This is a genomic window from Streptomyces albipurpureus (genome assembly GCF_023701525.1).
In the GTDB taxonomy this organism is placed as follows: Bacteria; Actinomycetota; Actinomycetes; order Streptomycetales; family Streptomycetaceae; genus Streptomyces; species Streptomyces albipurpureus.
In genome coordinates, this window is sequence record NZ_JAMQAW010000051.1 from 1 (window position 1) to 56,612 (window position 56,612).

Annotated in this window: 52 protein-coding genes and 2 tRNA genes (1 of these 54 running past the window's edge); 11 read left to right on the forward strand and 43 right to left on the reverse strand. The window is 69.0% G+C overall.

Annotated features, from left to right (window positions below; all coding sequences use genetic code 11):
- Window positions 1-155: 155 nt before the first annotated feature.
- The 15 genes from nusB to NBG84_RS31790 all read right to left on the reverse strand — a co-directional run bounded on the left by nusB (window position 156) and on the right by NBG84_RS31790 (window position 13,960).
- On the reverse strand, window positions 156-584 hold the full coding sequence (nusB, locus tag NBG84_RS31720) for a transcription antitermination factor NusB (RefSeq protein ID WP_250923131.1): 429 nt from the start codon (window positions 582-584) through the stop codon (window positions 156-158).
- A 2-nt stretch (window positions 585-586) separates the two neighbouring features.
- Window positions 587-1,153: an elongation factor P gene (efp, locus tag NBG84_RS31725; RefSeq protein ID WP_250923132.1), complete on the reverse strand. Its 567-nt coding sequence runs from the start codon at window positions 1,151-1,153 to the stop codon at window positions 587-589.
- A 50-nt stretch (window positions 1,154-1,203) separates the two neighbouring features.
- Window positions 1,204-2,319 (reverse strand): aminopeptidase P family protein, encoded by a 1,116-nt coding sequence (locus NBG84_RS31730; RefSeq protein WP_250923133.1) that lies wholly within the window; start codon window positions 2,317-2,319, stop codon window positions 1,204-1,206.
- A 123-nt stretch (window positions 2,320-2,442) separates the two neighbouring features.
- Complete coding sequence (locus NBG84_RS31735) at window positions 2,443-3,393, reverse strand: AAA family ATPase (protein WP_250923187.1); 951 nt, start codon at window positions 3,391-3,393, stop codon at window positions 2,443-2,445.
- 122 nt (window positions 3,394-3,515) lie between these two features.
- The gene (gene aroQ, locus NBG84_RS31740) at window positions 3,516-3,956 is read right to left on the reverse strand and encodes a type II 3-dehydroquinate dehydratase (RefSeq protein WP_250923134.1); all 441 of its coding nucleotides are present in this window, start codon (window positions 3,954-3,956) and stop codon (window positions 3,516-3,518) included.
- Window positions 3,953-5,047 (reverse strand): 3-dehydroquinate synthase, encoded by a 1,095-nt coding sequence (gene aroB, locus NBG84_RS31745; RefSeq protein ID WP_250923135.1) that lies wholly within the window; start codon window positions 5,045-5,047, stop codon window positions 3,953-3,955. The genes aroQ and aroB overlap by 4 nt, the downstream gene beginning before the upstream one ends.
- Window positions 5,044-5,526, reverse strand: coding sequence for a shikimate kinase (locus NBG84_RS31750; protein WP_250923188.1), 483 nt, complete (start codon window positions 5,524-5,526; stop codon window positions 5,044-5,046). Before NBG84_RS31750 ends, aroB begins: the two co-directional genes overlap by 4 nt.
- Window positions 5,527-5,573: 47 nt before the next feature.
- Window positions 5,574-6,758: a chorismate synthase gene (aroC, locus tag NBG84_RS31755; RefSeq protein WP_250923136.1), complete on the reverse strand. Its 1,185-nt coding sequence runs from the start codon at window positions 6,756-6,758 to the stop codon at window positions 5,574-5,576.
- Window positions 6,759-7,077: 319 nt separating this feature from the next.
- Window positions 7,078-7,368 carry a hypothetical protein gene (locus tag NBG84_RS31760; protein WP_250923137.1) on the reverse strand — a complete coding sequence of 97 codons (291 nt, stop codon included), beginning with the start codon at window positions 7,366-7,368 and terminating at the stop codon, window positions 7,078-7,080.
- Window positions 7,369-7,469: 101 nt separating this feature from the next.
- Window positions 7,470-8,297: a shikimate dehydrogenase gene (locus NBG84_RS31765; RefSeq protein ID WP_250923138.1), complete on the reverse strand. Its 828-nt coding sequence runs from the start codon at window positions 8,295-8,297 to the stop codon at window positions 7,470-7,472.
- A complete protein-coding gene (gene mltG / locus NBG84_RS31770; protein WP_250923139.1) occupies window positions 8,297-9,940 on the reverse strand; it encodes an endolytic transglycosylase MltG in 1,644 nt (547 codons plus the stop codon). The genes NBG84_RS31765 and mltG overlap by 1 nt, the downstream gene beginning before the upstream one ends.
- Window positions 9,941-10,044: 104 nt before the next feature.
- Window positions 10,045-10,509 carry a Holliday junction resolvase RuvX gene (gene ruvX, locus NBG84_RS31775; protein ID WP_250923140.1) on the reverse strand — a complete coding sequence of 155 codons (465 nt, stop codon included), beginning with the start codon at window positions 10,507-10,509 and terminating at the stop codon, window positions 10,045-10,047.
- A complete protein-coding gene (alaS, locus tag NBG84_RS31780) occupies window positions 10,509-13,178 on the reverse strand; it encodes an alanine--tRNA ligase (protein ID WP_250923141.1) in 2,670 nt (889 codons plus the stop codon). Before alaS ends, ruvX begins: the two co-directional genes overlap by 1 nt.
- The gene (locus NBG84_RS31785) at window positions 13,178-13,510 is read right to left on the reverse strand and encodes a DUF6167 family protein (RefSeq protein ID WP_250923142.1); all 333 of its coding nucleotides are present in this window, start codon (window positions 13,508-13,510) and stop codon (window positions 13,178-13,180) included. The genes alaS and NBG84_RS31785 overlap by 1 nt, the downstream gene beginning before the upstream one ends.
- Window positions 13,511-13,516: 6 nt before the next feature.
- Window positions 13,517-13,960, reverse strand: coding sequence for a DUF948 domain-containing protein (locus tag NBG84_RS31790; protein ID WP_250923143.1), 444 nt, complete (start codon window positions 13,958-13,960; stop codon window positions 13,517-13,519).
- 155 nt (window positions 13,961-14,115) lie between these two features.
- On the opposite strand from NBG84_RS31790, the gene NBG84_RS31795 reads away from it, so the two are divergent.
- Window positions 14,116-16,338, forward strand: coding sequence for an ATP-binding protein (locus NBG84_RS31795; protein WP_250923144.1), 2,223 nt, complete (start codon window positions 14,116-14,118; stop codon window positions 16,336-16,338).
- A gap of 22 nt (window positions 16,339-16,360) precedes the next feature.
- Here NBG84_RS31795 and rpsD read toward each other — a convergent pair whose 3' ends face one another.
- Window positions 16,361-16,975 (reverse strand): 30S ribosomal protein S4, encoded by a 615-nt coding sequence (rpsD, locus tag NBG84_RS31800; RefSeq protein WP_250923145.1) that lies wholly within the window; start codon window positions 16,973-16,975, stop codon window positions 16,361-16,363.
- Window positions 16,976-17,166: 191 nt separating this feature from the next.
- On the opposite strand from rpsD, the gene NBG84_RS31805 reads away from it, so the two are divergent.
- On the forward strand, window positions 17,167-17,868 hold the full coding sequence (locus NBG84_RS31805) for a DUF2470 domain-containing protein (RefSeq protein WP_250923146.1): 702 nt from the start codon (window positions 17,167-17,169) through the stop codon (window positions 17,866-17,868).
- A 31-nt stretch (window positions 17,869-17,899) separates the two neighbouring features.
- On the opposite strand, the gene NBG84_RS31810 is transcribed toward NBG84_RS31805, so the two are convergent.
- The 4 genes from NBG84_RS31810 to NBG84_RS31825 all read right to left on the reverse strand — a co-directional run bounded on the left by NBG84_RS31810 (window position 17,900) and on the right by NBG84_RS31825 (window position 22,433).
- The gene (locus tag NBG84_RS31810) at window positions 17,900-19,258 is read right to left on the reverse strand and encodes a replication-associated recombination protein A (protein ID WP_250923147.1); all 1,359 of its coding nucleotides are present in this window, start codon (window positions 19,256-19,258) and stop codon (window positions 17,900-17,902) included.
- A 72-nt stretch (window positions 19,259-19,330) separates the two neighbouring features.
- Window positions 19,331-19,966 (reverse strand): vitamin K epoxide reductase family protein, encoded by a 636-nt coding sequence (locus tag NBG84_RS31815; RefSeq protein WP_250923148.1) that lies wholly within the window; start codon window positions 19,964-19,966, stop codon window positions 19,331-19,333.
- A gap of 484 nt (window positions 19,967-20,450) precedes the next feature.
- Entirely contained in the window at window positions 20,451-21,713 is a 1,263-nt protein-coding gene (hisS, locus tag NBG84_RS31820) for a histidine--tRNA ligase (protein WP_250923149.1), read from the reverse strand.
- Between the two features lie 12 nt (window positions 21,714-21,725).
- On the reverse strand, window positions 21,726-22,433 hold the full coding sequence (locus NBG84_RS31825) for an MBL fold metallo-hydrolase (RefSeq protein ID WP_250923150.1): 708 nt from the start codon (window positions 22,431-22,433) through the stop codon (window positions 21,726-21,728).
- 229 nt (window positions 22,434-22,662) lie between these two features.
- Between NBG84_RS31825 and NBG84_RS31830 the strand changes: the two genes are divergently transcribed.
- Together NBG84_RS31830 and NBG84_RS31835 are read left to right on the forward strand one after the other, a co-directional pair.
- A complete protein-coding gene (locus NBG84_RS31830) occupies window positions 22,663-23,457 on the forward strand; it encodes a peptidylprolyl isomerase (RefSeq protein WP_250923151.1) in 795 nt (264 codons plus the stop codon).
- A gap of 179 nt (window positions 23,458-23,636) precedes the next feature.
- Window positions 23,637-24,866 (forward strand): DUF349 domain-containing protein, encoded by a 1,230-nt coding sequence (locus NBG84_RS31835; RefSeq protein ID WP_250923152.1) that lies wholly within the window; start codon window positions 23,637-23,639, stop codon window positions 24,864-24,866.
- A 141-nt stretch (window positions 24,867-25,007) separates the two neighbouring features.
- On the opposite strand, the gene NBG84_RS31840 is transcribed toward NBG84_RS31835, so the two are convergent.
- From NBG84_RS31840 to pgsA, 15 genes are all read right to left on the reverse strand, one after another.
- The gene (locus NBG84_RS31840) at window positions 25,008-27,554 is read right to left on the reverse strand and encodes a RelA/SpoT family protein (protein WP_250923153.1); all 2,547 of its coding nucleotides are present in this window, start codon (window positions 27,552-27,554) and stop codon (window positions 25,008-25,010) included.
- Between the two features lie 159 nt (window positions 27,555-27,713).
- Complete coding sequence (locus NBG84_RS31845) at window positions 27,714-28,256, reverse strand: adenine phosphoribosyltransferase (RefSeq protein WP_250923154.1); 543 nt, start codon at window positions 28,254-28,256, stop codon at window positions 27,714-27,716.
- Complete coding sequence (secF, locus tag NBG84_RS31850; RefSeq protein ID WP_250923155.1) at window positions 28,253-29,398, reverse strand: protein translocase subunit SecF; 1,146 nt, start codon at window positions 29,396-29,398, stop codon at window positions 28,253-28,255. The genes NBG84_RS31845 and secF overlap by 4 nt, the downstream gene beginning before the upstream one ends.
- 1 nt (window position 29,399) lies before the next feature.
- Complete coding sequence (gene secD / locus NBG84_RS31855) at window positions 29,400-31,184, reverse strand: protein translocase subunit SecD (RefSeq protein ID WP_250923156.1); 1,785 nt, start codon at window positions 31,182-31,184, stop codon at window positions 29,400-29,402.
- A gap of 145 nt (window positions 31,185-31,329) precedes the next feature.
- Window positions 31,330-31,809 carry a preprotein translocase subunit YajC gene (yajC, locus tag NBG84_RS31860; RefSeq protein WP_250923157.1) on the reverse strand — a complete coding sequence of 160 codons (480 nt, stop codon included), beginning with the start codon at window positions 31,807-31,809 and terminating at the stop codon, window positions 31,330-31,332.
- Between the two features lie 165 nt (window positions 31,810-31,974).
- Window positions 31,975-33,066, reverse strand: a complete 1,092-nt coding sequence (ruvB, locus tag NBG84_RS31865; protein ID WP_250923158.1) for a Holliday junction branch migration DNA helicase RuvB — start codon at window positions 33,064-33,066, stop codon at window positions 31,975-31,977.
- Between the two features lie 473 nt (window positions 33,067-33,539).
- On the reverse strand, window positions 33,540-34,157 hold the full coding sequence (gene ruvA / locus NBG84_RS31870) for a Holliday junction branch migration protein RuvA (protein ID WP_250923159.1): 618 nt from the start codon (window positions 34,155-34,157) through the stop codon (window positions 33,540-33,542).
- Complete coding sequence (ruvC, locus tag NBG84_RS31875; protein WP_250923160.1) at window positions 34,154-34,684, reverse strand: crossover junction endodeoxyribonuclease RuvC; 531 nt, start codon at window positions 34,682-34,684, stop codon at window positions 34,154-34,156. Before ruvC ends, ruvA begins: the two co-directional genes overlap by 4 nt.
- 110 nt (window positions 34,685-34,794) lie before the next feature.
- Window positions 34,795-35,547: a YebC/PmpR family DNA-binding transcriptional regulator gene (locus tag NBG84_RS31880; protein ID WP_250923161.1), complete on the reverse strand. Its 753-nt coding sequence runs from the start codon at window positions 35,545-35,547 to the stop codon at window positions 34,795-34,797.
- A gap of 49 nt (window positions 35,548-35,596) precedes the next feature.
- Window positions 35,597-36,211 (reverse strand): pyridoxal 5'-phosphate synthase glutaminase subunit PdxT, encoded by a 615-nt coding sequence (gene pdxT / locus NBG84_RS31885; RefSeq protein WP_250923162.1) that lies wholly within the window; start codon window positions 36,209-36,211, stop codon window positions 35,597-35,599.
- Complete coding sequence (gene pdxS / locus NBG84_RS31890; protein ID WP_308312140.1) at window positions 36,211-37,134, reverse strand: pyridoxal 5'-phosphate synthase lyase subunit PdxS; 924 nt, start codon at window positions 37,132-37,134, stop codon at window positions 36,211-36,213. Before pdxS ends, pdxT begins: the two co-directional genes overlap by 1 nt.
- A gap of 279 nt (window positions 37,135-37,413) precedes the next feature.
- Window positions 37,414-37,959: a LemA family protein gene (locus NBG84_RS31895; RefSeq protein WP_250923163.1), complete on the reverse strand. Its 546-nt coding sequence runs from the start codon at window positions 37,957-37,959 to the stop codon at window positions 37,414-37,416.
- A gap of 132 nt (window positions 37,960-38,091) precedes the next feature.
- Window positions 38,092-39,252, reverse strand: a complete 1,161-nt coding sequence (locus tag NBG84_RS31900) for a glycosyltransferase family 4 protein (RefSeq protein WP_250923164.1) — start codon at window positions 39,250-39,252, stop codon at window positions 38,092-38,094.
- Window positions 39,249-40,166 carry a phosphatidylinositol mannoside acyltransferase gene (locus NBG84_RS31905; protein WP_250923165.1) on the reverse strand — a complete coding sequence of 306 codons (918 nt, stop codon included), beginning with the start codon at window positions 40,164-40,166 and terminating at the stop codon, window positions 39,249-39,251. Before NBG84_RS31905 ends, NBG84_RS31900 begins: the two co-directional genes overlap by 4 nt.
- Complete coding sequence (gene pgsA, locus NBG84_RS31910; RefSeq protein ID WP_250923166.1) at window positions 40,163-40,834, reverse strand: phosphatidylinositol phosphate synthase; 672 nt, start codon at window positions 40,832-40,834, stop codon at window positions 40,163-40,165. Before pgsA ends, NBG84_RS31905 begins: the two co-directional genes overlap by 4 nt.
- A gap of 337 nt (window positions 40,835-41,171) precedes the next feature.
- Between pgsA and NBG84_RS31915 the strand changes: the two genes are divergently transcribed.
- Together NBG84_RS31915 and NBG84_RS31920 are read left to right on the forward strand one after the other, a co-directional pair.
- Entirely contained in the window at window positions 41,172-43,379 is a 2,208-nt protein-coding gene (locus NBG84_RS31915) for an elongation factor G-like protein EF-G2 (RefSeq protein ID WP_250923167.1), read from the forward strand.
- 192 nt (window positions 43,380-43,571) lie between these two features.
- Window positions 43,572-45,221 carry a hypothetical protein gene (locus NBG84_RS31920; RefSeq protein WP_250923168.1) on the forward strand — a complete coding sequence of 550 codons (1,650 nt, stop codon included), beginning with the start codon at window positions 43,572-43,574 and terminating at the stop codon, window positions 45,219-45,221.
- 74 nt (window positions 45,222-45,295) lie between these two features.
- Here the strand turns inward: NBG84_RS31920 and NBG84_RS31925 are convergent, their stop codons facing one another.
- Complete coding sequence (locus NBG84_RS31925) at window positions 45,296-45,853, reverse strand: HIT family protein (RefSeq protein ID WP_250923169.1); 558 nt, start codon at window positions 45,851-45,853, stop codon at window positions 45,296-45,298.
- 67 nt (window positions 45,854-45,920) lie between these two features.
- On the opposite strand from NBG84_RS31925, the gene NBG84_RS31930 reads away from it, so the two are divergent.
- Window positions 45,921-46,598, forward strand: a complete 678-nt coding sequence (locus NBG84_RS31930) for a potassium channel family protein (protein WP_250923170.1) — start codon at window positions 45,921-45,923, stop codon at window positions 46,596-46,598.
- A gap of 21 nt (window positions 46,599-46,619) precedes the next feature.
- Here NBG84_RS31930 and thrS read toward each other — a convergent pair whose 3' ends face one another.
- The 3 genes from thrS to NBG84_RS31945 form a co-directional block, all read right to left on the reverse strand.
- On the reverse strand, window positions 46,620-48,596 hold the full coding sequence (gene thrS, locus NBG84_RS31935) for a threonine--tRNA ligase (protein ID WP_250923171.1): 1,977 nt from the start codon (window positions 48,594-48,596) through the stop codon (window positions 46,620-46,622).
- 100 nt (window positions 48,597-48,696) lie between these two features.
- Window positions 48,697-49,926: a hypothetical protein gene (locus tag NBG84_RS31940; RefSeq protein ID WP_250923172.1), complete on the reverse strand. Its 1,230-nt coding sequence runs from the start codon at window positions 49,924-49,926 to the stop codon at window positions 48,697-48,699.
- Window positions 49,926-50,540: a DUF4365 domain-containing protein gene (locus NBG84_RS31945; RefSeq protein ID WP_250923173.1), complete on the reverse strand. Its 615-nt coding sequence runs from the start codon at window positions 50,538-50,540 to the stop codon at window positions 49,926-49,928. Before NBG84_RS31945 ends, NBG84_RS31940 begins: the two co-directional genes overlap by 1 nt.
- A gap of 311 nt (window positions 50,541-50,851) precedes the next feature.
- Here NBG84_RS31945 and NBG84_RS31950 point away from each other — a divergent pair, with 311 nt between their 5' ends.
- The gene (locus NBG84_RS31950) at window positions 50,852-51,577 is read left to right on the forward strand and encodes an exonuclease domain-containing protein (RefSeq protein WP_250923174.1); all 726 of its coding nucleotides are present in this window, start codon (window positions 50,852-50,854) and stop codon (window positions 51,575-51,577) included.
- Between the two features lie 87 nt (window positions 51,578-51,664).
- On the opposite strand, the gene NBG84_RS31955 is transcribed toward NBG84_RS31950, so the two are convergent.
- Window positions 51,665-51,736: transfer RNA gene (locus tag NBG84_RS31955), tRNA-Val, on the reverse strand.
- Window positions 51,737-51,797: 61 nt separating this feature from the next.
- Complete coding sequence (locus tag NBG84_RS31960) at window positions 51,798-52,265, reverse strand: SRPBCC family protein (RefSeq protein ID WP_250923175.1); 468 nt, start codon at window positions 52,263-52,265, stop codon at window positions 51,798-51,800.
- A 99-nt stretch (window positions 52,266-52,364) separates the two neighbouring features.
- On the opposite strand from NBG84_RS31960, the gene NBG84_RS31965 reads away from it, so the two are divergent.
- The gene (locus NBG84_RS31965; protein ID WP_250923176.1) at window positions 52,365-54,902 is read left to right on the forward strand and encodes an SCO7613 C-terminal domain-containing membrane protein; all 2,538 of its coding nucleotides are present in this window, start codon (window positions 52,365-52,367) and stop codon (window positions 54,900-54,902) included.
- Between the two features lie 123 nt (window positions 54,903-55,025).
- Here the strand turns inward: NBG84_RS31965 and NBG84_RS31970 are convergent.
- Window positions 55,026-55,097: transfer RNA gene (locus NBG84_RS31970), tRNA-Val, on the reverse strand.
- 54 nt (window positions 55,098-55,151) lie between these two features.
- On the reverse strand, window positions 55,152-55,637 hold the full coding sequence (locus NBG84_RS31975; RefSeq protein ID WP_250923177.1) for a TIGR02611 family protein: 486 nt from the start codon (window positions 55,635-55,637) through the stop codon (window positions 55,152-55,154).
- 190 nt (window positions 55,638-55,827) lie between these two features.
- On the opposite strand from NBG84_RS31975, the gene NBG84_RS31980 reads away from it, so the two are divergent.
- Window positions 55,828-56,241 (forward strand): SsgA family sporulation/cell division regulator, encoded by a 414-nt coding sequence (locus NBG84_RS31980; RefSeq protein ID WP_003959770.1) that lies wholly within the window; start codon window positions 55,828-55,830, stop codon window positions 56,239-56,241.
- 226 nt (window positions 56,242-56,467) lie between these two features.
- On the forward strand, window positions 56,468-56,612 hold the 5' portion of the coding sequence (locus tag NBG84_RS31985) for a CGNR zinc finger domain-containing protein (protein ID WP_250923178.1). Its footprint extends 413 nt past the window's final position; 145 of the gene's 558 nt are visible here — the first part of the coding sequence; it begins with the start codon at window positions 56,468-56,470; its stop codon lies beyond the right edge, outside the window.

Sequence of the window (56,612 nt, forward strand, 5' to 3'; positions counted from 1 at the left end):
ATACGCCCTGAGACGTTTCTCGGCCTTCTTTCGGACCTGGGGCCCTCCCGTAGTCCCCGGCGGGACGGCCCTGGGGAACACACGCCCCGGGCCCGGGACGAGAGGGCTTGACGCCATCTCGTCCCGGGCCCGGGGCGGCCTGCCTCCGACGCCGCTCAGTCGCGGCGCAGATTCGGCTTGAGTTCCTTGAATCGACCCAGAAGCCCGTTCACGAACGAAGGGGACTCATCGGTGGAGAACTCCTTGGCGAGTTCCACCGCCTCGTCGATCACCACCGCGTCGGGGGTCCCGTCCACCCACACCAGTTCATAGGCGCCGAGGCGAATGATGTTCCGGTCGACGACCGGCATCCGATCCAGCTCCCAGTCCACGGCGTACGTGGCGATGAGCTCGTCGATGCGGTCCGCGTATTCGGCGTACCCCTCGACCAGTTCCATCGTGTACTCGGTGACCGGTGGCTGCCGGGTGTCGGTCCGCGCGTGCCGAATCCAGTCGGCGAGGACCGTCTGCACGGACGCCCCGCGCTGGTCGGCCTCGAACAGGATCTGGAAGGCGCGCTTGCGGGCCTTATTGCGGGCGGCCACGGTTAGCTGTTCACCCGGCTGAGGTAGTCGCCGGAGCGGGTGTCGACCTTGATCTTCTCACCCGTCGTGATGAACAGCGGGACCTGGACGGTGTAGCCGGTCTCCAGGGTCGCGGGCTTGGTGCCACCGGTGGAGCGGTCGCCCTGGACACCGGGCTCGGTCTCCTTGATGACGAGCTCGACGGCGGCGGGAAGCTCGACGTAGAGCACCTCGCCCTCGTGGGTCGCGACGGTGGCCTCGAAGCCCTCGATCAGGAAGTTGGCCGAGTCGCCGACGGCGGCACGGGAGACATGCAGCTGGTCGTAGGTCTGCATGTCCATGAAGACGAAGTAGTCGCCGTCCATGTACGAGAACTGCATATCGCGGCGGTCGACGGTGGCCGTCTCGACCTTCACGCCGGCGTTGAACGTCTTGTCGACGATCTTGCCGGAGAGCACGTTCTTGAGCTTGGTGCGCACAAAGGCCGGGCCCTTGCCGGGCTTGACGTGCTGGAACTCGACGACGGACCAGAGCTGGCCGTTGTCGAGCTTGAGCACCATGCCGTTCTTGAGGTCGTTCGTGGAAGCCACGGTTGCGGAATCTCCTGGACTGACGCTGGTGGACGACCGCGAGGCGCGCGCTAGAGCGCGAGCAGCTCCTTGGTCGTGATGGTGAGTAGCTCGGGTCCGCCGTCCGCCTCCTGGCGCACGACGAGCGTGTCATCGATCCGGACACCGCCCCGGCCCGGAAGGTGGACCCCCGGTTCGACGGTGACCGGCACACAAGCGTCCAGTTTACCCATGGCCACAGGAGTCAACTGCGGGTCCTCGTCGATTTCGAGGCCCACCCCGTGCCCAGTCAGGGGTGCGAGGCCCTCACCATGCCCCGCCGCGGCCAGAATCTGGCGGGCGGCACGGTCCACGTCACGGCACGCGGCACCGGGCACCAGCGCTTCCCTGGCACCGCGCTGAGCGGCGAAGACCAGGTCGTAGAGCTCGATCTGCCAGTCCGCGGGGGAGGTGCCGATCACAAAGGTACGGCCGATCTCGCAGCGGTAGCCGCGGTAGTCCGCTCCCACGCACACCGACAGGAAATCACCCTCCTCCACCCGGCGGTCGGTGGGGCGGTGCCCTCGGCGTCCGGAGTTGGGTCCGGTGGCCACCGAGGTGGGAAAGGCCGGCCCGTCGGCCCCGTGGTCGATGAGGCGGCGCTCCAGCTCCAGGGCGAGATGCCGTTCGGTGCGGCCCACGAGAATGGACTCCAGCAGCTCGCCCAGTGCCTGGTCGGTGATCTCGGCGGCGATGCGCAGGGAGGCGATCTCCTCCTCGTCCTTCACGATCCGCTGCTGTTCCACGGCGAAGCCGAGGTCGGCGAGGTCGAGCCGGGGCGCCACCGAGCCGATCGCACGGTGACGGGCGACGGTGAGGTGGTGCTCCTCGACGGCCAGGCAGTCGATGTGCGCGGCCCGTGCCAGCTCCGCGGCCGCGACGGCGGGATCGCCTCCCGACGTGGGCAGGACGGTGAGTCTGAGCTGTTCGTCGGGCCGGCCGTCGGAAGCGGCCCCGAGCGGGGTGCGGGGGCAGAGCAGGATGTCCTCGGTGGGCCCGATGAGCAGGACGGCACCCGCGGGCGTGCTGCCGGCGAGATAGCGCACGTTCGCGGGCCTGGAGATGAGGGCCCCATTGCTTCCGCTGGCCGCACAACGATCACGCAGCCGGTTACGCCGGACCTCATGCACCCCAGACGCCTCTGCCATATCCCGAGCGTACGACCGACCAGCCGTACCGGCCCGGCCAGCGCGTCCGACCGTGGGGGACGCGCTGAGGGAGTGCGGCTCATTCGCCCCAGGCGCCCCGGGCGGGCAGGTCCCCTGAGCGGACTACCAACTGGGTGGGCTGGCGATCGCCCGGGCCAGGACCTCGTCCAGCGCTCGGGCCGTGGTCTCCACGTCGTACTTGGAGTTGTCGATGATCGGTAGGCCCGAGCCGTACCACCCCGCCATCCGGCCGTGGATGGTCGCTACCTCTTCGTCCGAGAGACGGCGATTGCCACTGCGCTCGGCATTCCGCTCCAGCACGATCTCCAGGCCGGGGAGGAGCACCACGGGGAGCAGTCCGGGCCCGACATGCCGCTTCCAGCCGCCGAGACCCACCACCGGGCGGTCCGGGAAGACGGCGTCGTCAAGGATGCAGGAGATGCCGTTGGCCAGGAAGTTGCGCGCTGCGAAGCCACAGGTGCGGCGGGCCAGCCGATACTGCGCCTCGGAGTGGTCGTTCCAGCCGGACTGGGGGTCGGCGAACCCCGAGCAGACCCATTCGCGCACATCATCGAGGCTGATGTGCGCGGTGGGCACCCGGCGCCTGGTGGCCCAGTGTCGGGCGACGGTCGTCTTACCGGCCCCGGCGGGACCGATCAGCAGGACGGCGAGCGTCGCCGCGCCCGTACCGCTGTCCGCGGGGGGCGGGGAGGGGAGGTGGACGGGACCTCCGGGGGGCAGTTGGACATGTCCGGTCGCATCCGGCCGGGGCTGTGCGCTCGGGGGCGGCGGTGCTCCCCAACCGGGCACGGGATGATGCCCGCCATGCCCCGGCGGTGGCCCGCCCGGGATGGGAGGAGCCGGCGCGGTCAGCGGTGGCGGCGGGCCCTGGGGAGGCGGGGGGCCCATGGGCGGGGGCGGGCCCTGGGGAGGCACCGGCACCCCGGAGTGGGTCCCGGGATACGGCCCCGGACGCTGGGCGTGGTGCGGCTGTCCGTCCGCGGCACCCGATGCTTCCGATCCACGCCCCGCTCCATGGGGCGGCGGCAGCGGAGCTCCCACTGCGTACTGCATCCGGTGCCACTCCGTCTCGTCTGACTGACGCTGGTCGGACAGCGACTTCGCTGCCATGCCATCGAACGGTACCCCCCGGCCGTCGTAGGGAAAACGGCCGGGGACGCCACGAAGTGCCCTGATCAGCCGGCGAGTTCCTCGGCAAGTGCGCGCAGTGCGAGACGGTATGACCCGATTCCAAAGCCCGCGATCGTCCCGCTGGCGACGGCCGCGACCACCGATGTGTGCCGAAACACCTCACGGGTGTACGGATTGGAGATGTGCACCTCGATCAGGGGAGCGGTCCGCTGCGCTGCGGCATCGCGCATTCCGTAGGAGTAGTGGGTGAAGGCGCCGGGGTTCAGCACCACCGGAAGCGACTCGTCCGCGGCCTCGTGGAGCCAGCGGATCAGTTCGCCCTCGTCATTGGTCTCCCGCACATCGACGTCAAGGCCCAGCTCCTTGCCGAGCGCCTGGCAGGTCTCCACCAGACCGGCGTAGGAAGTGGCGCCGTAGACATCGGGCTCACGGGAGCCAAGGCGCCCCAGGTTGGGGCCGTTGAGGACCAGGACTCGACGGGTCACGCGGACACCTCCCCGTAGGCGGCCATCAGCACGGCGGGGTCCGGGCCCTCCAGGACGGTCGGCTTGGCCAGGCCGTCCAGCACGATGAACCGCAGCAGACTGCCCCGGGACTTCTTGTCCACCTTCATGGTCTCCAGCAGCTGGGGCCACTGGTCGCCGCGGTAGGTCAGCGGCAGCCCGACGGACTCCAGCACCGCCCGGTGCCGATCCGCGGTGGCATCGTCGAGCCGACCCGCGAGCCGACCCAACTCGGCGGCGAAGACCATGCCGACCGAGACCGCCGCGCCATGGCGCCACTTGTAGCGTTCGTTCTTCTCGATGGCGTGGGCGAGGGTGTGCCCGTAGTTCAGGATCTCGCGCCGACCGGACTCCTTGAGATCGCCGGAGACCACCTCGGCCTTGACCCGGATCGAACGCTCGATCAACTCGGCCGTGTGCTGACCCTCCGGGGTGCGGGCCGCAGCCGGGTCGGCCTCGATCAGATCGAGGATCACCGGGTCGGCGATGAAGCCCGCCTTGATGATCTCGGCCAGACCGCTGACGTAGTCGTGCACCGGCAGTGAGTCGAGGGCGGCAAGGTCGCACAGCACCCCGGCCGGCGGGTGGAAGGCGCCCACCAGGTTCTTGCCCTCGGCGGTGTTGATACCGGTCTTCCCGCCGACCGCCGCGTCCACCATGCCGAGAACGGTCGTGGGCACGGCGATCCAGCGCACTCCCCGCAGCCAACTCGCCGCCACGAACCCGGCGAGGTCGGTGGTCGCGCCGCCGCCCACGCCGATGATGACATCGCTGCGGGTGAACCCGGACTGCCCCAGGGCCTTCCAGCAGTACGCGGCGACCTCCGCGGTCTTCGCCTCCTCGGCGTTGGGCACCTGGATCGCGATGGCCTCATAGCCCTGCGCGGCCAGATCCTCGCGGATGGCCTCACCGGTGCCGGCGAGCGCCTCCGGATGCAGTACGGCCACCCGCCTGCCGCTGGCTCCGATCAGACCGGGCAGCTCATCGAGCAGCTGGCGGCCCACCAGCACCTCGTAGGGATCGGTGCCCGCCGAACCACCGACCTGGATACGGGTCACTGACTGATCGGTCATGCGTCCTTCAGCTCCAAAGCGTCGAGGACCGCCTGGGCGACCTCTTCGGGGGTGCGTTCGTCGGTGGCCACGACCACCCGGGCCACCTCGGTGTAGAGGGGACGGCGGGCGTCCATCAGTTCCCGCCACTGACGGCGTGGATTGACGGCGAGCAGCGGTCGGGCCTGGTTGAGGCCGACCCGCCGGACCGCTTCCTCCGCCTCCAACGAGAGATAGACCACCGGAAGGCCGGCCAGTAGCTCCCGGGTGGCGTCATCGAGGATGGCACCGCCACCGAGGGCGAGCACTCCGCGGTGCCCGACGACGGCTTCCCGCACCGCCGCGCGCTCCAGCTCACGGAAGTACGGCTCACCGGCGTCGATGAAGATGTCGGCGATCTCCCGGCCCTCAACGGCGACGATATCGGCGTCGGTGTCCCGATAGGGCACGTCGAGCCGCTGCGCGAGCAGCTCACCGACCGTGGACTTCCCCGAGCCCATGGGCCCGACGAGGACGATCAGCGGGCCGCCCGCCGTGGGTGCGCTGTTCACCGGATGCGCAGATTGTCGAGGTAGCCGCGGACATTGCGACGGGTCTCCGTCACGCTGTCGCCGCCGAACTTCTCCGCGACCGTGTCCGCGAGCACCAGGGCGACCATCGCCTCGGCGACGATGCCGGCGGCGGGCACGGCGGCCACGTCGGAGCGCTGGTGGTGAGCGGCGGCGGCCTCGCCGGTGGCGATGTCCACGGTGGCCAGCGCCCGGGGCACGGTGGCGATCGGCTTCATCGCCGCGCGTACCCGCAGCAGCTCACCGGTGGACATGCCGCCCTCGGTACCGCCCGAGTGGCCGGAGGTGCGGCGCAGCCCCTGGTCGGTCTTGACGATCTCGTCATGAGCCTGGGAGCCGGGCACCCGGGCCAGTTCGAAGCCATCGCCGAGTTCCACGCCCTTGATCGCCTGGATGCCCATCAGGGCGCTCGCCAAGCGGGCGTCGAGCCGTCGGTCCCAGTGGACGTGCGAACCCAGGCCGACCGGGACTCCGTAGGCGAGCACCTCGACGATGCCACCGAGGGTGTCGCCGTCCTTGTGGGCCTGGTCGACCTCGGCCACCATCGCCTTGCTGGCGTCGGCGTCCAGGCAGCGAACGGGGTCCGCGTCGAGTCGCTCCACATCCGCCGGTACCGGGTAGACGCCCAGGGGCGCCTTGGCCTTACCGAACTCCACGACGTGGGAGACGATCTCGATCCCGGCGGTCTCCTTGAGGTAGGAGCGGGCCACCGCGCCGAGCGCGACCCTGGCCGCGGTCTCCCGGGCGCTGGCGCGCTCCAGGATGGGCCGAGCGTCCTCGAGTCCGTACTTCTGCATCCCGGCGAGGTCGGCATGCCCGGGCCGGGGCCGGGTCAGGGGAGCGTTGCGGGCGAGTGAGGCCAGCTCGTCGAGGTCGACGGGGTCGGCCGCCATGACCTTCTCCCACTTCGGCCACTCGCTGTTGCCCACCAGGATCGCCACCGGGGACCCCATGGTCAGCCCGTGGCGTACGCCGCCGAGGAAGGTGACCTCGTCCCGCTCGAACTTCATGCGCGCGCCGCGGCCGTAGCCGAGCCGCCGCCTGGCGAGGTGGTCGGCCACCAACTCCGTCGTGACCGGTACGCCGGCGGGAAGACCCTCCAGCGTTGCCACCAGTGCGGGTCCATGGGACTCGCCGGCCGTCAGCCAACGCAACCTGCTCAACGGTGCTCCTCTTGCTCGCGCCTGGAACTGCGACGGCGCGGCCGGGTGCGCGGCCCTGGCCCGCCGCGTCCGATCCTCCCACGTCCGCGGCGGTGGCCCTGCGACGGTCCAGCAATCGGACGGGTGAGCGAGCGGTGGTCGGCCCCGTGGACCGCCGGGGCAGGGCCGGGAGAGCGGTAGGCCGGCGAGGTGGCGAGGGGCCCGCACGGCGCCGCATGGGCGGGGCGTGGCAACCAACCGTCAGCGCGAGAATCCCCCGGTGGCCTCGGCGGGCACGGCCGCTGGAGCAGCCCGCGCCCCTCAGCAGACACAGCCGTTTTCAGCGCTGCCCGGACTCCGCATCGCGCTGCGGGGCGTAGGACCCGGGGAAGTCAGCCCCGGACGGCCCCTGCTCCGGGCGGGATGGGGCCTGGGCGCCCGGATGGTCCGCGCCGCTGCCCCGGGTACCGGGCGCGGCGGCGAGGGGGTGTCCGCTTGCGGACCCTCCGCCGCTGGCCATGCGCCGCTGCTCGATCCTGTCCTTGATCCAGATGGCCCAGCGCACCGCGAAGATCAGCAGGACCAGGCAGAGCAGCGGGATCTCCATCCAGTCCGGGAGGAAGGCGACCACCCCGTCGAGACCTTGCTGACGATCCCCGCCTGCGGTTGCCCCAGGTCACCGGAGTTCACGCACTACTCCCCCGCCACAGAAAACCCAGAATGCGGGAGATCCTAGCGTTTTTCGATCATTCGTTCGCCTGCGATTCTCATGGCCTCCAGCGGCCCTGGGCGCCCGGTCATCTGCTCGACCTGGAGTACGGCTTGGTGGACCAGGAGGTCCAACCCACCGACCACGGCTCCGCCCCGGGCGGACCAGGCCGCCGCGAGATTCGTGGGCCACGGCTCGTACAGCACATCGAAGAGGGTTCCCGGCCGCTCGGGTACCTCGGCGGCGAGCGCATCGGTCGCTCCGGCCGGTGTGGTGGCGATGACCAGCGGGGATCGCAGCGCCTCGGCGGCGCGGTCCCAGCCCGCGGTCCGCACCTCCACACCGAGCCGCTTGCCCCAGCCCCGCATTTCCACCGCCCGGTCCTCGCTGCGGACATAGGCGCTGATGGGTCCGGTGCAGATCCGGGCGAGCGCGGCGAGCGCCGATGACGCGGTCGCGCCCGCACCGAGTACGGCAGCGGACTCGACCGTCTCCACGCCCCGCTCCCGCAGTGCCGCGACCATGCCGGGGATATCGGTGTTGTCACCGGTCTTGCGGCCGTCATCGGTGAACACCACGGTGTTGACGGCCTCGACCGATGCCGCGGTGTCACTGATCTCGTCGAGCAGGGGGAGGATCGCCCGCTTCAACGGCATGGTGAGCGACAGCCCGGCCCATGAGCCGTCGAGTCCCGAGACAAAACCGGGGAGTGCGGCCTCGTCCACCTCGAACCGGTCGTACGACCAGTGGTCGAGGCCCAGTTCCGCATAGGCGGCGCGGTGCAGCACCGGGGAGAGGGAGTGGGCGATCGGCGATCCAAGGACCGCCGCCCGCCTGCTGGTCGCACTCACTACCCGTCCTTCTCCTTCTTCTGCTCCTCCAGATACCGCTGGCGGTTGCGCTCGTGCTCCGCGTTGGTCTCAGCGAAGAGGGTCTCGTCCTCGGTGATGGAGACGAAGTAATACCACGGCCCGGCAGTGGGGTTCAGGGCTGAGCTCAGTGCGTCCTGTCCCGGGTTTCCGATGGGGCCGGGCGGCAGACCCTGTATGCGGTAGGTGTTGTAGGGGTCCTTGATCCTACGCAGAGCGTCAACGGACCCGATGGCGAGCTTGCTCTCACCCTTGATGTAGTTGACCGTCGAGTCGAACTCCAACCGGCCGATCGTCTCGGTGTTGTTCTCCTTGAGACGGTTGTAGACGACCCGGGACACCTTGTCGAAGTCGTGCTTGTACTTGCCCTCGGCCTGCACCAGGCTCGCTACGGTGATCAGCTCAAGCGGCGACTTCAGCCCGAGCTTGGTCGCCTCCCCGGCGAGGTCCGTCCTGTTGTACTCCTTGTTCGCCTCGGCCACCATCTTCTTGAGGACGGCCTCCGGCTTCATTCCCTTGGCGATCGGATAGGTCGCCGGGAAGAGGAAGCCCTCCAACGGGTCCCTGAGCTCCTTGCCCTTGACCCAGCTGGGCAGGCCCATGGTGCTCGCCTGCGATCTCGCGATGGCCGCGGTGGTGCCCTTCTTGAGCTCCAGACGCTTGTCGATCTCCGCGTAGACCCAGACATTGCGCTTGCCGGGGGGGAGGATCAGGTTGTTGCGGCTCTTGGGGTTGAGCATCGCCTGCACGGCGTTTGCGCCGGACATCTCCTTGGGCAGGATGTAGACGCCCGCCTGGACGCTCTTGCCCTGGGCCGCGGAGACAAAGGCGCCCGAGCTTTTGACGACCCCGGCCTTCTTCAGGATGCTGCCGATCTCCTGGAGACCCGCGCCCGCGGGGACCTCGATCTCGGTGGTGCCGCTGCCGGCGCCGGCGAAGTCCTCGGGCGCACCGAACTTGCCCTCCCAGAACTGATACCCGAAGTAGCTGACCCCGCCGAGGCCGCCGAGGAGAACCAGCGAGACGACCAGGCAGGCGCAGCCGTTGCGGCCCTTCTTCTTGCCCTTGCCACGGCGCTCGTTCCCGCCGTCACCACCACCGCGGCGACGGCCCTGGCGGGGGTCGTCGTACCCATCGGCGTCGTCGGCATCCGCGCCGGTGAAGAAGGGGTGCTTCTCCTCCTCCGGTGCCTCGGCCTCCCACTGCCCAGCATCGGCCTCTGGCTCGGGCTCGCTACGGCGGTTCGGGGGCTCCGGCGGCGGGTACGCCTCAGGAGTGGCGTAGTAGTCCGCCTCCTGCTGGTTGCCGTAGCCGGCGGGGGTACCGCCGTAGGGCATCGCCGTCTGCTGGCTGGTGTCCCAACCACCGTCATACGGCTGCTGGGCGGCCTGCCCCTCGAACTGCTGCCCTTCGTAGGACTGCTGACCGTCGTACCCCTGCTGGCCGTACTGCTGCTGGTACGCGTCGGCGCCGTACTCCTGCTGCTGCGGCTGCGCGTACTGGTGCGGCTGGCCAGTGGTGGAATCCTGGCCGGTTCCAGCCTGGCCTTCCCATCCCTGATCGCCGTACAAAGGGTCATCGGGATGCCACGGTTCGGAGCCGGGGCCCCGGCCATAATCAGTCATCGATCCCCTAGGGCCGCGAGGTGGCCGCCACGCCGCGCCGCCTCTTTTCTGTGCGGCAGCTGTTCGAACACCGCCGCATGGCGCGGAACGTTACCGTATCGCGATCAGACAACCACTTCGACGCCCTCACCCGGAGGGGCTCCTGACGCCCGTTCGGACTCCAGAGCGTTCTGAAGAATCACCACAGCGGCAGCCTGATCGATGACAGAGCGGCCTTTTTTGGACTTCACACCCGAAGCACGAAGGCTCTGAGTCGCCGTTACTGTGGTCATCCTCTCGTCGACCAATCGGACCGGTACGGGTGCGATGCCCCGGGCCAGTACCTGCGTAAAGGCCCGGATCTTGACCGCGGCGGGGCCCTCTCCACCGCTGAGCGAGCGCGGCAGACCGACGATGACCTCGATCGGTTCGTACTCCTGAACGATCATTTTCAGCCGACGGTGGGCGGCCGGGACATCGCGCCCCGGCACGGTCTCCACCGGGGTGGCGAGCACCCCGTCGGGGTCGCACGAGGCGACCCCGATGCGGGCGTCTCCGACGTCCAGCGCAAGACGGCGTCCTCTGCGCATCAGGAGGTCTCGGCGACCAGGCGTTCGACGGCGGCGATGGCGTCGCCGACCGCGTCCGCGTTCTGTCCGCCGCCCTGGGCGACATCCGGCTTGCCGCCGCCACCACCACCGAGTGTCTTCGCAGCCGTCCGTACCAGCTCGCCGGCCTTCAGACCCCGCTCGCGAGCGGACTCGTTGGTGGCGATGACGGTCAACGGGCGTCCGTTCGCCACGGTGAACAGCGCCACCACGGCGGGGCGATCGCCCTGGATGCGGCCACGGACATCGAGCACCAGCTTGCGCAGATCATCGGCTGAGGTGCCGTCCTGCACCACCCCGGTCACCACGGCCACGCCTCGGACGTCCCGGGCGCCCTCGACCAGCCCCGCGGCGGCCTGGAGCACCTTCTCGGCGCGGAAGCGCTCGATCTCCTTCTCCGCGTCCTTCAGCTTGGCGAGCATGGCGGAGATCTTCTCGGGCAGCTCCTCGGAACGTCCCTTGACCAGCTCCTGGAGCTGGGCGACCACGGTGTGCTCCTTGGCGAGGAAGTTGTACGCGTCCACACCGACGAGGGCCTCGATACGTCGAACCCCCGAGCCGATCGACGACTCACCGAGGAGTTTCACCAGGCCCAGTTGGGCGGTGTTGCCCACATGAGTGCCACCGCACAGCTCCTTGGAGAAGTCACCGATGGTGACGACTCGCACCCGCTCGCCGTACTTCTCACCGAACTCGGCGATGGCACCGGACTTCCTGGCCTCGTCGATGCTCATGATCTCGGCCTCGACCTCCAGCTCACGGGCGAGAACCTCGTTGATCCGCTGCTCGACATCGGTGAGCACCGTGCCGGGCACGGCGGACGGTGAGCCGAAGTCGAAGCGGAACCGACCGGGCGAGTTCTCCGAGCCGGCCTGGGCGGCCGTCGGGCCCAGTGCGTCGCGCAGGGCCTGGTGGGTCAGATGGGTGGCGCTGTGGGCGCGGGCGATGGCACGACGGCGCTTGATGTCGATGGCCGCATGGGCGGATGAGCCCACGGTCACCTCGCCGACCTGGACCGAGCCCTTGTGCACGGAGACGCCGGGCACCGGCTGCTGCACATCGCGGATCTGGATGACGGCACCGGAGTCCAGCCTGATGCGCCCCTGGTCGGCCAGCTGACCGCCGCCCTCGGCATAGAACGGGGTCCGGTCGAGGACGACCTCGATCTCGTCGCCCTCGGAGGCGGCGGGGGCGGGCACCCCGTCGACGAGCAGGCCGACGATGGTCGACTCACCCGCGGTCGAGAGATAACCGGTGAACTCGGTGGAGCCGGCGCGGTCGGCCACCTCGCGGTAGGCGGAGAGATCGGCGTGACCGGTCTTCTTGGACCGGGCGTCCGCCTTGGCCTTGTCCCGCTGTTCCTTCATCAACCGGCGGAAGCCGTCCTCATCGACCCTCAGCCCCTGCTCGGCGGCCATCTCCAGGGTGAGGTCGATCGGGAAGCCCCAGGTGTCATGGAGCAGGAACGCCTTGTCCCCGGCGAGGACCTTGGCGCCGCCGGCCTTGGCGTCGGTGATGGCGGTGTCGAGGATGTTGGTGCCGGCCTTGAGGGTCTTGAGGAAGGCGGCCTCCTCCGCGAGGGCCACGGTCTCGATGCGCCTGCGGTCGGTGACCAGCTCCGGGTACTGCACACCCATGGTCGTGACGACCGCGTCGGCCAGCTCGGCGATGACCGGACCGGTGGCGCCGAGGAGCCGCATGTTGCGGATGGCGCGACGCATGATCCGGCGCAGTACATAGCCGCGCCCCTCGTTGCCGGGGGTGACACCGTCCCCGATGAGCATCACGGAGGTACGGATGTGGTCGGCCACCACGCGAAGGGACACGTCCGACTCGTGGTCCACGCCGTAGCGCACACCGGTCAGCTCGGTGGCCTGGTCCATGACGACACGCAGGGTGTCCGTCTCGTACATGTTGTGCACGTCTTGCAGGATCATGGCCAGACGTTCGAGCCCGAGGCCGGTGTCGATGTTCTTGGAGGGGAGCTCCCCGAGGATCGGGAAGTCGTCCTTGCCCTCGCCCGCGCCGCGCTCGTACTGCATGAAGACCAGGTTCCAGATCTCCACATAGCGCTCGTCGTTGACGGCGGGGCCGCCCTCTTCGCCGAACTCGGGCCCGCGGTCGTAGTTGATCTCAGAGCACGGTCCACAGGGGCCGGGCACGCCCATCGACCAGAAGTTGGGGCCCATGCCCAGACGCTGGATGCGTTCGGCGGGTACGCCGATCACATCGCGCCAGATCTGCTCCGCCTCGTCGTCCTCCTTGTAGACCGTGATCCACAGACGCTCGGGGTCAAGGCCGTAACCACCGTCGGCGACGGAGCCGGTGAGCAGCTCCCAGGCCAGCTTGATGGCCCCTTCCTTGAAGTAGTCGCCGAAGGAGAAGTTGCCGCACATCTGGAAGAAGGTGCCGTGGCGGGTGGTCTTGCCGACCTCTTCGATGTCCGGGGTGCGCACGCACTTCTGCACACTGGTGATCCGCGGGGCGGGCGGCTTGACCTCACCGAGGAAGTACGGCTTGAAGGGGACCATGCCCGCGGGGACCAGCAGCAGAGTCGGGTCGTCCGCGATCAGCGACGCCGAAGGAACGACGGCGTGTCCGCGCTCCTCGAAGAAGCTCAGCCAGCGGCGGCGGATTTCAGCCGACTCCATCAGTGGTCCTCATTCCGGTTGTACGAGTGGTCGGGGTGCTGGATGTGCTGGCGCTGCCCCAGGGCGGGGCGATGACGTTGGGCGGGTAGTTCAGCGGGGTCGGGTGGGGTGTGCATGCCGAGCACTTCCCCCAACTCCTCCTCGCGCTGGGCCATTCCTGCCCGGACGTCGAGTGCGAAGTCCTTGAGTTTATGACCTGCGTCGATGGCCTTGTTCGCCGCCTGCGCGGCAAGGCTCTCGGGGGTCAGCTGCTGGAGCTTGCGGTGGACCTTGGTGGTGGCCCAGACACCGGCTGCGGCACCAGCGCCAAACCAGAACGCTCGGCGGAACATCGTTCGTCAACCCTTTCTGCCCCACCGGCCGCGCCCCTCGCGGGCCGCCGGGACGGTGCGGCCGACGACCGTACGCCGGGAGCGCTCCCGGGAGCGCTGCTCCTCGGGCCCGCGGCTCATCGCCCGGCGAACGCCGTACCCGAAGGCCGCGACCTTGACCAGCGGGCCGCCGAAGGTGGAGGCGACGGTCGTGGAGAGTGCGGAGGCGTTGGAGGTGACTTCCTGGACGTCCGTGGCGATCGCGTCGACCCGGTCCAGCTGGGTCTGTGCGGAGCGGACCGTGGCAGACGCGTCCGCCAGCAGCGGTACCGCCTGCTCGGTCACCTCCGCCACCAGCCGGGTGGTCGCCTTGAGCGTCTGCGCCAACCTCACCAGCACCACCGCGAGGAAGGAGACCAGGATCGCCCAGAAGACGGCGACCAGAATCCCGGCAACCTCTCCACCGGTCACGCTGCACCGCTCTCTGCTATCGCCGGACACGTCTGAAAACCTCTGCCGAGCCTATCGCGCCCGGGGTCTTGCCCCCTACCGCATTGATGGCGGGCAAGGGGAGTCGCCGCAGAAGATTGTACGGAGTGGAATCACGCGGGTACGCTGCGTGTCCCATGCGCCGCTCTCATCGCAACTGCCCGTTCCCTGACGGTCATCCGCACGGTCTTCCGCTGGACCATCCTTCGAGGCGGGAGGGCCGGTCGGCGGGGTTCCCCGGCTTTGTGGGCCGGGTCGATGAGCTGGCCCAGCTCGCGCGACTGCTCGATGGCTCGCGGCTGGTGACCGTGGCCGGCGTGGGCGGGGTGGGCAAGTCACGGCTCGCCATGCAGGCGGCCGCGGCAGTGCAGAATCGGTTCACCGATGGGGTGGGCCTGGTGGAACTCGCCGCGGTCCATGACCCGGGGCTCATCGGGCACGCCCTCGCGGAGGCCCTGGACATCACCCACCGCACCAGCAGATCACCGCGTGACGTACTGGTCGACCATCTCGCCGAGCGCGAGCTCCTCCTTGTCCTCGACGGCGTCGAACATCTCGCCGCGGAGTGTGCGGATTTGGTGGCGGATCTCCTGGCCGCAGCTCCGGGCCTGCGGATTCTCGCTACCGGCCGCCGGCCGCTGCGCCTGCCGAACGAGGCGACTCTGCCGCTGGCGCCGCTGAGTGAGTCCGACGCGGTCCAGCTGTTCGCCGACCGCGCGGCCCTCACCCTGGCCCGCTTCCGGCTGACCGACGGCGATCAGCACCGCGTCCAGGAGATATGCCGGCGTCTCGATGGCATCCCCCTCGCCCTGGAACTAGCGGCGGGCAGGCTCGCGGGGCTCACCCTCGACCAGGTGCTGGAGCGGTTGGACGATCGCTTCCGCCTCCTGACCGGGGGCGGCCGGGCTCTGCCGCCGCGCCATCAGACCCTGCGGACGACCATTGGTTGGAGCCATGAGCTCTGCACTCCCCCGGAGCGGCTGCTGTGGGCCCGGCTCACGGTCTTCGCGGGCGAGTTCGATTCCGAGGCCGTGGAGTATGTGTGCAGCGGGCCGGATCTCCCCGCCGAGAGCGTGCCCGGGGTGCTGGCCGAACTGGTCGCCCAGTCGGTCGTCTCCCGTACGCGGACACCCGCGGGCGTGCGCTACCGCATGCTGGACACCCTTCGGGTGTACGGCGGCGAGTGGTTGGCGGCCCTGGGCGACGACATGAGACTGCGCAAGAGACATCGCGACTGGTACATGGGCCTGGCTACCTGGTGCGAGTTGGACTGGTTCAGCCCGCGCCAACTGGAGGTGGCGGCCTGCGCCGAAAGCGCCCTGCCCAATCTGCGGGCGGCGCTCGAACTCTGTCTGGAGCGGGACGGGGACACCCATCTCGGTCAGCATCTGGCGGGCACACTCTGGTTCTTCTGGGTCGGCTGCGGTCGGCTCGCTGAGGGCAGGCACTGGCTGGACCGCGCGCTGGCCCTGCCCAACGCGCATGCCCCGTCCCGCTTGAAGGCCCAGTGGGTGCTCGGACAGGTGGCGCTTCTGCAGGGCGACGGCGCAGCGGCGGAGCGGGTGCTGCACGACTGCCGTGAGGTGGCGATCCGTACCGACCACCCGGTGGCGGTGGCGTACGCGGTGCATCGGCTGGGCAGCCTGGCCCTGCTGTCCGACTCCACCCCTCGCGCCGAGGACCTACTGCGCGGGGCCCTCGCCTCCTACCGGGAGTTGGGCGAGCTGAACAGCAATGTCCTGCTGGCTCAGACCTCACTGGCCATGGCCCTGGCCTTCCAGGACCGAGGGGAAGAGGCCGTCAGACTGTGCGAAGAGGTCCTGGAGTCGTGCCAGGGCAACGGCGAGCTCTGGGCCCGCTCCTATGCGCTGTACGCACTGGGATACACGGCCCAGATGGCCGGCGACCGGGCCACCGCGCGGACCAGGCTGAGCGCGGCGGTGTCCATCGCGCACCGCTTCAACGACCCGGTGGGCGCGGCGCTCTGCCTTGAGCTGCTGGCACTGGTCACCGCGGAGACGGGCGGTACGGCGGAGGCCGCGTTGCTGCTGGGCGCCGCGGCGGCGGTGTGGGACGAACTCGGTGTTCACCTCGCCGGGTTGGGCCGCTTCGGCGCACCCCGGGAACTGTGCCGCCGTCTCACCGTTGGCGCACTGGGCTCCGAGCGGTATGGATCGCTGGTGCGGGAGGGGCGCGCGCTACTGCTGGATGCGGCGGTGCAGCGTGTGGTCGCTCCGCCGGACCGGTGTCCGCCGGTGCCGCAGGGGCGTACCGCCGAACAGTCGGCCGCTCCCACGGCCCCGGGCATGCGAAAGCCCGCCGGCTCTCCCATCCCACAGGGCGGGGAAACGGCGGGCTGAGGCGCGGGTTACCCCGCCCGGATCAGCGGGCGTAGTACTCGACGACGAGCTGCTCGTCGCAGATCACGGGGACTTCCTTGCGCTGCGGGTCGCGGTCCAGGCGGAAGGCCAGGGCCTTCAGGTTCACCTGGAGGTAACGCGGGGTCTCACCATCGGCGGCGAAGCCACCCTCGCGGGAGACCTGGAACAGGGTCTTCTCGCGGGAGCGCTCGCGGACCATCACGACGTCGTCGGGACGGACGCGGAAGGAAGGCTTGTCGACCTTGCCACCGTTGACCTCGATGTGGCCGTGGACGACCATCTGACGGGCCTGGTAGATGGTGCGGGCGATGCCCGAGCGCAGGACCAGCGCGTCAAGGCGGCGCTCCAGCTCGATGACCAGCGCCTCGCCCGTCTTGCCCTCGGCCTTGCGGGCGCGGTCGTAGGCGCGGACCATCTGGCGCTCGCTGATGTCGTACTGGGCACGCAGGCGCTGCTTCTCCAGCAGACGGACCTTGTAGTCCGAGTTCTGCTTGCGGCCACGGCCGTGCTCACCCGGGGGGTACGGGCGGGCCTCGAAGTACTTGACTGCCTTCGGCGTCAGCGCAATGCCGAGCGCACGAGACTTCTTGACCTTGGGACGCGACTGGTTAGGCACGTTCTCCAGACCTCCGAAATAGGTTAGGTTAGGCTCACCTTACTCAAGGAGATCGCATGTCTCGCCCTGGGAACACCAAACGCGTCACGGACAGCACAAAGAACGTCGACGCTGCTCAGAGGAGCGTCGAAGCGACGGAGGTCCGATCAGCTCATGGTCAGCCGCGTCCCAGCGGGCTTGAAAACACTCGAATGCCGTCAGCAGCCGAGCGCACACGAACTCTCGTACAGAGTACATGCTCCGCGGTACTGCTCATCGCGGGCGTCGACAGCCCCCGCCCCGAGCTGCTCAGCCCCCATGCACGGGTGGTGGGGCCCGACGGTGAGGTCTTCCTCCTCTTTCCCGCGGACTCCCCCGCCGTCCGCGCGGCCACCCACGCCCAGGACGACGAGCTCACGGCCGTGCTGGAGATCACCGATGTGGCACCGGTCTCCGTCCCCCACCGTATCCGCGGCCGTGCCTGGGTGACGGGCTGGCTCACCAGTGTGCCCGGAGTGGCCGAGCCCGGCTTGATGATGCTCCGCCTCGAAGTCGGCGAACTGAGCGTGGACGACCTCTGGGGCGCAGCCACGGTCGAGCCCGAGGACTTCACCGAAGCCGGTGTCGATCCGCTGATCGCCCATGAGACCGAGCTGCTCCAGCATCTGCACTCGGCCCACGGTGAGCAGGTCCAGGAGCTCTGCGGACTGCTCGGTGAGCGCGTCGACGGCATGGGCACGGAGAACGGACGCATCCGGCGGGCGGTGCCGCTGGCGCTCGATCGCTTTGGACTGCGGGTGCGCTTCGTCGGAGAGCGGTGCTTTGACGCCCGCTTCGACTTTCCCGAACCGGTGCAGGACATCACCGGGCTACGCCGGGCGATGCACACCCTCTTCGAGGCGGCGACGCACTGACGCGCCCCGCGCACCCGCGCGGCGCACCCGGCTACTCGCCGCGCAGCCGCTCCCGCACCTTCTCCACCACATCCGCGTACCGGGCTTCGGCGCCGTACCGCGTCGGTTCGTAGTAGCGCTTGCCCTGCACGGCGTCCGGCGCGTACTGCTGGGCGGCGATGGCACCGGGCACATCGTGCGGATAGACATATCCCTGGGCATGGCCGAGCTTGGTCGCGCCCTTGTAGTGGCCATCGCGCAGATGCGCGGGCACCGGGCCCGCCAGCCCGGCACGCACATCGGCGAGCGCGGCTGCGATCGCGGTGGTCGCGGTGTTCGACTTCGGAGCCAGCGCGAGCGCGATCGTCGCGTGGCTGAGGGTGAGGGCGGCCTCCGGGAAACCGATCATGGCCACTGCCTGGGCCGCGGCAACAGCGGTCGGCAGTGCCGTCGGGTCCGCGAGACCGATGTCCTCGCTCGCTGAGATCATCAACCGGCGAGCGATGAACCGAGGGTCCTCGCCGGCATCGATCATGCGGGCCAGGTAGTGCAGTGCCGCATCCACATCGGAGCCGCGGATGGACTTGATCAGGGCACTCGCCACGTCGTAGTGCTGGTCACCGTCTCGGTCATAGGCGACGGCGGCACGGTCCACGGTCTCCTCCACCGTCTGGAGGGAGACCTCCGGCTCGCCCTTGTCGAGCGCGGCGCCGGCCGCGGCCTCCAGTGCGGTCAGCACCCGCCGGGCGTCTCCGCCCGCGATCCGCAGCAGATGTGCCTCGGCGTCCGCGGGCAGCGAGAGCGCACCGCCCAGACCGCGCTCATCGGCCAGGGCGCGAGCGAGCAACCCCTTGAGGTCCTCGTCGGTGAGCGACTCCAGCGTCAGCAGCAGGGAGCGGGAGAGCAGCGGTGAGATCACCGAGAAGTAGGGGTTCTCCGTCGTGGCGGCGATCAAGGTCACCCAGCGGTTCTCGACGGCGGGCAGCAATGAGTCCTGCTGGGCTTTGGAGAAGCGGTGGATCTCATCGAGGAAGAGGAGGGTCTCCCGGCCGTAGCCGCCCGCGGCCCGACGTGCGCCCTCGATGACCGCCCGGACCTCCTTGACCCCCGCGGTGATCGCCGACAGCTCCACAAAACGCTTGTCGGTCGCCTTGGACACCACATAGGCCAGGGTCGTCTTGCCCGTCCCCGGCGGGCCCCAGAGGATCACCGATGACGGCCCGGCCCGGCCGGGGCTCGCGCCGGGACCGGTGCCGACCAGTCTGCGCAGGGGTGAGCCCGGCTTCAGCAGATGGCGCTGGCCGACGACCTCGTCGAGGGTGCGCGGACGCATCCGAACAGCCAGGGGGCTGCTGGACGGGTCCTTCTCCTGGCGTTCTTCGGCAGCTGCGGTAAAGAGGTCGGGCTCCACGCGAGGAAGCCTATGTCAGCGCACTGACAGCGCCCCCGGTCCGAGGGCGCTGGAGCGGATGGCGGGGAGGACTCAGCTGATCCAGAAGTCCCACCAGCGGGTCAGGATGAGCATGCCGATGATGCCGATCCACAGGACGGGGGGCATCCAGTGGAACTCCAGCAGCACATTGCGCAGCCCCTCGGGCACCTTGATGATCCGGTGCCGGATGTTGTGCACGGTGACGTAGCAGAACATCACGATGGTGGCGGCCCAGGCCAGGGAGCACCAGAGGCAGAGGGAGTTGATGTTGTACAGGGACTGGTACATCAGCCAGGTGCAGAAACCGACCCCGAACAGACAGCCCGCGTTCAGGCCGAGCCAGAACCAAGGCTTGTAGCGGGCACCCGCCAGTAGCCCGACACCGATGACGATCACCATCGAGTACGTCACCAGACCGAGCATCGGGTTCGGGAAGCCGAACACGGACGCCTGGTCGCTCTTCATGATGTTGCCGCAGGACACCACCGGGTTGAGACTGCACCCCGGGGTGAAGGAGGGGTCCTTCAACAGCTTGAACTTGTCGATCGTGATGACCCAGGCGGCCAGCAGTCCCGCCGCGCCGGTGATCACCAACAGCCAGGCGAAGGCGCGGCTGCCGCCGATCGTGCCCCTGGCGCCGTCCTCGCGCTCACCGGAGGACACATCGTCTACCGCCGCTGTCGTCATATCGCCGTTTCCCTTGCTCAGTGGCCTGCACGGGCACCGACATTGTGCCGTACCCCCCTGTGGAACCACTGTTCGGTGGACATAAGGACGTCCGTACGGTCGTCCCCTCGGTTCGGATCACAGCCCGGGCCGGTACGGACGAGCGGTACGGGGTGGGCTGGGCCCACGTCCGGGGAAGGGCCCGCGGCGGACGGCTGGGCCCGTGTCTCCGTGGGCGGGGACTCCCCCAGCGCTGGCGCTCGACGCTCGGGGAGGAGGAGGGGCCCTGCTGCCCGCCCACCCTTCAGGGCCGTCGCGATCCCTGCCACATGTCCCGAAAGTGCCTTTTTGGTGGCTGGAAACAGCGTCGCCCGCTGGGCGGGGCGGAGCTTCACGGGGTTGACACGGACGCAGCGGCTCGCCCCAGCGTTGGCGCCCGCGCCGTACACGGCAAAACCGGCCCTCCCCTGGAAGTCATCAGGAGAGGACCGGTCTGTGCCGAACGTCAGGCCAACCGGGCGCGGAGCGTCTCGGTGATCTCCGACAGGGGCACGGGCGCCTGCTCGCCCGACTCCATGTCCTTCAACTGCACGATTCCCTCGGCGAGATCACGGTCGCCGGCGACGATCGTGTACCGCGCACCGCTTCGGTTGGCCACCTTCATGGCGCCCTTGAGGCCACGACCGCCAAAGGCGAAGTCGGCCGCGACACCCGCCCGCCTGAGCTGGGTGACCACACTGAACAGCGCCCTGCGCGCCTCCTCGCCGAGGGGCACGGCGAAGACACTGGTGGCCGGGGCGATGGCCAGCTCAATGCCCTCCACCTCCAGGGCGAGCACCGTACGGTCGACACCCAGTGCCCAGCCCACCGACGGCAGGGCCGGGCCGCCGATCATCTCGGACAGTCCGTCATAGCGGCCACCGCCACCCACCGCGGACTGGGAGCCCAGACCGTCGTGGACGAACTCAAAGGTCGTCCGGGTGTAGTAGTCGAGGCCGCGCACCAGCTTCTCGTCGTCCTCGAAGGGGACGCCCGCCTCGGTCAGCAGCTCGCGCACCTCCTTGTGGTAGGCGCGGCAGGCATCACAGAGGTAGTCAGCGAGCAGCGGAGCGCCCGAGAGCTGCTTCTGCACCTCGGAGCGCTTGTCATCGAGGACCCGCAGCGGATTGATCTCCAGTCGCCTGCGGGTCTCGTCGTCCAGCTCCAGCCCGCGCAGAAAGTCCTGGAGCGCGGAGCGGTAGACCGGACGGCACTCCTGGTCCCCCAGGGAGTTCAGCAGGAGGCGGAAGTTCCGCAGCCCGAGCGAGCGGTACGCCTGGTCCGCCAAGATGATCAACTCGGCGTCCAGCGCCGGGTCCTCAGCTCCGATGGCCTCGGCCCCGACCTGGGAGAAGTGGCGGTAGCGGCCCTTCTGCGGGCGCTCGTAGCGGTAGTACGAACCCGAGTACCAGAGCTTCACCGGCAGATTGCCCTGCTTGTGGAGGTTGGCCTCCAAGGCGGCGCGCAGCACGGATGCGGTGCCTTCGGGCCGCAGGGCGAGCCGGGTGCCGCCCTTGGTCTCGAAGGCGTACATCTCCTTGCTCACGATGTCGGTGGACTCACCGACGCCGCGTGCGAAGAGTTCGACGTTCTCGAATCCGGGGGTCTCCACATAGCCGTAGCCCGAGCTGCGCAGTGGCGCCGCGAGGGCGTCGCGTACTGCCAGATAGGTGGCCGAGACAGGGGGCAGCAGATCATAGGTGCCCTTGGGGGCCTGAAAGGTACTCACTGAAGTCTCTCGTCACATTCCTCGTCGGGGAGCGTCGGTGCTCCCAAGGCCGGCTGCCACTTCCCTGAGATAGGGGTTGGCGGCACGCTCACGGCCGATGGTCGTCTGGGGACCGTGTCCCGACAGCACCACGGTCGAGTCGTCGAGCGGCAGGCACACGCGGGCCAGCGACTGGAGCATCTCACCGTGATCACCGCCGGGAAGGTCGGTGCGTCCGATGGAGCCGGCGAAGAGCAGATCGCCCGAGAAGAACACTGAGGGGACATCCCCGGTCTCGGGCATCTGGAAGGTCACCGACCCCTTGGTATGGCCGGGCGCATGCGACACCGTCAGCTCCATACCGGCGAGTTTCAGTCGGGCGCCGTCGATCAGCTCATGTACATCGGACGGTTCGCCGACGGTGAGCTCTCCCATGAGCTGAGTCCCCAACGACCGGCCCAGCGCCTTCTCGGGGTCGCTCATCATGTACCGGTCCGCCGGGTGGATCCAGGCGGGCACGTCATGGGCGCCGCACACCGGGACGACCGACGCGACATGGTCGATATGGCCATGGGTGAGGACCACGGCGACCGGCTTGAGGCGATGCTTCCTGACCGCTTCGGCAACGCCTTCGGTGGCCTGGTGGCCCGGGTCGATGATGACGCACTCCTCACCCGCGGCGGGGGCGACCAGATAGCAGTTGGTCCCCCAGGCCCCAGCGGGGAACCCGGCAATAAGCACGATCGTCCTCGGTGTGGTTGCAGAGATGTCTAGCGGCGAATTCAACAGCGGGAATGTCGTAGCAAAAGGAAATCTGTCGCGACCGCGGATATGAGATCGCGCCAGTTCAGAGCCTACCGGCGGTGCTGCTTCCACAGCCAACCCGTATACGGTACGGGCACACTCAACCGGTCGGCGGCAGATGCCGTGCACGGGGCAGCCGTGCACGGGAAAAGAAGGAGAAGACCCGGTGGTCAGCAGCGATCAGCGGCGGCGCCAGCTCGCCAAGGAGAAATTCGAGCGCCAGCAGCAGCGGCGGGCGCAGGCCCGTAGACGAAGGCAGCGGATCACCATCATGGCGGCCGCGGGAGCCGTGGTGGTCGCGTCGGGCGTAGCGGTCTACGCCTCGATCGGGCTGTCCGACGGGGACAACGAGGCGGACGGGCAGAGCCCGGGCGCGAAGGCGAGCCAGCCGGCCGCGCCGACCCCCTCGGAGGTCAAGAGTCCTGAGCCCGCCTTGTCGGTGGACAAGAAGGCCGGGTACTCGATGAAGCTCACCAGCGACCGGGGAGTCATCGAGTTCGCCATGGAGGCGGCGAAAACGCCTCGGACCGTGAACTCGTTCAAGGCACTCGCCGAGAAGGGGTACTTCAACGGGACCAAGTGTCACCGGCTGACCACCGAGGGCATCTTTGTGCTCCAGTGCGGCGACCCGAAGGGCGATGGCACCGGAGGCCCCGGCTACAACATCCCCGATGAGGACCTGGCCGCCCTCGGCAAGCCGGAGGCGGACACCAAGGTCGCCTATCCGGCGGGGACGGTGGCCATGGCAAATACGGGCCAGCCCAACAGCGGTGGCAGCCAGTTCTTCCTCGTGTACAAGGACAGTCGGCTGCCCCCCACCTACACGCAGTTCGGCAAGATGGACGCCGCGAGCCTGAAGGTGTTGCAGGACGTGGCGAAGGCAGGCGTCAAGGGCGGCGGGGCCGATGGGGCACCGGCCACGTCGGTCACCATCAAGAAGGCAGCCGTCACCAAGCGCTGACCTCCGGGCGGGCGGGCGCCCGGAGGGGCCTGACGAACTTCGGGCGCGCTGAGTGCGGACAGCCGGGCGGCCGGTCGCCTAGATTGGCGTTGTGCAGGGCGGGCGCTGCCCGCCCCGAGGAAACTGTGGACGATGCCCGGGGGCAGCACCCTTGGCGGGCATCAGGTGGAGGAGGCGCTGTGAGCAGCGACCCGTGGGGCCGTGTCGACGAGACGGGCACCGTGTACGTGCGTACAGCCGACGGCGAGAAGGTCGTGGGATCGTGGCAGGCCGGTACTCCCGAGGAGGCCCTGGCCTATTTCGAGCGCAAGTACGAGGGCCTGGCGGTCGAGATCGGCCTGCTCGAACGGCGGGTGAAGACCACCGACCTGTCCGCCAAGGACGCCCAAGCTGCCATCGACCACCTGCGCCAGCAGGTGGACGAACACCACGCCGTGGGTGATCTCGATGCCCTGGCCCAGCGGCTCAAGGCGATCACCGAAGCGGTCGACAAGCGCCGCGAGGAGCGCAAGGTTCAGCGGGCCAAGCAGCACGACGAAGCGCGTGTGGCCAAGGAAGCCCTGGTCAGCGAGGCTGAGGAGCTGGCTCAGAGCGAGCAGTGGCGGTCCGCGGGTGAGCGGCTGCGGGCGCTGGTGGACACCTGGAAGGGCCTCCCCCGGCTCGACCGCAAGTCGGATGACGAGTTGTGGCACCGCTTCTCCCACGCGCGCTCCGCGTTCTCCAAGCGGCGCAAGGCACACTTCGCCTCGCTGGACGCGCAGCGCGAGGACGCCCGCAAGACCAAGGAGAAGCTGGTCGTCGAGGCGGAGTCGCTCTCCAACTCCACCGACTGGGGCAACACGGCGGCCCGTTACCGCGACTTGATGACGGAGTGGAAGGCCGCGGGTCGTGCCCAGCGCGATGCCGAAGACGATCTGTGGAACCGCTTCCGGGGCGCGCAGGACGTCTTCTTCGCCGCCCGCAGCGGGGTGTTCGCCGAGCGGGACGCCGAGCAGTCGGAGAACCTGAAGCTCAAGGAAGAGCTCGCCACCGAGGCGGAGAAGCTGGTTCCGGTGACCGATCTCAAGGCCGCCCGGGCTGCCTTCCGCGCGCTGAACGAGCATTGGGAAGCGATCGGGCATGTGCCGAGGGACGCCCGTCCCCGGGTTGAGGGCCGTATGCATGCCGTGGAGCGGGCCATGCAGGAGTCCGAGGAGAATGAGTGGCGCCGGACGAACCCCGAGGCACGGGCTCGCGCCGCGGGTCTGACCGGGCAACTCCAGGCCGCCGTGGACAAACTGCGCGGGCAGATCGACACCGCGCGGGCGAGTGGCAACAACGCCAGGGCGGACAAGCTCGCCAAGGAGCTCGAAGGCCGGCAGGCACTGCTCGACCAGGCGCTCAAGGGTCTTGAGGAGTTCGGCGGCTAGTGCGGCCGACGCGCTGAACTCGCGAAGGGGCTCTCGTACTTCTGGTACGGGGGCCCTTTCCGCTGCCCGGAGTGCGGCCCACGGGAAAGGGACCTGCTGGGCCCGGTGGGCCTAGCAGGTCCCCGGTGCCGGGCCTATGGCCTACGGCCTGCGGGCGGAGGTGACCCGATAGACGTCATAGACGCCTTCGACTCCCCGTACCGCCTTCAGTACGTGGCCGAGGTGCTTGGGGTCGCCCATCTCAAAGGTGAAGCGCGAGGTGGCGACCCGGTCACGGGAGGTCTGGACGGCCGCGGAGAGGATGTTCACATGCTGGTCGGACAGGACCCTGGTGACATCCGAGAGCAGTCGGGACCGATCCAGCGCCTCGACCTGGATGGCGACCAGGAAGACGGAGGACTGGGTGGGTGCCCACTCGACCTCCAGGATCCGCTCCGGCTGCTGGGAGAGCGAGTCGACGTTCACACAGTCAGCGCGGTGCACGGACACCCCACTGCCCCGGGTGACAAAGCCGATGATGGGGTCACCGGGCACCGGGGTACAGCAGCGGGCGAGCTTGACCCAGACGTCCTCGACGCCCTTGACCACCACGCCGGGGTCGGAGTTGGCACGCCGCTTCTTGCTGCTGCGTGACGGCGGCACGGACTCGGCGATGTCCTCGTTGGCGGCCTCCTCGCCGCCGAGCGCCTGCACCAGTTTCTGCACGACGCCCTGGGCCGCGACATGGCCTTCGCCGATCGCCGCGTACAGCGACGAGATATCGGGGTAGCGCATCTCATGCGCCAGTGTGACGAGGGAGTCACCGGTGAGGATGCGCTGGATCGGCAGGTTCTGCTTGCGCATGGCCCGCACGATGGCGTCCTTGCCCTGCTCGATCGCCTCTTCCCGGCGCTCCTTGGAGAACCATGCGCGGATCTTGTTGCGGGCGCGGGGCGACTTGACGAAACCGAGCCAGTCGCGGGACGGTCCGGCGCCCTCGGCCTTAGAGGTGAAGACCTCCACCAGGTCGCCGTTGTCCAGGGTCGATTCCAGCGGCACGAGCCGACCGTTGACACGTGCGCCTATGGTGCGGTCGCCGACCTCCGTATGGACGGCGTACGCGAAGTCCACCGGGGTGGCGCCCGCCGGGAGCGCTATCACATCGCCCTTCGGCGTGAAGACGAAGACCTCGTTGCGGGAGAGGTCGAAGCGCAGCGACTCCAGGAACTCCGAGGGGTCCTCGGTCTCCTTCTGCCAGTCGAGCAGCTGGCGCAGCCACGCCATGTCGTTGATGTGGTCGTCCTTGCCGGACTTCTTCGGCACGTCGGTGCGCACCTTGGAGGCGCCGGCGACGGCCTCTTGCTTGTACTTCCAGTGCGCCGCGATGCCGTACTCGGCGCGGCGGTGCATGTCGAAGGTACGGATCTGAAGCTCGACCGGCTTGCCGTTGGGGCCGATCACCGTCGTGTGCAGCGACTGGTACATATTGAACTTCGGCATGGCGATGTAGTCCTTGAACCGGCCGGGGACCGGATTCCATCGCGCATGGACCGTGCCGAGCGCCGCGTAGCAGTCGCGGACGGATTCCACCAGGACACGGATGCCGACCAGGTCGTAGATCTCCGCGAAGTCCCGGCCGCGGACGATCATCTTCTGGTAGACGCTGTAGTAGTGCTTGGGGCGCCCGGTGACGGTGGCCTTGATCCGGGCGGCCCTCAGGTCGGACTGCACCTCGTCGGTCACTATGGCGAGGTACTCATCGCGCTTGGGAGCCCGCTCGGCGACCAGCCGGACGATCTCGTCGTACATCTTGGGGTAGAGGATCGCGAAGGCGAGATCCTCCAGCTCCCACTTGATGGTGTTCATTCCCAGTCGATGGGCGAGCGGTGCGTAGATCTCCAGCGTCTCGCGGGCCTTCTTCTCCTGCTTCTCCCGCTTGAGGTAGCGCATGGTGCGCATGTTGTGCAGTCGGTCGGCGAGCTTGATCACCAGGACCCTGGGGTCCTTGGCCATGGCGACGACCATTTTGCGCACGGTCTCGGCCTGGGCGGCCTCACCGAACTTGACCTTGTCCAGCTTGGTGACTCCGTCGACGAGCAGGGCCACCTGGTCGCCGAAGTCACGTCGCAGCGTGTCCAGGCCGTACTCGGTGTCCTCCACGGTGTCGTGGAGCAGCCCCGCCATCAGGGTCGCCGGGTCCATGCCCAACTCGGCGAGGATGGTGGTGACGGCGAGTGGATGGGTGATGTACGGATCGCCGCTCTTGCGCTTCTGTCCCCGGTGCCAGCGCTCGGCGACCTGGTAGGAGCGTTCGATCTGGCGGAGGGTGGCCGTCTCGATCTTCGCGTCATTGCTGCGCACGATCCGCAGCAGCGGCTCAAGAACGGGGTTGTACGGGGATGAGCGCTGAACGCCGAGCCGGGCGAGCCGGGCTCGTACGCGGTTGGAGGAGTTCGTGCCGCGTGGCGCGCCGCTGGGCGTCGGCCGGGCGGCCGGAGCGGGCGCCGGGCGTGACTTGGCCGCCGAGGAGGGTGTGGTGGGCTTGAGCGCCGAAGACGCCGTTGCCCCGGCCGGGCCGCCCGTACGGTCGGGCGCTGCCGACACAGGCTTTTCAGCCGGATTCTTCTCGGGCATGACAGGGGCTGCCGCGGCCTTCTCGGCCTTCTGGGCGGGCTGCGCGGCGGTGGCGGGACGGGCCTCGTCTGGCAAGAGCGCTCCTCGTGCGGTTCCGGGTCCCCCAGTCAGGTCCGGAGAGGCCATGGTATCCACCTCTCCGTACTACTGCCCCAGAGGCTAAAACAGGCCCCTGGGGTCCCGGAATTCCCGGGACACTCAGGGGCCTGCTCAGATACGGGCTAGCTGTGGGTTTCAGAGCGTGAGCAGCGACTCCAGCGGGGCACCCCGCAGTGCGGGCTCCAGGCGGGCCCGGCCGGCGAGGAAGGCCAGCTCCATCAGAACGGCTATGCCGGCGACCTCCGCGCCGCCTCGGCGAATCAGCTCCACCGCTGCCTCGGCGGTCCCACCGGTGGCCAGGACATCGTCGATGACCATGACCCGATCGCCTTCGTTCAGATCTTCGGCGTGGATCTCGATCTCGGCGGTGCCGTACTCCAGCTCGTATGCCTGCGACAAGGTGGCGCCGGGCAGCTTGCCCGCCTTGCGCACGGGGATGAAGCCGAGTCCGGCGCGAACGGCGACCGGCGCCCCCAGGATGAAGCCGCGCGCTTCCAGACCGACGACCTTGGTGGCTCCATGGCGCACACACAACTCGGTGAGCGCATCGGTGAGGACCGTGAAAGCCTTCGGGTCCGCGAGCAGGGGCGTGATGTCCTTGAAGACGACTCCGGGCTGCGGATAGTCCTGAACGTCACGGATGCGGCTGAGCAGCAGCTCCTGGGAAGTGGTGGTCATCGCCGCCTACCCGATGAACGGCCCCTGCCGCGCCCTCGCGGCCCCACCACGGGGCTGCTGGGTCCGGCGGCGACCGCCGGGGCGGCATCGAACGGGCCGTCGCTGGGCTCGGGGTCATCCCCGTCCCCGTGGGACGGGTCGTCTCCCTCATCGGAGAAGTCGCCCCTGGCATGGGCCGCGGCCCGCTTGGCGAGGACCCGCTTGCGCAGCGCCTTCATCTGCGGTTCGCGTTCCTTCAGGTCGGCGACGAGCGGAGTGGCGATGAAGATCGACGAGTACGCACCGGCGGCGAGGCCGACGAACAGCGACAGCGAGATGTCGTTGAGCATTCCGGCGCCGAGGAATCCGCCACCGATGAAGAGCAGACCGGCCACCGGCAGCAGCGCCACGATCGTGGTGTTGATGGAGCGCACCAGGGTGGCGTTCAGGCTGCGGTTGGCGACCTCGCTGTAGGTGCGCTGGGACTGTTTGGTGATCCCGACCGCTCCTTCCTTGAGACCGTCGAAGACGACGACGGTGTCGTAGAGGGAGTAACCGAGGATGGTCAGAAGACCGATCACCGTACCCGGGGTGACCTCGAAGCCGACCAGGGCGTAGACACCGACCGTGATGGTGAGGTCATGGATCAGCGCGATGAGGGCAGCGATCGCCATGCGCCATTCGAAGGCGATCGCCAGATAGATCACCACCAGGACCATGAAGATCCCGAGGCCGGTCCAGGCCTTGTTGGCGATCTGCTCACCCCAGCTGGGGCCGACCAGTTCGGCGTCGATCTTGTCCACGGGGATGTTCAGGTCCGTGGACAGCTGCTTTTGGACCTTGGTGGCCGAAGCGGTGTCCAGCTCACTGACCTGGATGCGCAGGCTGCCGTTGCCCAGCTCCTGGACGATGGCGTGGTGCCCCGATGACTCCTGGGCGGACTCCTGTGCCACCGAGACGGAGGCGTTCGACTTCGCGGGGGTGCTGAAGACGGCGCCACCCTTGAACTCGATGCCCATGTTCAGACCCCGCACCGCCAGGCCGACGATGGCCGTGATGGTGATCAGGATCGAGACGGCGTACCAGAACTTCCGCTTGGCGACGAAGTCATAGCCGATCTCGCCGCGGTAGAGCCTGACGCCAATGGAGCCGAGACGCGACATCTCACGCCTCCTTCGGTTCGGTGGGGGCGGAGGTGCGACGGGTGCGGCGCAGCGGGGGCTTGGCGCCGAGGCGCTTGGGGTCAAGACCGGACCAGGGGTGGCCGCCGGCGAAGAACGGGGTACGGGCCATGATCGTCATCAGGGGCTTGGTGAAGAAGAACACCACGACGACATCGAGCAGGGTCGTCAGACCCAGCGTGAAGGCGAAGCCCTGGACCTTGCCGACGGTGACCAAGAAGAGCACCGCGGCGGCGAGGAACGAGACGAAGTCGGAGACCAGGATGGTGCGCCGGGCACGCGGCCAGGCACGCTCGACGGCCGGCCGGAGCGTACGGCCCTCGCGGATCTCGTCCCGGATGCGTTCGAAGTAGACGATGAACGAGTCCGCCGTGATACCGATGGCGACGATCGCACCACAGACAGCGGGCAGGTTCAGCGCGAAGCCGATGCCCGGGCCGAGCAACGCCATCAGGGAGTAGGTCAGACCCGCCGAGACGAAGAGGCTCAGGATGGCGATCGCGGCCAGACCTCGGTAGTAGGCCACCAGATAGATGATGACCAGCGCGAGTCCGATGGCACCCGCGATCAGGCCGGCCTTCAGCTGCTCGCTGCCGAGGGCGGCGCTCACGGTGGTGACACTCTGCTCTTCGAAGCTGAGCGGCAGCGCACCGTAGGACAGGATGTTGCCCAGGTCCTGGGCTTCCTGCTGCTTGAAGTTTCCGGAGATCTCGGCGTTGGCGCTCAGGGTCTGGTTGACCTGGGGGGCCGAGACGACCTCGCCGTCAAGGACGATCGCGAACTGGTTCTGCGGGGACTGCTGCGCCGACAGCTTGCTGGTGATCTTCGTGAACTTCTTGGCGCCGCCCTTGGTGAAGTCCATCGTGACGATCCAGATGCCACGCTGCTGGTCCATCTGGCCCTTGGCGTCCTCGACGTCCTTACCGTCGAGTTCGGCCGGGCCGAGGATGTACTTCTCCCAGTTCTTGCCGCCGTCGTTGGAGCCGCAGGCGACCATGGGGTTCTCGGGCTTGGCGCCGTCGCCGATGGTGGCGCGGGACTTCGCGTCCATGCAGTTCAGGGTGGCGAACTGCTTGTCCAGCGCCGTCGTGGCCGGGGCACCGGTGGGGGTCGGAGCCGGGGCCGGGGACTGGGTGGCCTTCGGGTCGGCCGCCTTGCTGGAGGCGGCGGGGGACGGAGACGTCGTGGCGGGGGCCTTCAGACCCTCGGTGACGGCCCGCCCCTGAGCGGTGGCGCTGGCGCTGGGCTTCCCCGACGCGGAGGGGGACGCTTTGTCGCCCGCCTTGTCAGGGTCGGTGGCCTTGTCCTTGCTGGAGGCGGAGGGGGCCGGGGACGGCGGCTGCTGCGGTGTCGCACCCCCCGCGGCCACGGTCACGACCGGTCGGAAGTAGAGCTGTGCGGTGGTGCCGACCTGCTTGCGGGCCTGCTCGGAGTCCGTCCCCTTGGGGATGTTGACGATGATGTTCTCGCGGCCCTGGGTTTGGACCTCTGCCTCCGAGACACCAAGACCATTGACCCGGCGTTCGATGATTCCGACCGCTGTGTTCATATTGGTCTCATTGACCGCGCTTTCCTTGCCGGGCTCTGCCTCGGCCTTGAGCGTGATCGTCGTACCGCCCGCGAGGTCGATGCCGAGTCGGGGCGTGGTGTGCCCCGACAAGAACATCCCGCCGGTCAGCGCGACCATGGCGATCAGGATCAGTACCAGGGTGCGCCCTGGCTTACCCTGAGCCCCCGCGGGCCTTCGGCCCCTGTTCGGTGCTGCCACCTTCTCGTTTCTCCCTGTCCAACCGCCTGGCGCTGGGTATGCGCTCAGGCGGCCACGAAGTGTTGTGGGGACCCGCCCCCGAAGAAGTCAACACGACCAGAGGACCGCCGGGCATCGGTCCATGCCCCGCGGTCCACGAACATGGCTACTTGTCGCCGTCAGCCTTGTTGTCCTTGGTCACATCGGCGTCAGCGTCGACAGCCGCGGCCTCGTCTCCCTGCGGCTTCTTACTGAGCTGGATCTTGGAGACATCGCTGTCAGCGGTGTCGGACGCCTCGGCGTGGTCGGCCTCGGTGAGCGAAGAAGCGTCATCGGGGACGACCGGTGCCGCGGCAGCGGGGTCGTCGCCGTGGACGATGCGGTTGTACTCCTCGTCGTCGAGGACGGCGCCGATGGCGTTCTTCGCATAGACGGCGTGGACGCCGGGGGCGACCTCAAGGAGCACGGTGTCGTCGTGAAGCTCCTTGACGGTGGCGTACATGCCTCCGATGGTGCGCACTCCGGTGCCGGGCTGCATCGCATCGCGCATTTCCGCGGCCTGCTGCTGCTTCTTCTTGGCGGAGCGGGTCATCAGGAACATGGCCCCGATGAGCACGACGAAGGGGAGGAAGGTCAGGAGACTCACGGGAAGAAACTTCCTTCACACGACCGCGTCACTGAGGCGGCCTATCTACGGGGGTGGGCACGCCGACCTGGAAGGGCGGCATCGGCGGAGTCTAAGCGAGTCCGCATCAAAGGAACAACGCCCAGCATGGCACTGTGGTTCCTGCCCAGCGGAGTCTCCGCGCCGTCACGCCCCGAACAGCCCTGGTTGTCCGCTTGCGCCCGGGGAATGCTGCGGAGGTGTGAGCCCAAGGTGGCTCCAGGCGGCGGGGGTCGCGATCCGACCGCGGGGCGTACGGGCCAGTAGCCCTTCCCTTACGAGGAAGGGTTCGGCGACCTCCTCGACCGTCTCGCGCTCCTCCCCCACGGCAACCGCCAGCGTCGACAGACCCACCGGGCCGCCGCCGAAGAGCTTCAGAAGCGCCTGGAGCACCGCCCGGTCAAGGCGGTCAAGGCCGCGGTGGTCCACCTCGTAGACCTTGAGGGCGGCTGCGGCGATCTCCACGTTGATCACACCGTCCGCCTTGACCTGGGCGTAGTCGCGGACCCGGCGCAGCAGCCGGTTGGCGATTCGGGGGGTGCCCCGGGAGCGGCCAGCGATCTCGGCCGCTCCCTCGGCGTCGATCTCGACGTCCAGCAGCCGGGCGGACCGGTGGAGAACGCGCTCCAACTCGATGGGGGCGTAGAACTCCATATGGCCGGTGAAACCGAAGCGGTCACGCAGCGGGGGCGGCAGCAGCCCGGCCCGGGTGGTGGCCCCGACCAGGGTGAAGGGCGGCAGCTCCAGGGGGATGGCCGTGGCGCCCGGGCCCTTGCCGACGATGACATCGACCCGGAAGTCCTCCATGGCCATGTAGAGCATCTCCTCGGCGGGCCGGGACATCCGGTGGATCTCGTCGAGGAAGAGGACTTCGCCCTCATGGAGTGACGAGAGGATCGCGGCGAGGTCTCCGGCGTGCTGGATCGCCGGGCCGGAGGTGATGCGGATCGGTGCCTTCATCTCGGAGGCGATGATCATGGACAGGGTGGTCTTGCCGAGGCCGGGGGCACCGGAGAGCAGGACATGGTCCGCGGTCGCCCCACGGGCCAGGGCTGCCTTCAGCACCAGATCGAGCTGCTCCCGCACCCGCTCCTGGCCGACGAACTCATCCAGCGACTTCGGGCGCAGGGCCGCTTCCACGGCCTGGTCCTCACCATCGGCCGACGCGCCGACCAGCCGTCCATCGGTGGGGACGGGGGCGTCGTCGGCCAGGTCAGGGGTGCTGTCGTCCCAGTTCACTGCGGATGTGCCTCATCGGGTCGGCGCGGCGGCGGGGCCGCGGGAGGACGGTCTCTGGCAGAAGTCTCAACGGAACACGGAACCCGTACGGGTGGGGGCGACGCTGTGCAGCGTCGCCCCCCGCTACGGGGAGCAGTTCAGCCTGATGGCCGAACGGCGGCGGTGCGCACGGCGACGATCCCCAACCGTCGGACGGCTGGTACCCGCTTCCGCACCCCCTTCATATGAGGGGTCATATGTGGGGTCATATGTGGGGGGTCTCCGTGGCGGGGTGTCGATGGGTGCGGCAGCGCGCCAGGCGTTCACCGGTTCTACCCGCTGTCCCGGATTCCCTGGATCTTCCGGATTCCCTGTTCCTCGCGGGCCGGATCGCCGGAGCCCATCCGGTCCGGTCCGATGGCGTCCAGGCCTGGTGGGGATCGCCGGGCCCGCCGCGCCCGCGGCGCTGCCGAGCAGGTCCTTGTCCGCCCAGGTCATCGGGTGCGGTTCAAGGTCTGGAGCGCTGCCCGCAGGAGCGCGCCCACCTGCGGCTCGCCCTTGGACGCCTCGGCCTGGGGGGCGACCGCCGCCACCGCTTCATCGGCCTCGCGGGTGGCGTACCCCAGTCCGATCAGCGCGGCATGCAGCTGGTCGCGCCAGGAAGCGGTGACCGCGGTGCCGATGCCCTGGCGGGCGGCGTGGGCTCCGACGGGTTCGCCGAGCCGGTCCTTCAGCTCAAGGAGGAGCTTCTGCGCCCCTCTCTTGCCGATGCCCGGGACGGCGGTCAGCGTCTTCTCATCGCCCGTCGCCACGGCCAACCGCAGCACATCGGGGGTGTGCACGGCGAGCATCGCCTGGGCCAGCCGGGGTCCTACCCCGCTGGCGGTCTGGAGCAGTTCGAAGACCTGCCGCTCGTCGTCGTCCACGAAGCCGTAGAGCGTGAGCGAGTCCTCCCGTACGACCAGGGAGGTGGCGAGCTTGGCCTCTTGGCCGACGCGGAGGGTGGAGAGGGTGTTGGGTGCGCACTGGACGGCCATGCCGATGCCGCCGACCTCGATCACCGCGGTCGTGGGGGCGAGGGCGGCGACCGGGCCGCTCACAAAGGCGATCATGCGGTACGGCCTTTCGCTGTGTGCTGGGCGACCGCCTGCTGAAGGCGGTTCTGGATGGGGGCGCGCCAGATGTGGCAGATGGCGAGCGCGAGGGCGTCCGCCGCGTCGGCGGGCCTGGGTGGTGCCGCGAGCCGTAGGAGGCGGGTCACCATCGCGCCGACCTGTGCCTTGTCGGCTCGGCCGCTGCCGGTGACGGCCGCCTTGACCTCACTCGGGGTGTGCAGCACGACGGGGAGTCCCCGGCGGGCGGCGCAGAGCATGGCGACGGCGCTGGCTTGGGCGGTGCCCATGACCGTACGCACATTGTGCTGGCTGAACACCCGCTCGACGGCGACGCATTCGGGGCGGTGGTCGTCGAGCCACTGCTCGATCCCCTGCTCGATGGCGACCAGTCGGGCACCGAGTTCGGCGTCGCTGGAAGTGCGGACCACACCCACAGCGATCATCGTCAAAGGGCGGCCCGCCACGCCCTCGACGACACCGACGCCACATCGGGTCAGGCCAGGGTCCACCCCGAGCACGCGCACGCCACCCCTCCTTCGTTCATCTGTTTGTGCAGGCTATCCGCTGCCACTGACAACACACGCAGAACGGGCCGACGGTGATTCCCGTCGGCCCGCTCGCAAGGTCGCCTGGATCAGACGTCGACCTTCTGCATGACCTCGTCGGAGACGTCGAAGTTGGCGAAGACGTTCTGGACGTCATCGCTGTCTTCCAGCGCGTCGATCAGCTTGAAGATCTTGCGCGCGCCGTCTTCGTCCAACTCCACCTGCATGGTGGGCACGAAGTTGGCCTCGGCCGAGTCATAGTCGATGCCCTCGGCCTGGAGCGCGGTGCGCACGGCGACGAGATCCGTGGCCTCGCTGAGGACCTCGAAGGACTCACCGAGATCGTTGACCTCCTCGGCACCCGCGTCCAGCACCGCGCCCAGGACGTCGTCCTCGCTCAGTTCACCCTTGGGGACGATCACCACGCCCTTGCGGTTGAACAGGTACGAGACGGAGCCGGGGTCGGCCATCGAACCGCCGTTGCGCGTCATGGCGACCCGGACGTCGGAGGCGGCGCGGTTGCGATTGTCCGTGAGGCACTCGATCAGGACCGCGACACCGTTGGGGCCGTACCCCTCGTACATGATCGTCTCGTAGTCGGCGCCACCGGCTTCCAGGCCCGCGCCGCGCTTGAGCGCGGAGTCGATGTTCTTGTTCGGCACCGACTGCTTCTTCGCCTTCTGGATGGCGTCGAAGAGGGTCGGGTTGCCCTCGATGTCAGCACCGCCGGTACGGGCCGCGACCTCGATGTTCTTGATCAGCTTCGCGAAGAGCTTGCCGCGCTTGGCATCGATCACGGCCTTCTTGTGCTTCGTCGTAGCCCATTTAGAGTGGCCGGACATCTGCCTGTCTCCTTCGCGTTACCCATTGCGCTTGCCTTCGGCAGCGATCCTACCGGGACCGGGTGACCGGCATCGCGCGCACCATGTCCGCGAAGAGACCGTGCATCCGGTGGTCTCCGGTGAGCTCGGGATGGAAGGAGGTCGCCAGGGCGTTGCCCTGCCGGACGGCGACGATATGGCCGGCGTGCTCAGCCAGGACCTCGGTCTGGGCGCCGACCGACTCGACCCAGGGGGCGCGGATGAAGACGCCCTCCACCGGGCCTCCGTCGACGCCTGACACCTCGACGGCGGCCTCGAACGACTCGTTCTGTCGACCGAAGGCGTTCCGGCGGACGATCATCTCGATGCCGCCGATGGTCTCCTGCCCCGACCGGGGGTCCAGGATCTTGTCGGCGAGCAGGATCATTCCCGCGCAGGTGCCGTACACCGGCAGCCCCGAACGCACCCGCTCCCGCAGCGGCTCCATCATGCCGAAGAGGCTGGCCAGCTTGGAGATGGTGGTGGACTCCCCGCCGGGGATGACCAGCCCCTCAACCGCGGCCAGTTCATCGGGGCGCCTGACCGGCCTGGCCGCGGCGCCGGCCGCGGCCAGGGCCGCCAGATGCTCCCGTACATCCCCTTGCAGGGCCAGAACCCCGATGACGGGATGGGTGGGAGCGGTCATCACCAGCCCCGGTTGGCGTAGCGCTCGGACTCGGGCAGGGTGTCGCAGTTGATGCCCACCATGGCCTCGCCCAGGTTGCGGGAGGCATCGGCGATGATCTTGGGGTCGTCATAGAAGGTGGTGGCCTTGACGATGGCCGCCGCACGCTTGGCCGGGTCGCCTGACTTGAAGATGCCCGAGCCGACGAAGACGCCCTCGGCGCCCAGTTGACGCATCAGCGCGGCGTCGGCGGGGGTGGCCACGCCACCGGCGGAGAAGAGGACCACGGGCAGCTTGCCCAGCTCGGAGACCTCCTTGACCAGCTCGTACGGGGCGCGCAGCTCCTTGGCTGCGGCGTAGAGCTCGTTGTTGTCATAGCCGCGCAGCTTGGCGATCTCGTTCTTGATCTGGCGCAGATGACGGACGGCCTCGACGACGTTGCCGGTGCCCGCCTCGCCCTTGGACCGGATCATCGCCGCGCCTTCGGCGATGCGGCGCAGGGCCTCGCCGAGGTTGGTGGCGCCGCAGACGAAGGGGGTGGTGAAGGCCCACTTGTCGGAGTGGTTGACCTCGTCGGCGGGGGTCAGCACCTCGGACTCGTCGATGTAGTCGACGCCGAGGGACTGAAGGATCTGGGCCTCGACGAAGTGCCCGATGCGGGACTTGGCCATCACGGGGATGGAGACCGCCTCGATGATCTCCTCGATCATCGTCGGGTCGGACATCCGCGCGACTCCGCCGTCCTTGCGGATGTCCGCGGGGACCCGCTCCAGTGCCATGACGGCCACGGCGCCCGCGTCCTCAGCGATCTTCGCCTGCTCGGCGTTGACCACGTCCATGATGACGCCGCCCTTGAGCTGCTCGGCCATGCCGCGCTTGACGCGGGCGGTGCCGGTCGCCGGGGAGTCGGCGGACTGCGGGGTGGTGGAGAGCGTGCTGGACACGGAGGACCTCACTCGATGACGATGGCTGTTCCCGCCTCTGACGGCCGCTTCCGGCGGCGCCGCGGTGCGTGATTGATGGAACCGCCATCGATCAGTCCACTGCAAGGGCCAATGAGTACCCGGTGGATCGTTTTTGCAGGTGATCGTCCCGTTTCAGACAGCTCGTGAACCATGGGTGCTGGGGATACATCTCATGACTTCGGATGGGTTGTCCGGGGGTCGCTGAAAGAGCCGATCGAACGGTGGCCACCGCGGACCGGGGCCGCCGCCCAGGAGGGCTCAGCTGACCGGGCGGTCCGCCAGCGCCGTCGGAGGCTCATCGTCCATCTCGAAGGCCAACGGGAACGGCGCGTGCCCGGCCAGCCGGAACCAGCGCACCTTGCGATGGCGGCGTAGCGCCCGGGCCGCTCGTACGGCGTCATTGTGGAACCGGCGGGCCATCGGCACCCGGCGTACCGCCTGCGCCAACTCCAGCGTGGCCTCCTCACCGCCGGGTACCTCCCGAACCGCCTCCAGCTGCGCCGGCTCCTCGAAGACCGCCCGCAGCGCGGCACTCAGCTCGCTCTCGGCGACCTCGCGCTGCTCCTCCTCCGCCTGGCGGGCGGCGTGAGCGGCTTCGTACAGCACGATCGACGCGGCCGGATCGAGCACTCCCGCGGTGGCCAACTCCTGGGTGACCGAGGCGCGTCGGAGCAGCTGCGCGTCGAGCGCGGCGCGGGCGGCGTCGATCCTGGTGTGGAGCCGGTCGAGCCGTCCGGCGGTCCAGCTCAGATAGAGGCCGATGGCGAGCAGGGCGACGAAGATCCAGATGAGTGTTGCGGTCACGGGGCGTAAGGCTACCGGGGTGTTGGGGCGGTTCCGTGTGACCGCGACCGGGTGCGGGAGACCGGTGGGATCACCGAGGGATCAAACGCCGGTCAGGGTTACCGCGCACGGACGCGCCGGGAGGCCCTGTCGTCAGTTCCTGGCGAGCCCGAAGCGGGAGCGCAACCCTGGGCGTTCATCCGCCGCCACCGACGCGGCACCGTCCGTGACGGTCTCGTAGACCGCCAGGATGTCCGCTCCGACCGTTGACCAGTCGAAGCGGCGTACATGTGCGCTGCCCCTCTTACGGAGCTCCTCCCGGCGCTCCGGGTCGCCGAGCAGCCGAACCGCTGCCGTCGCCAGCGCGGCGGCGTCCTCATTGGCGAAGAGTTCGCCGGCCGCACCCAGGTCGAGGACCTGGGCGAAGGCATCCAGATCGCTCGCCAGTACCGGTGCGCCCGCGGACATCGCCTCCACGAGGATGATGCCGAAGCTCTCGCCACCCGTGTTGGGAGCGACATACACATCGACGCTGCGCAGCAGCCGGGCCTTGTCCTTGTCGCTGACCATGCCGAGGAACTCGACGCTGGACCGCATCTCCTTGGGGAGTTGCGCCACCGCCTCCTCCTCATCGCCCCGGCCGGCCACCAGCAGCCGGGTTCCCGGGCGTTCGGCGAGGATCGCGGGAAGGGCTTTCATCAGCACCGGCAGGCCCTTGCGGGGCTCGTCGATACGGCCGATGAAGCCGATCGTGCCGCCCTGCCACTCGGGATTGGGCTCGGCGCTCTCGAAGAAGGCGACGTCGACACCGTTGGGGATGACGACCGCGTCGCCGCCCAGATGCTCGACGAGGGTGCGCCGGGCGTACTCGCTGACCGCGATCCGAGCGCTGATCTTCTCCAGCGCGGGCTGGAGGATCGGATACGCGGCGATCATGGCGCGCGAGCGGGGGTTGGAGGTGTGGAAGGTGGCGACGATCGGCCCCTGGGCGGCCCAGCAGGTCAGCAGCCCCAGGGAGGGCGAGGTCGGCTCATGGATATGGATCACGTCGAAGGTGCCGTCGTGCAGCCAGCGCCGTACCCGTGCGGCGGAGAGGAAACCGAAGTTCAGGCGGGCGACCGAGCCGTTGTACGGGACGGGGACGGCGCGGCCGGCCGAGACCACGAACGGCGGTAGCGGCGTGTCGTCGTCGGCGGGCGCGAGTACGGACACCTCATGGCCGAGCCGGATCAGGTGGTCGGCCAGGTCCCTGATGTGGAACTGGACCCCACCCGGTACGTCCCAGGAGTAGGGACAGACGATGCCGATCTTCATTCTTCGCCCCCTTGCGGCTCGCGAGGCTCCAGATCGGCGAGCCACAGCCGCTGGAGCATATGCCAGTCTTCCGGGTGGTCGGCGATTCCCGTGGCATAGGCGTCCGCCAGGGCCTGGGTCATCAGGGACGTCTTCTCGGCGCGGGTGCCCGTCTGCGGCACCTCGATGGGCGGGTGGATCCTGCCGTGCATGGTGGGCGTCGGGCCGTACCAGAGGGTGACGGGCAGCAGTCGTGCTCCGGTCTGCTGGGCCAGCAGCGCCGGCCCGGCCGGCATCCGGGCGCTCTCGCCGAAGTACTTCACCTCGACCCCGGTCGCCGAGAGGTCACGGTCGGCCACCAGGCACACCAGACCACCCGCGCGCAGCCGGCGCGCCAGGGTGCCGAAGGCCGCGCCGCCCGAGTGCGGCACCACCTCCATGCCCAGGCTTTCGCGGTAGGCCACGAACCGGTCGTACAGCGACTCCGGGTTGAGGCGTTCGGCGACCGTCGTGAACGGCACGTTCATGGTGCGGGTGACCCAGACGCCGGCCAGGTCCCAGTTGGCCAGGTGCGGTAGCGCGACTATCACTCCGCGACCGGCGGCCAACCCCTCGGTCAGATGGTGGGTGTCGAGGATCCGGACGTTGTCCCGAACTCGGTCGGCACTCCAGGTGGGCAGCCGGAAGGACTCCATCCAGTACCGCATGTAGGAGCGCATCCCCGCCTTGGACAACTGGGCGAGGCGCTCGGGGCCGGCGTCCGGTACGACCCGGGCGAGGTTGGACTCCAACCGCAGTACGCCCTTGCCGCGCCGCTTCCACGCCGAGTCCGCGATGGTGCGGCCGAGCGAGACGGCCACCGGCTCGGGCAGCTTCTTCACCGCGGACCAGCCCAGACCGTAGAGCCCGTCGGTAAGGCGGTCTCGCGCGCTCACGTGGCCTCGGCCTCGCTTCCCTTGGACTCCCTTGTCGCCGCGTCGGCCTCGGCGGCCTCGCGGCGGACGGTGACGACTCGCTGGCCCAGGGTGACCGCACTGCCGACGGCGACGATCCACAGGGCGATCGGCAGCAGTACGTCGATCCCGGGCACTCCAAAGGCGCCCAGCCCGGCGAGACCGGCCGCGACCAAGGAGATCACCAGTCGTTCGGCGCGCTCGATCAGTCCGTTGACCGCGACCGGCAGACCGATCGCCTCGCCGCGCGCCTTGGTGTACGAGACGACCTGGCCGCTCGCGAGGCAGAAGATGGAGACCGCGCACAGGACGTTGTCGTCGCCCTGACCGGCGTACCAGAGGGCGAAGCCGCCGAAGATCGCCCCGTCGGCGACCCGGTCGAGCGTGGAGTCGAGGAACGCGCCCCAGCGGCTGGAGATGCCGGCCTGCCGGGCCATGTTGCCGTCGATGAGGTCGGAGAACACGAAGAGCGTGATGACGATCGTGCCCCAGAAGAACTCTCCCCTGGGGAAGAAGACCAGCGCACCCGCCATCACACCGGCCGTGCCAATCAGAGTGACCGCGTCGGGGCTCACTCCGCGACGGAGCAGAAATGCGGCGAACGGCGTGAGGACACGCGTGAAGAATGCACGCGCGTACTTGTTCAGCATGGCCTTCCCGGGGTTGGGGTGGGCCGTGTGACCCCTTGGCCACCGGCTGGCCCATCGTAGCCAGGACGGACGCACTCCAGCGCCGGGACCCGGCGCGGGTACCCGCGCACCGGAGCTGGTCCCACCGGTCCGGTACGACATATGGACGCGCCCGGGCGGGAGTGGAAAGCTCGAAGGACGACTGCGGGCATCACCGGAACTGCCCCGGGAAGCCGTCCCACAGCCCGTCTGCGGGCTTGGCCCGGCGACCGCACCCCTGGTTGTCCCGCTGCCCGCGGCCCATTTCCTCACCGTTCCTCACCGTGCAATCGACACGATCGACCGGGAGGCAAGAATCATGGGCGACAAGGCACAAACCCACCCCGGAGCCGCCGGCAGGGCCACGACGGCCGATCAGCCCTCATCCGTACGGAATGTCGTACTGGTCGGCCACAGCGGTTCCGGGAAGACCACCTTGACGGAGGCCCTCGCGCTCACCGCGGGGGCGCTCAACCGGGCGGGGCGGGTCGAAGACGGTGCCACGGTCTCCGACTACGACGAGATCGAGCACCGCCAGCAACGCTCCGTACAGCTCTCGCTCGTCTCCGTCGAATGGGACGGGTACAAGATCAACCTGTTGGACACCCCCGGATACGCCGATTTCGTGGGTGAGCTGAGGGCCGGTCTGCGAGCGGCGGACGCGGCCCTCTTCGTCGTATCGGCCGGGCAGGAAGCGGAGGCGGTCGCCGGCGCGACCCGGACGGTGTGGGAGGAGTGCGCGGCCGTGGGAATGCCCCGGGCGATCGTCGTCACCCATCTGGAGACGGCCCGCACCGGCTACGAGGAGCTCACCGAGGTCTGCTCCCACATCTTCGGCGGCGACGACCCCGACGCCGTCCTCCCGCTCTATCTGCCCCGGTACGGCGCCCCCGGGGCCGATGGCCATGCCCCCGTGACGGGCCTGGTGGGGCTGCTCTCACGGCAGGTCTACGACTACTCATCCGGTGAACGCCACGAAGTCGCGCCCGACCCCGGGCAGTCGGAACTGATCGAGGAGGCCCGCAACCGGTTGATCGAGGGGATCATCGCCGAGAGCGAGGACGAGTCCCTGATGGACCGCTACCTCAGCGGCGAGGACATCGACCGCTCGATCCTCGTGGAGGATCTGGAGAAGGCGGTCGCGCGCGGCACCTTCCACCCGGTCCTGGCCGCCGCGCCCGCTACCGGCGGTGCCAAGCAGGGCCTGGGGACCGTGGAGATCCTTGATCTGATCACCGGCGGCTTCCCCACCCCGCTGGAGCCCGCGCCTCCCGTCGTCACCACCCCGCAGGGCGCCAAGCGCCCTCCGATCAGTTGCGACCCCCTCGGGCCGCTGGTCGCCGAGGTGGTCAAGACCGCCTCCGACCCCTATGTCGGCCGGATCTCGCTCGTCCGGGTCTTCTCCGGCACCCTGCGCGCCGACGAGACGGTGCATGTGTCGGGGCACGGTCTGGCCGACCGCGGCCATGAGGACCATGACGTGGACGAGCGGGTCGGGGCGCTCACCGCGCCCTTCGGCAAGCATCAGCGCCCCATACGGGAGGTATTCGCCGGGGATCTCGCCTGTGTCGCCAAACTGGGCCGGGCCGAAACCGGTGACACCCTCTCGGCCAAGGACAATCCGCTGCTGATGCAGCCGTGGGCCATGCCCGATCCCCTGCTGCCGCTGGCCATCACGGCGCATACCAAGGGCGATGAGGACCGGCTCTCGGTGGGGCTGGCCCGGCTGGTCGCCGAGGACCCCACCATGCGGCTGGAACAGAACCAGTCCACCCACCAGGTCGTCCTGTGGTGTCTGGGCGAGGCCCATGCCGATGTCGCCCTGGAGCGCTTGCGCAAGCGCTACGGCGTGCAGGTGGACGTCGTACCCCACCGGGTGTCCCTGCGGGAGACCTTCGGTACACCGTCAGCCGGGCGCGGCCGCCATGTGAAGCAGTCCGGCGGCCACGGCCAGTACGCGATCTGTGCGATACAGGTCGAACCGCTGCCCGCGGGCTCCGGAATCGAGTTCGTCGACAAGGTCGTCGGCGGCGCGGTGCCCCGGCAGTTCATCCCCTCCGTCGAGAAGGGCATCCGAGCCCAGGCCGCGCGCGGAGTCGTCGCCGGATATCCCCTGGTGGACATCCGGGTCACCCTCCTGGACGGAAAGGCCCACTCGGTCGACTCATCGGATGCCGCGTTCCAGACGGCGGGAGCACTCGCCCTACGGGAAGCGGCAGCCGGCACCCCTATCCATCTACTGGAGCCGGTGGCCGAAGTTCGCGTACTGGTTTCGGACGAATACGTGGGCCAGGTGATGAGCGATCTGTCCGGTCGGCGCGGCAGAGTCGTCGGCACCGAGCAGTCCCACAGCTCACGGACCCTCATCCGCGCGGAGGTTCCCGAGATAGAGATCGGCCGGTACGCCATCGACCTGCGCTCCCTCTCGCACGGGACAGGCCAGTTCAGCCGCTGCTACACACGCCATGAGCCGGTGCCGCAGCACGTCGCCGACCGGGTGCGCGAGCAGACCGGTGAGCGCACATAACCTCCGTCTGCCGGGCCGGGATCGGGATGCCGTCCGCCCACGAGCACCGGCGGGCGGCATTTCTCCGTCCCGTGACGAATCAGTCGCACCCCGGATACGCTGAGGTGCCCAGCTCAGCATGTGTGCGGGGCCCGTTGGCCGGGAACAGGCCGCAGAGCAGCAGCCGAGCGGCGTTGGGGGCGATAAGTCACGATGGACGGTTTCGATTTCAGTCCCGGAGCACAGATCCCGATCATGGGCTCCGCTGGACAGACCGCGGCGACGCACGCGCTGGCGTCAGCCGCATACCGCGACAGCCCGGTGGCGGACATCCTCAACGCCAACAACGACCGGCACAAGTCCGCGGTCAGTACGGGCAAGTTCTCGCTCTTCGAACCCAATCTGGGCGAGGCGTTCTCCCGGGCGCTCCAGCTGCGGATGCTCGGCGGCGGTCGCGGTGCGCTCATCCAGTCCTTCGGCATGGAGCCGCAGACCGTCGTCGAACACGCGTTGGCGGCAAGCCGCATCCGCAAGGAGCGCGACACCAAACTGACGGTGATCACCGCGGTCTTCGGCCTGCTCTTCCTGCCCGGTCTGCTGCTGTGGATGGGCGTCTTCCAGCTCCGCCGGACCATCGCCGGGGCACAGAACAAGCGCGCGGGCACCCTCGGCACCCTGCTGCTGTTCGGTATCGGCGCTCTGGCGCTCATCTTCCTGATCCGGCTGCCCTTCGGCGGCTTCTGGGCCTACTACCTCCGCGGGATGATCGTCGCTCCGGTGATCGGCTGGTTCCTCGCCCTGCGGATCTGCGAGGCGACGGCGAAGGACCTGCGCAGCCGCTGGGACGGTCTGCTGTCGGGCGGCGGGGTCGCCGCCAAAATCCCCGACGCGGTCCCGGGCAACCCCGGCGACAAGTCGCGCGAGGAGCTGCGCCAGGGCCTGCAGAAACTCACCGCCGAGCAGCACGCCAACTCCGTCTTCTACGCCGGCCCCAAGGGGATACTGGGCATGGGAACCCGGTGGGGCAGCTGGCAGTTGGCCGAGGAGCTGGTCTCCAAGGACCCCGCCAAGGAAATCAACCAGTTCCGCAGCTGGGACGTCATACGGGCGATGCACGACAAGCTCAAGCTGCTGGAACGCGGCCCGCTGAACTCGGGCGGTTTCCCCACCCCTTCGGTCAAGCACTGGATCGTCTCCCCCGTCGGCGAGAACGCCGGCTCGGTCTCCCGGCCCGAGGGCCAGGACGTGGAGGCGTACCAGATCAAGGGCCACGAGATACAGCGGATCTGCAACCACCAGCAGTTCGGCAGCGGCAACCGGCACTATCTGGGCGTCCAGTTCACCCTCTGGGACGGGCAGCTGATCATCACCATGATGATCACCGTCACGGTCCTCCACGAGACGCTGCGGATCGAGGTAACCGGCCACGCTCTCGGCCCGGTGCACGGCCTGTTCACCACCAAGTCCTCGCCGAAGACGGTTACCACGAGCAAGGCCATCCGCTTCTGGGAGACCAAGAGCCGCACCCTGCCGCTGGTGGACGCCCCCGAGGTGGTGCGCCTCGCGGTACGCGCGCCGCTCACCTGGTACCCGCCGCTGCTCGACTACTTCGGCGGCAAGCTCAGCCTCCCGGAGCCGTTCGGACTGCGGCACGCCTGGGCCGAGCAGCCCTGGCGGCACCGCTTCATGGCGGATGACGCGCTACGGGCCGCCACTCCCGTACTGCGGGTGGCCCATGCCGCCGCCATGAAGGTTCTGGACGACAACGGCGTGGACACCGCGCGCTTCACCAGCCGGTCGATGGCCGTCAGCGGAGCGGTCCAGGACCTGGCGCCGAAGAAGGCTGACGTCTACGACGCCTAGGAAGTCCCCAGGTGGTCGATGCACAAGACCCCCGCCCATCCGGGCGGGGGTCTTGTGCATCGCCTCGCGGACGCTCAGCCGGGCCAGACGTTCGCCAGCATCAGCCTGGTGTCGGCCAACAGCTGCGGCAGCACCTTGGTATGGCCGACGACCGGCATGAAGTTGGTGTCCCCGCCCCAGCGCGGCACGATGTGCTGATGCAGATGAGCGGCGATCCCGGCCCCCGCCGCCATCCCCTGGTTCATGCCGATGTTGAAGCCATGGGCGCCCGACGCGGCCCGTAGCGCGGTCATCGCCCGCTGGGTGAAAAGGGCCAGCTCAGCGGTCTCGGCCTCGGTGAGTTCGGTGTAGTCGGCGACATGCCGGAACGGCACCACCATCAGATGGCCGCCGGTGTAGGGATAGAGATTCAGCACGGCGTAGACGTGCGAGCCACGCGCGATCAGCAGACCGTCCTCATCCGATTTGGACGGGACGGCGCAGAAGGGACAGCCATCGCCGGCCTCGGGCCCGGTGGGCTTGTTCTCGCCCTGGATGTAAGCCATCCGGTGCGGTGTCCACAAGCGCTGGAACGCGTCGGGCGTTCCCACTCCGATCTGCTGCTCCGGGTCACTCGTCATGCAGTGCAGCATATGGCTTCGCCCGTACGCGGCGTGTCGCCGGGGGCGACCCCGAGGGCGCGAGGGTGATCCTGGACCGATGGACAACGAGACAAGGCTCCGGCATTGGCGCGAGCGCATGGAGGTCCCGCTGTTCGCGGCATCGGTCGTCTTCCTCGGCTGCTACGCGGTACGGGTGCTCGCCGTGGATCTCCCACAGGGCTGGCGGGACACTTTCCTGGCGCTGACCTATGCCATGTGGGCGCTGTTCGTCGTGGACTACGCGGTTCGCTGGCGGCTCAGCGGCGCGGGCACGTCCTATCCCCGAAGGCATGTGCTGGACGCGGTGATGGTGGCGCTGCCGCTGCTGAGGCCGCTGCGGATCGTACGGATCTACGAGTCGGTCCAGCGCCGGCACGCGGAGGCCAAGCCGCGGCTCGCCCTCTACGCCCGGGTGATCGCGTACTCCGGCATGTCAGCGGTTCTGCTGGGGTTCGCCGGCGCGCTCACCGTCTACGCGGAGGAGCGCGGCGCCCCGGGCGCGACGATCAAGACGTTCGGGGACTCCGTCTGGTGGACCTGCGAGACCCTGACGACCGTGGGGTACGGGGATGTGGTCCCGGTGACGGCGCTGGGGCGGACGGTAGCGGTGGTCATGATGGCGGGGGGCCTTGCGCTGCTGGGAGCGGTGACGGGGTCGTTCTCGTCCTGGCTGATCCAGACGTTCACCCTGGAGGCGGACAAGGAGCCTCCGGGGACGCCCCCGGAGGCTTCTTGACTCGACCTGATCGGCGGGGACTCAGACCTGTACGCGGTCCTCGACGACCTTGACCAGCTTGGCCAGCGCGTCGGCTCGGGGAATCCCGTTCTCCTGCGAGCCGTCGCGGTAGCGGAAGGACACCGTGCCCCCGTTCATGTCCTCGTCACCAACGATGATCATGAACGGGACCTTCAGCTTCTGCTGGGTCCTGATCTTCTTCTGCATACGGTCGGATGACGCGTCCACCTCGACCCGCAGGCCCTTCTTCTTCGCCTCGGCGGCGAACTCCTGGAGGTACTCGACATGGGCGTCACCGATCGGGATGCCCACCGCCTGCACCGGCGCCAGCCACGGCGGCATGGCACCCGCGTAGTGCTCCAGGAGCACCGCGAAGAACCGCTCGATCGAGCCGAAGAGGGCTCGGTGGATCATGACGGGCTGCTGGCGTGAACCATCGGGAGCGGTGTACTCCAGGTTGAAGCGCTCCGGGAGGTTGAAATCGAGCTGAACGGTCGACATCTGCCAGGTCCGACCGATGGCGTCGCGTGCCTGGACCGAGATCTTCGGGCCGTAGAAGGCCGCGCCACCCGGGTCGGGGGTCAGCGGGAGGCCCTGCTTCTCGGCCACCTGCCGCAGGACCTCGGTGGCCTCTTCCCAGGTCTCGTCGGAGCCGACGTACTTCTCCGGGTCCTTGGTGGACAGCTCCAGATAGAAGTCGGTCAGACCGTAGTCACGGAGCAGGTTCAGCACGAAGGTGAGCGTGCGGTCCAACTCGTCCGCCATCTGCTCACGGGTGCAGTAGATGTGGGCGTCGTCCTGGGTGAAGCCCCGGGCACGGGTCAGACCGTGCACCACACCGGACTTCTCGTGCCGGTAGACCGTGCCGAACTCGAACAGCCGCAGGGGCAGTTCGCGGTAGGAGCGCCCCCGGGCGTCGAAGATCAGATTGTGCATGGGGCAGTTCATCGGCTTGAGGTAGTAGTCCGTACCGCCGTCGAGCTGCATGGGGGGGTACATACCCTCCGCGTACCAGTCCAGATGACCGCTCTTCTCGAAGAGCGCGCCCTTGGTGGCGTGCGGGGTGTAGACGAACTCGTACCCCTCTTCCTCATGGCGCTTGCGTGAGTAGTCCTCCATGACCCGGCGCACGATGCCGCCGCGCGGATGGAAGACGGCGAGGCCGGAGCCGATCTCATCGGGAACGGAGAACAGGTCCAGCTCGCTGCCGAGCTTGCGGTGATCGCGCTTCTCGGCCTCGACGAGGAAGTCCAGATGGGCCTTGAGCTCCTCCTTGGACGGCCAGGCGGTGCCGTAGATCCGCTGGAGCATGGGGTTCTTCTCGCTGCCCCGCCAGTACGCGGCGGCATTGCGCATGAGCTTGAACGCCGGGATGTTGCGGGTGGTGGGCAGGTGCGGACCGCGGCAGAGGTCCTTCCAACACAGATCGCCGGTCTTGGCGTCCAGGTTGTCGTAGATCGTCAGCTCACCGGCGCCGACCTCGACGTCCGCGCCGTCGTCGCTGGACGCCGAGCCCTTGAGGCCGATCAGCTCCAGCTTGTAGGGCTCGTCCGACAGCTCTTCGCGGGCGTCCTCGTCGGTCACCACCCGGCGGGAGAAGCGCTGACCGCGCTTCTGGATCTCCTGCATCTTCTTCTCGATGGTCTTGAGATCCTCGGGGGTGAACGGCTTCGCGACATCGAAGTCGTAGTAGAAGCCGTCCTTGACCGGCGGGCCGATGCCGAGCTTGGCCTCGGGGAAGAGCTCCTGCACGGCCTGTGCCATCACATGCGCGGTGGAGTGGCGCAGGATGTCCAGACCGTCCGCCGACGAGATCAGAACGGGCTCGACCTCCTCACCGTCCTTGATCTCGTACGCCAGATCCTTCAGCTCACCCGCGACGCGTGCGGCGACCACGGTGCGCTCGCCGGCGAAGAGGTCCGCCGCCGTCGTGCCCGTAGTCACCACGCGCTCTTCCCGCTCGGAATCGCGTTGGATGATCACACGGACGTCTGACACCGGTCTCTCCATCATTCAGGGGGCGCGCCAGTGGACACTGCGCAGTCGAATCGTACCGAGCGAAGCGGTCCACCCGCGAAACGGTTACCCCCGGGCGCCCTCAGTCCTCGGCGTCACACCCGCCCGGCAGGAAGTCCCGATCCTCCCGGCTCTCCTTGAGCGCCTTCATCAGCCGGTCCCGCTCGGCGTCGTCCACCGGGACGGCGACGACGTCCGAGGCATCGGTGAGCCGCCGAAAACCACCCCGGCTCTCCAGCCGCCCGGCCACCCGGATCGGCTGACCTGTCAGATGCGCCTGCCCCGCCGTACGGTACGAGTCCTCCTCCAGCGCCACCCGTACATGCGGCACCTCCGCTCCCGCCAGCACCCGCAGCCGGACGGTTCCCGACCCCCGGGGACCAGGGCGCCTCATCCGTACCACCGTGCCGGTGAGCCGCACCGGCATCGCCGGCTCGTCCTGGAGGTAGCGCGCTCCCGCGGCCCGTAGCGCGGGGAGATCACCGGGCGAGAACTCGACCGGGTCATGGCCTGGCACACATCCCTCGGGGACCCCGGCCGCCGGTGACCACGCCAGCGCGATCCGGGCCCCCTCCGAGCCCCGGACCAGGGCGATGAGCGACTCGGTCAGCTCCCGGCTCACCCCCAGCCGAACGGCGGCGTCGAACGCCTCCATGCCTCCGGTGGCCCGTTGGTAGTCAGTCGCCTCCCGGGCCGCCTGGAGCGCGAGGTGGAGTCGCACGGTGACGGCCCGCCCCTGCGTCACCGGGACGAAAGCGGTGAGGGCCGCCCCACCCGAGGCCGGGCCGACGAGAACATCGGCGAGCGAGGTCCTCGCCCCGCGCCGATGCCGCGCACCGTGATAACCCGCCCGCCCACGGGCCGCGAGCGCACCCGCCATCATCATCTGCCGGGCCGCGGAGCGCAGTTGCTCCTGGGCTATCCAGGAAGCACCGGAGGGGCCCTGGTGGACATCGCGCCACCAGCGGATCTCATCGCTGGGGACCGTGAGCCCCAGCAGTACGTCATGGGCCGAGGGGTCGGCGCTGCGGGTCAGTGCCAGGAGCGCCTCGGCCAGCAGGTCCTCGCAGTCCGGAAAGGATCGGTTCTCCGGTACGAGAAGACTGGTGGAGCCGTGGGTCGCGCCGGGCGGTGTCCAGCGGGCGTACCGTCCGACGGCTCCGCCGCGCCGCTGCCAGCCGTGCCGGGCCAGCAGCGCGCCGAGAACGGCGGGGTCGACCTGCGCCGGATCGGGTCCCGCGTCGGAACGCCAGCCGTGGGACGGCTCATGTAGGGGGTGCGGCCGGACGTCGTGGTCGTAGGGCCGGTGCATCAGGGTCTCCCTCCCACCCCGACTCTCGTCATGATCTCGCAGAGCGCCCGGTCGTCGAAGATCCGTGAGGTCGGGATGCGCACGGTGGTCCTGTGCCTGCCCGTCACCGGGTGGCCTGCCAGGTTGGTCCAGTAACAGCAGTGCCGTAGATCGAGCCGGTCGTGGCTGGCGCGCAGCCAGTCGTCCTGGGTCCGGGGGACGAGCATCACGACGAGGATCTTGTGCACGGACACCGGGGTCCGGGCGAGTTTCACCAAATGGTCGTTGTGGAGCGTCAGGGGAAAGTCAGCGAAGGAGTCAGCGCCGGCTCCCGGAGGTCGGGGGGCGACCTGATAGGTCGACTTGAGCTGCACTTTGATGGTCACCTCGTCGTCGACGGTATGACCGGGGGAGCTATGGCTGACGTGCCAGTCGATGCCGTTGTCAGGGAAGGGCTGGGAGAGCGAGCATCCGGCCGCCGCGGCGACGGCGTGGAGATACGCCACCTGGAGCGTCTCCATACACGCGGTCGTGGCGAGCCCGCCGCGCACCGGTGCCGCCCGCTCGGGCAGCAGCCCTCCGGCGTGGCTGGGGGCACGGGAGATACCCCCGAACTCGGGCTGCGGGAGCGCCATGGCTCTTGGTGCCTTCCGGGAATTGCCGTCCGATGTCCGGCTGCGGCGTCCCTGTCGGACTGGTGTACGGACAGACGTACGGACTTCGGTTGTCTACGGCGTGGAGTGTCCGCGGGAAATCGAAGAGCCCCAACGAGAAGCGACGAGAACCAGCGAGAGGGGACGGGGCATCGGTCGGCTTCTGCTTCGCGGTGTTGCCTTCCCCGTCAACTGTGTTGTCACCGCCCTGCGTACGGCGCAAACAGCCCGGGTATCACCGATTCGGCAGGGGGATTCCTCTCATCTGCCAGTCATGTGCGAGGAGTTCGGGGATGACGTTCTGGTTCGACGGCCCGCTGGCCGCATTTGACACGGAGACCACGGGAATCGACGTGGAGCAGGACCGCATCGTGTCGGCCGCACTGGTCGTACAGGATTCGGCGGGCTCACGGCCGTGGACGACCCGGTGGCTGATCAATCCCGGCATTCCGGTGCCGCGCTCGGCGATCGATGTGCACGGCCTGACCGATGAGCACCTCCAGGTCAACGGCCGGTGGCCGGCTCCGGTCGTGGAGGAGATCGCGCGGGCACTGGCCGAGCAGTGCGCCGCGGCCCGGCCCCTGGTGGTGATGAACGCGCCGTTCGATCTCACGCTGCTCGACCGCGAGCTACGGCGCCATCGGGCGGCTCCGCTCTCCCGCTATCTGGAGAACGTTCCGCTCTGTGTGCTGGACCCCCGGGTGCTGGACAAGCATCTGGATCGCTATCGCAAGGGCCGACGCACCCTCACCGATCTCTGTGAGCAGTACGAGGTGGTGCTGGACGAGGCGCATGACGCGGCGGCGGACGCGCTGGCCGCGCTGGAGGTGACCCGCGCGGTGGCCCGGAGGTTCTCCGCACGGATGGAGCGGCTGTCTCCGCCAGAGCTGCACACACTCCAGGCGGTGTGGCACGGCGCGCAGGCGCGCGGGCTCCAAGCGTGGTTCGCCCGCAGTGGGACGCCGGAGCCGGTGAACCCCGCGTGGCCGCTGCGCCCCCAGCTTTCCGCCGCTGCCTGAACCGGCGCTGGGGTTGACCGACTGGCTGGGAAACGGCTCAACAACACGCGAAGGCCGGTCCGTCAGTGACGGACCGGCCTTTCCCGGTGGGCGATACTGGGTTCGAACCAGTGACCTCTTCGGTGTGAACGAAGCGCTCTCCCACTGAGCTAATCGCCCGGGAACGCACCGAACAATACAGGTCTCGACCGCCCGCCTTCAAATCCCGCGAGGCGTGGCCTCACTCTCTCCCCAGCTTGGCGGCGAGGCCGCGGTGACCCGCTCGCATCATGGCCGCGTGGTTGGCGCGAAACAGCGGACGAGCCAGTGGCGCGAGCCATCGCATCAGCGGTTTGCGCACCTCCACCTCCTGGTCGTACACGGCCCGGGTGGAGCCGCCGCCTCCTTCGCCCCCTCCCTTACGGGCAGTCACGGTCCAGCGGGCCCAGCCCTCCAGATCGCCGCGCAAATCGACTTCCAGCACTCGCGCGATCGGGTCCTGCCTCCGGGTGCGGGCCCAGGCGCGCAGTTCATAGGGGAGGAAGGAGCGAAAGCGCGCACTTCCCATGTCCTCGCCGAGCAAGGTGACTTCGCGGACCTGGGGCCACCAGCCGGGGTAGTCCTCGACCCGGGCCAGTGCGGCGTAGACGGTGTCCGGGGGTGCGTCGAGGTCCCAGACGCTGTGGAAGCGGTAGTGGAACCAGTCCATGGATGAGCCTGCTCGCGTCGATCGAACATGGGCGTACTTATGTGCGATCTAAGTATCCGAGCCCATACCGTGCCATGTGGTGGGCGACACACTGGATGGATGACGAAACCTCCGCCGACTCCGCCACCAGCGGAGGAACTGGCCGTACTCGATCGGGAACTGGTGCGACTGGACGCCCGTAGGTCCCAGTTGCTGGCCCGCAGGTCCTATCTGCTGACGGTGCTCCATCCGCCAGCCCCGCACGCCTGGGCCGCCACCACGACGACCACCACCCGACCGACCGAGGCTTCCTCACCGAGTGTGCAGAATGTGCTGCTGGCCTTGGGCGGGGTGCTGCTGACCATCGCAGCAATCGCGTTCACCCTGGTCAGCTGGGGCTATATGGGTATCGGCGGACGGGCCGCGGTCCTTGCCGTGGTGACCTCGGCAGCGCTGGTCACGCCCATGGCACTGCTGCGCCGGGGGCTGCGGTCCACGGCTGAGGCGGTGGCAGCGCTCGCCCTGGTGCTGCTGGTGCTGGATACCTATGCCCTGTACGCGGTGACACTGCCCGAGGTGTCCGGTTTCGCCTACACCGCCTGGGCCGCGGCGCTGCTGGCCGCGCTCTGGGCGGGGTACGGACTGGCGCTGCGGAAGCTGCGCGGTCCACTGCCCGCCGCGGTCGTGGCGGCCCAGTTGCCGCTGCTCCTCTGGTCGGCGAACGGCGCCGCGGCCGACGCCGCGCCCGCGCCTTCCCTGGCGTGGGCGCTCCTGGGAACGGCCGCTCTCGATGTCGTCCTCGCGATATGGGGCACCCGCACGGCCGTGCGGGTGACGGCGACGGTGGGGGCGGCGCTGGCCGGCGGACTGGCCGTGCTGCTCGGCGTGTTCGAGTCGATCGTCGCCGAGGGGCTGGCCGACGCGGCGGAGCCCGGGGCGCTGTTGACCGTTGCCGCGGCCCTGGCCCTGCTGGGGGCCTGGCGGGTTCGCGCCGCCTCCCGGATCGGCTCGGTGGTGGGGGGTCTCGCGCTGATCGCGGGCCTGGGTGGATTGATCGCCGCGGCGGTTCCCAGCGACTGGGCGGCACCGGCATACCTGCTGGGCGCGATCGCGCTCTTCGCCGTCGCGCTGGTCCCCGCCCTACGCGCCCGTCCGCCGCGGGAAGTGCTGTGGGGGCTGATGGCAGCGTCGGGCGTGGTGCACGTACTGGCGCTGCTGTCGGTGCTGCCGCTGATCGCGCTCCAACTCACCGGCCCGCTCTCGGTCCTGCCGAGGATCTGGGCCGGCCCCCCGGCGGACGCCCGTTGGGCGCTGGGTGGAGACGGTGAGTACGCGAACACCAACTGGGCCGCCGCAGCGCTCACCTCGATCATGCTCGCGGGCGTGCTCCTGGGATTTGCCCGATGGGCGGCTGAGCACCTGTCAGCCGGTACGCGGCCCGGTGCCGCCGATGAGCCGCCGAAGGCCGGTGGCGCGGGGACCCCCAGGAAGAGCGCCGCTGGGCTGCTGTCACGGCCGGACCAGTCAGCCGTGGCGGGCGGTGCCGCCACCGCCCTGATCTGGGCGGTGCTCGTCATGGTGCCTTCGGTCGCCGATGCCGGCTATGCGCTGGCCGTGGGCTGGCAGTTGGCACTCACCGTCGCGATGCTGGCGCTCGTGCTGCGCCCCGAGCCGATCGCCCGACGGCTGCCGACCGCGGCGGCGGTCGCGCTGATGTGCGGTGTGGTGGGGGCTCTGAGTACGACGGCTCTGGCCCTGTCGACCCGAGCGGCGACCTTCACCGTACTCGGAGTGCTGTTCACGGCCTTCATCGTGATCACCATCGGATCCCGGGCGGGCCTGGGAGTGCGTTCGATCACCGGCTGCGCCGCCGTCGTCTGGGGCACCGCCCTGCTGGGCGCGGCCGCGGCGGCCGGCGATCTCGCCCTCCACCAGACCGCGGTGGTCATCGTGGCGGTGCCAGCGGTGGTGGCGCTGCTCACGGCGCGGCTGGGGTCCCATCCCATCGCCGTGCCGCTGGAGTGCACCGGCGCCCTCGCCGGGGTGCTCGCGCTGCTGCTCGCCACGGGCCAGCTACCGACGCTCGCGCTGGTGCTCGCGCTCAGCGGAGTCATCGCCGCGGGCACGGCGATCCGGACCGAACGGCGTTCGACCGCCGGCTGGCTCGCCGCCGCGCTGTTCATCCTGGCGACCTGGGTCCGGCTGGCGGCATCGGACGTACAGGTCCCGGAGGCCTACACCCTGCCGGTGACGCTCCCCGCGCTTGCCGTCGGCGCGCTGCGCCGCCGCCGTGACCCGGGGACCTCGTCCTGGACGGCGTACGGACCCGGTCTCGCGGCGACGATGGTGCCGAGCCTGTTCGCGGTCTGGGGCGCCGGGGACTGGCTGCGCCCGCTGGTCCTGGGAATCGCGGCGCTGGCCGTGACCCTGGTGGGTGCCAGGCTGCGGCTGCAAGCCCCGCTGGCGCTCGGTGGCACGGTGCTGACGCTGGTGGCCCTGCACGAACTGGCGCCCTATGTGGTGCAGGCCCTCGACGCACTCCCCCGCTGGCTCCCGCCGGCACTCGCCGGACTGCTGTTGCTGGCGGTCGGCGCGACCTATGAGCAGCGGCTGCGGGAGGCGCGCCGGATGCGGGAATCCCTGGGCAGGATGCGCTGAGCCCCTCTGGTATCCGGCGTTGTGTCTGACGCCTGCGTCCAGCACTGTGGCGGCTCGGTAGTCGCAGGACATACGCCGAAGGCCCCCCGAGACTTCGCAGTCTCGGGGGGCCTTCGGTCCGGGTGGGCGATACTGGGTTCGAACCAGTGACCTCTTCGGTGTGAACGAAGCGCTCTCCCACTGAGCTAATCGCCCCGGCGCATCGCAAACATTACCCCATGTCAGCGAGCGCTCCCGACCGGTTTTCGGTTACTGCTCGATCTTCCACGGCATGGTGATGCCGAACTTCCAGAGGTAGAACCCGGCCGCTACGGCGCAGATCACCACGCCGATCGTGGTGAGGATGATGTTCCGCCGCCGGACCCGAGGGTCAAGAGCGCGCTGGGCGGCCTCGCTGACCTTGCGCTTGGTCCAGCGAAGCACCAGTTGGGCCCAGACGAACTCGGTCGCCCAGATCGCCATACCGGCGAAGATCACCAGCCAACCCGGGCCGGGCAGCACCAGCATCGCCGCGCCCGCGCCCACCACCGCGAGGCCCGCGATGAAGACGCCGACCTGCCAGCTCAGGTGGAGGGTCTTGCGTGCCTTGATGAAATCGGGCGCGCGCGAGCCCAGGGGGGACTCGGTCGAGCCCTCCGCCGGGACGGCCGCGCTCTCGGCCGCCCCTACGCCGTCATCGGGCTTTCCCTCATCAGTCGCCACAGCGACCTCCGTACCGTTACTCCCCGTATTCATAATCGCCAATTTACCGGACTCCGTGGAGTCACCGGAATGGTCCCAGGGAACGATCAATCACTCCGCCATCCGGGGTACCTAAAGGCACTCAAAACACCCAGAGGGGTTTACAACGGCACCGTAGGTGGCATGTCGATTTCGCCGACGTGCGAATCCCCGAGCGCACACTGAGCGAAAGGCCCTGGCGCTTATGAACACCACGGTCAGCTGCGAGCTGCACCTGCGCCTCGTTGTATCGAGCGAGTCTTCACTGCCTGTACCCGCGGGCCTGCGGTATGACACGGCCGATCCCTATGCCGTGCACGCCACCTTCCACACCGGAGCCGAAGAGACGGTCGAATGGGTGTTCGCCCGCGACCTTCTTGCCGAGGGGCTGCATCGGCCCACCGGCACGGGCGACGTCAGAGTCTGGCCATCACGTAGCCACGGTCAGGGCGTCGTCTGCATCGCACTGAGCTCCCCGGAGGGCGAAGCACTGCTCGAAGCCCCGGCGCGGGCCCTGGAGTCGTTCCTGAAGCGAACGGACGCAGCGGTGCCGCCCGGCACCGAGCATCGTCACTTCGACCTCGACACGGAGCTCTCCCACATCCTGGCGGAGAGCTGAGCCAGGCCGAGAGCTGCACGGCGCCGTCCTACTCGGGGAGACGGCGCCGCGCGGACAATCCCCTACAGCAGACCGATCGGCGTCGTCACCGTGCATTCCAGCGCGGCGACGGCGCCGATCTGCCGTGCTCCAGCACGATGGACTGCGCCGATCCGCCCTGACGTGAACCGCTAGAGTTCAGCGCAATTCGGCGGGCACCGGCCCGCAGCAGGCCAGGGAGCGAATCGTGCTGATCCCCCACGACACCAGGTTTGCCCTCGACATGATTGTCGATTTGGTGAACACCTCACCGGACGGCGACCAGGGCGACGGACTCGCGGATGTTGCCGCGCTGGAGGCGTTCGTCCTGGGGCATGACATCAGCGATGTGG

What these genes read in the sequence shown, in the direction of transcription:
- NBG84_RS31730 (WP_250923133.1), bottom strand. Translation starts at nt 2,319, where the DNA reads ATGGCAGAGGCGTCTGGGGTGCATGAGGTCCGGCGTAACCGGCTGCGT.
- NBG84_RS31735 (WP_250923187.1), bottom strand. Translation starts at nt 3,393, where the DNA reads ATGCAGTACGCAGTGGGAGCTCCGCTGCCGCCGCCCCATGGAGCGGGG.
- aroB (WP_250923135.1), bottom strand. Translation starts at nt 5,047, where the DNA reads ATGACCGATCAGTCAGTGACCCGTATCCAGGTCGGTGGTTCGGCGGGC.
- NBG84_RS31750 (WP_250923188.1), bottom strand. Translation starts at nt 5,526, where the DNA reads ATGGGCTCGGGGAAGTCCACGGTCGGTGAGCTGCTCGCGCAGCGGCTC.
- mltG (WP_250923139.1), bottom strand. Translation starts at nt 9,940, where the DNA reads ATGACTGATTATGGCCGGGGCCCCGGCTCCGAACCGTGGCATCCCGAT.
- ruvX (WP_250923140.1), bottom strand. Translation starts at nt 10,509, where the DNA reads ATGCGCAGAGGACGCCGTCTTGCGCTGGACGTCGGAGACGCCCGCATC.
- alaS (WP_250923141.1), bottom strand. Translation starts at nt 13,178, where the DNA reads ATGGAGTCGGCTGAAATCCGCCGCCGCTGGCTGAGCTTCTTCGAGGAG.
- NBG84_RS31785 (WP_250923142.1), bottom strand. Translation starts at nt 13,510, where the DNA reads ATGTTCCGCCGAGCGTTCTGGTTTGGCGCTGGTGCCGCAGCCGGTGTC.
- NBG84_RS31795 (WP_250923144.1), top strand. Translation starts at nt 14,116, where the DNA reads ATGCGCCGCTCTCATCGCAACTGCCCGTTCCCTGACGGTCATCCGCAC.
- NBG84_RS31805 (WP_250923146.1), top strand. Translation starts at nt 17,167, where the DNA reads ATGCCGTCAGCAGCCGAGCGCACACGAACTCTCGTACAGAGTACATGC.
- NBG84_RS31815 (WP_250923148.1), bottom strand. Translation starts at nt 19,966, where the DNA reads ATGACGACAGCGGCGGTAGACGATGTGTCCTCCGGTGAGCGCGAGGAC.
- NBG84_RS31845 (WP_250923154.1), bottom strand. Translation starts at nt 28,256, where the DNA reads ATGACCACCACTTCCCAGGAGCTGCTGCTCAGCCGCATCCGTGACGTT.
- secF (WP_250923155.1), bottom strand. Translation starts at nt 29,398, where the DNA reads ATGTCGCGTCTCGGCTCCATTGGCGTCAGGCTCTACCGCGGCGAGATC.
- ruvA (WP_250923159.1), bottom strand. Translation starts at nt 34,157, where the DNA reads ATGATCGCCTTTGTGAGCGGCCCGGTCGCCGCCCTCGCCCCCACGACC.
- NBG84_RS31880 (WP_250923161.1), bottom strand. Translation starts at nt 35,547, where the DNA reads ATGTCCGGCCACTCTAAATGGGCTACGACGAAGCACAAGAAGGCCGTG.
- pdxT (WP_250923162.1), bottom strand. Translation starts at nt 36,211, where the DNA reads ATGACCGCTCCCACCCATCCCGTCATCGGGGTTCTGGCCCTGCAAGGG.
- NBG84_RS31900 (WP_250923164.1), bottom strand. Translation starts at nt 39,252, where the DNA reads ATGAAGATCGGCATCGTCTGTCCCTACTCCTGGGACGTACCGGGTGGG.
- pgsA (WP_250923166.1), bottom strand. Translation starts at nt 40,834, where the DNA reads ATGCTGAACAAGTACGCGCGTGCATTCTTCACGCGTGTCCTCACGCCG.
- NBG84_RS31915 (WP_250923167.1), top strand. Translation starts at nt 41,172, where the DNA reads ATGGGCGACAAGGCACAAACCCACCCCGGAGCCGCCGGCAGGGCCACG.
- NBG84_RS31920 (WP_250923168.1), top strand. Translation starts at nt 43,572, where the DNA reads ATGGACGGTTTCGATTTCAGTCCCGGAGCACAGATCCCGATCATGGGC.
- NBG84_RS31925 (WP_250923169.1), bottom strand. Translation starts at nt 45,853, where the DNA reads ATGCTGCACTGCATGACGAGTGACCCGGAGCAGCAGATCGGAGTGGGA.
- NBG84_RS31930 (WP_250923170.1), top strand. Translation starts at nt 45,921, where the DNA reads ATGGACAACGAGACAAGGCTCCGGCATTGGCGCGAGCGCATGGAGGTC.
- NBG84_RS31940 (WP_250923172.1), bottom strand. Translation starts at nt 49,926, where the DNA reads ATGCACCGGCCCTACGACCACGACGTCCGGCCGCACCCCCTACATGAG.
- NBG84_RS31945 (WP_250923173.1), bottom strand. Translation starts at nt 50,540, where the DNA reads ATGGCGCTCCCGCAGCCCGAGTTCGGGGGTATCTCCCGTGCCCCCAGC.
- NBG84_RS31950 (WP_250923174.1), top strand. Translation starts at nt 50,852, where the DNA reads ATGACGTTCTGGTTCGACGGCCCGCTGGCCGCATTTGACACGGAGACC.
- NBG84_RS31960 (WP_250923175.1), bottom strand. Translation starts at nt 52,265, where the DNA reads ATGGACTGGTTCCACTACCGCTTCCACAGCGTCTGGGACCTCGACGCA.
- NBG84_RS31965 (WP_250923176.1), top strand. Translation starts at nt 52,365, where the DNA reads ATGACGAAACCTCCGCCGACTCCGCCACCAGCGGAGGAACTGGCCGTA.
- NBG84_RS31975 (WP_250923177.1), bottom strand. Translation starts at nt 55,637, where the DNA reads ATGAATACGGGGAGTAACGGTACGGAGGTCGCTGTGGCGACTGATGAG.
- NBG84_RS31980 (WP_003959770.1), top strand. Translation starts at nt 55,828, where the DNA reads ATGAACACCACGGTCAGCTGCGAGCTGCACCTGCGCCTCGTTGTATCG.